The organism is Sphingomonas paeninsulae (genome assembly GCF_003660165.1).
GTDB lineage: Bacteria > Pseudomonadota > Alphaproteobacteria > Sphingomonadales > Sphingomonadaceae > Sphingomonas_O > Sphingomonas_O paeninsulae.
The window spans coordinates 1,968,244-2,024,512 of sequence record NZ_CP032829.1; the positions used below are offsets into that span (position 1 = coordinate 1,968,244).

At 59.2% G+C, this 56,269-nt stretch carries 56 protein-coding genes and 1 pseudogene (1 of these 57 cut by a window edge); 33 read left to right on the forward strand and 24 right to left on the reverse strand.

All coding sequences use genetic code 11. The annotated features are described in order from the left end of the window. The first annotated feature begins 677 nt into the window (after nt 1-677). Complete coding sequence (locus D3Y57_RS15070; protein WP_347400432.1) at nt 678-2,423, forward strand: N-acyl-D-amino-acid deacylase family protein; 1,746 nt, start codon at nt 678-680, stop codon at nt 2,421-2,423. A 78-nt stretch (nt 2,424-2,501) separates the two neighbouring features. On the opposite strand, the gene D3Y57_RS15075 is transcribed toward D3Y57_RS15070, so the two are convergent. Continuing rightward, nucleotides 2,502-3,044, reverse strand: a complete 543-nt coding sequence (locus D3Y57_RS15075; RefSeq protein ID WP_162987154.1) for a hypothetical protein — start codon at nt 3,042-3,044, stop codon at nt 2,502-2,504. Nucleotides 3,045-3,085: 41 nt separating this feature from the next. Continuing rightward, the gene (locus D3Y57_RS15080; RefSeq protein WP_121153893.1) at nt 3,086-4,708 is read right to left on the reverse strand and encodes a flavin-containing monooxygenase; all 1,623 of its coding nucleotides are present in this window, start codon (nt 4,706-4,708) and stop codon (nt 3,086-3,088) included. Nucleotides 4,709-4,921: 213 nt separating this feature from the next. Between D3Y57_RS15080 and D3Y57_RS15085 the strand changes: the two genes are divergently transcribed. The 7 genes from D3Y57_RS15085 to D3Y57_RS15115 all read left to right on the forward strand — a co-directional run bounded on the left by D3Y57_RS15085 (nt 4,922) and on the right by D3Y57_RS15115 (nt 13,152). Then, nucleotides 4,922-6,412: an aldehyde dehydrogenase gene (locus D3Y57_RS15085; RefSeq protein WP_239025875.1), complete on the forward strand. Its 1,491-nt coding sequence runs from the start codon at nt 4,922-4,924 to the stop codon at nt 6,410-6,412. A 106-nt stretch (nt 6,413-6,518) separates the two neighbouring features. After that, on the forward strand, nt 6,519-7,187 hold the full coding sequence (locus D3Y57_RS15090; RefSeq protein WP_162987155.1) for a TetR/AcrR family transcriptional regulator: 669 nt from the start codon (nt 6,519-6,521) through the stop codon (nt 7,185-7,187). Nucleotides 7,188-7,246: 59 nt separating this feature from the next. Next, nucleotides 7,247-8,899 carry a class I adenylate-forming enzyme family protein gene (locus D3Y57_RS15095; protein WP_121153897.1) on the forward strand — a complete coding sequence of 551 codons (1,653 nt, stop codon included), beginning with the start codon at nt 7,247-7,249 and terminating at the stop codon, nt 8,897-8,899. Beyond that, on the forward strand, nt 8,886-9,755 hold the full coding sequence (locus tag D3Y57_RS15100; RefSeq protein ID WP_239025876.1) for an amidohydrolase family protein: 870 nt from the start codon (nt 8,886-8,888) through the stop codon (nt 9,753-9,755). Before D3Y57_RS15095 ends, D3Y57_RS15100 begins: the two co-directional genes overlap by 14 nt. A gap of 11 nt (nt 9,756-9,766) precedes the next feature. After that, on the forward strand, nt 9,767-10,882 hold the full coding sequence (locus D3Y57_RS15105; RefSeq protein WP_239025877.1) for an aromatic ring-hydroxylating oxygenase subunit alpha: 1,116 nt from the start codon (nt 9,767-9,769) through the stop codon (nt 10,880-10,882). 19 nt (nt 10,883-10,901) lie between these two features. Further along, nucleotides 10,902-11,972 carry an acyl-CoA dehydrogenase family protein gene (locus D3Y57_RS15110; RefSeq protein WP_121153901.1) on the forward strand — a complete coding sequence of 357 codons (1,071 nt, stop codon included), beginning with the start codon at nt 10,902-10,904 and terminating at the stop codon, nt 11,970-11,972. 1 nt (nt 11,973) lies between these two features. Then, entirely contained in the window at nt 11,974-13,152 is a 1,179-nt protein-coding gene (locus D3Y57_RS15115; RefSeq protein ID WP_121153903.1) for an acyl-CoA dehydrogenase family protein, read from the forward strand. A 33-nt stretch (nt 13,153-13,185) separates the two neighbouring features. Here the strand turns inward: D3Y57_RS15115 and D3Y57_RS15120 are convergent, their stop codons facing one another. Both D3Y57_RS15120 and D3Y57_RS15125 read right to left on the reverse strand, forming a co-directional pair. After that, nucleotides 13,186-14,382, reverse strand: coding sequence for an acyl-CoA dehydrogenase family protein (locus tag D3Y57_RS15120; protein ID WP_121153905.1), 1,197 nt, complete (start codon nt 14,380-14,382; stop codon nt 13,186-13,188). A gap of 9 nt (nt 14,383-14,391) precedes the next feature. Further along, nucleotides 14,392-14,931, reverse strand: a complete 540-nt coding sequence (locus tag D3Y57_RS15125) for a nuclear transport factor 2 family protein (protein ID WP_121153907.1) — start codon at nt 14,929-14,931, stop codon at nt 14,392-14,394. 263 nt (nt 14,932-15,194) lie between these two features. Here D3Y57_RS15125 and D3Y57_RS15130 point away from each other — a divergent pair, with 263 nt between their 5' ends. Together D3Y57_RS15130 and D3Y57_RS15135 are read left to right on the forward strand one after the other, a co-directional pair. Then, on the forward strand, nt 15,195-16,361 hold the full coding sequence (locus D3Y57_RS15130) for an NADH:flavin oxidoreductase (RefSeq protein WP_121153909.1): 1,167 nt from the start codon (nt 15,195-15,197) through the stop codon (nt 16,359-16,361). 14 nt (nt 16,362-16,375) lie between these two features. Beyond that, nucleotides 16,376-17,128: an SDR family NAD(P)-dependent oxidoreductase gene (locus D3Y57_RS15135; RefSeq protein ID WP_121153911.1), complete on the forward strand. Its 753-nt coding sequence runs from the start codon at nt 16,376-16,378 to the stop codon at nt 17,126-17,128. On the opposite strand, the gene D3Y57_RS15140 is transcribed toward D3Y57_RS15135, so the two are convergent. Together D3Y57_RS15140 and D3Y57_RS15145 are read right to left on the reverse strand one after the other, a co-directional pair. Continuing rightward, nucleotides 17,125-17,688: an EthD domain-containing protein gene (locus tag D3Y57_RS15140; protein ID WP_239025878.1), complete on the reverse strand. Its 564-nt coding sequence runs from the start codon at nt 17,686-17,688 to the stop codon at nt 17,125-17,127. The two genes, D3Y57_RS15135 and D3Y57_RS15140, sit on opposite strands and share 4 nt — an antisense overlap. Continuing rightward, nucleotides 17,685-18,125, reverse strand: a complete 441-nt coding sequence (locus D3Y57_RS15145; protein ID WP_121156023.1) for a nuclear transport factor 2 family protein — start codon at nt 18,123-18,125, stop codon at nt 17,685-17,687. The genes D3Y57_RS15140 and D3Y57_RS15145 overlap by 4 nt, the downstream gene beginning before the upstream one ends. Before the next feature lie 127 nt (nt 18,126-18,252). Between D3Y57_RS15145 and D3Y57_RS15150 the strand changes: the two genes are divergently transcribed. From D3Y57_RS15150 to D3Y57_RS15175, 6 genes are all read left to right on the forward strand, one after another. Next, nucleotides 18,253-19,197, forward strand: coding sequence for a haloalkane dehalogenase (locus D3Y57_RS15150; protein WP_162987156.1), 945 nt, complete (start codon nt 18,253-18,255; stop codon nt 19,195-19,197). A gap of 9 nt (nt 19,198-19,206) precedes the next feature. Beyond that, a complete protein-coding gene (locus tag D3Y57_RS15155; protein WP_205590068.1) occupies nt 19,207-19,929 on the forward strand; it encodes an EthD domain-containing protein in 723 nt (240 codons plus the stop codon). 98 nt (nt 19,930-20,027) lie between these two features. Beyond that, complete coding sequence (locus D3Y57_RS15160; RefSeq protein ID WP_205590069.1) at nt 20,028-20,534, forward strand: SRPBCC domain-containing protein; 507 nt, start codon at nt 20,028-20,030, stop codon at nt 20,532-20,534. After that, the gene (locus D3Y57_RS15165; protein WP_121153917.1) at nt 20,531-21,010 is read left to right on the forward strand and encodes a nuclear transport factor 2 family protein; all 480 of its coding nucleotides are present in this window, start codon (nt 20,531-20,533) and stop codon (nt 21,008-21,010) included. Before D3Y57_RS15160 ends, D3Y57_RS15165 begins: the two co-directional genes overlap by 4 nt. Further along, nucleotides 21,007-21,546: a nuclear transport factor 2 family protein gene (locus tag D3Y57_RS15170; protein WP_121153919.1), complete on the forward strand. Its 540-nt coding sequence runs from the start codon at nt 21,007-21,009 to the stop codon at nt 21,544-21,546. The genes D3Y57_RS15165 and D3Y57_RS15170 overlap by 4 nt, the downstream gene beginning before the upstream one ends. Further along, nucleotides 21,543-21,899, forward strand: a complete 357-nt coding sequence (locus D3Y57_RS15175) for an EthD domain-containing protein (RefSeq protein ID WP_121153921.1) — start codon at nt 21,543-21,545, stop codon at nt 21,897-21,899. The genes D3Y57_RS15170 and D3Y57_RS15175 overlap by 4 nt, the downstream gene beginning before the upstream one ends. Before the next feature lie 3 nt (nt 21,900-21,902). On the opposite strand, the gene D3Y57_RS15180 is transcribed toward D3Y57_RS15175, so the two are convergent. The 5 genes from D3Y57_RS15180 to D3Y57_RS15200 form a co-directional block, all read right to left on the reverse strand. Then, nucleotides 21,903-22,373 carry an Lrp/AsnC family transcriptional regulator gene (locus D3Y57_RS15180; protein ID WP_121153923.1) on the reverse strand — a complete coding sequence of 157 codons (471 nt, stop codon included), beginning with the start codon at nt 22,371-22,373 and terminating at the stop codon, nt 21,903-21,905. Then, nucleotides 22,370-22,888 (reverse strand): Lrp/AsnC family transcriptional regulator, encoded by a 519-nt coding sequence (locus tag D3Y57_RS15185; protein WP_121153925.1) that lies wholly within the window; start codon nt 22,886-22,888, stop codon nt 22,370-22,372. Before D3Y57_RS15185 ends, D3Y57_RS15180 begins: the two co-directional genes overlap by 4 nt. Nucleotides 22,889-22,971: 83 nt before the next feature. Continuing rightward, on the reverse strand, nt 22,972-23,832 hold the full coding sequence (locus D3Y57_RS15190) for an SDR family NAD(P)-dependent oxidoreductase (RefSeq protein WP_121153927.1): 861 nt from the start codon (nt 23,830-23,832) through the stop codon (nt 22,972-22,974). Further along, on the reverse strand, nt 23,829-24,590 hold the full coding sequence (locus D3Y57_RS15195; RefSeq protein WP_121153929.1) for an SDR family oxidoreductase: 762 nt from the start codon (nt 24,588-24,590) through the stop codon (nt 23,829-23,831). The genes D3Y57_RS15190 and D3Y57_RS15195 overlap by 4 nt, the downstream gene beginning before the upstream one ends. A gap of 20 nt (nt 24,591-24,610) precedes the next feature. After that, on the reverse strand, nt 24,611-26,323 hold the full coding sequence (locus D3Y57_RS15200; protein ID WP_121153931.1) for an FAD-binding protein: 1,713 nt from the start codon (nt 26,321-26,323) through the stop codon (nt 24,611-24,613). Between the two features lie 318 nt (nt 26,324-26,641). Here D3Y57_RS15200 and D3Y57_RS15210 point away from each other — a divergent pair, with 318 nt between their 5' ends. Genes D3Y57_RS15210 through D3Y57_RS15235 form a run of 7 tightly spaced genes read left to right on the forward strand, consistent with a single transcriptional unit; the run spans nt 26,642 to nt 32,950 of the window. Beyond that, on the forward strand, nt 26,642-27,853 hold the full coding sequence (locus tag D3Y57_RS15210) for an acyl-CoA dehydrogenase family protein (protein WP_121156027.1): 1,212 nt from the start codon (nt 26,642-26,644) through the stop codon (nt 27,851-27,853). A 33-nt stretch (nt 27,854-27,886) separates the two neighbouring features. Continuing rightward, nucleotides 27,887-28,702, forward strand: coding sequence for an alpha/beta fold hydrolase (locus tag D3Y57_RS15215; RefSeq protein WP_121153935.1), 816 nt, complete (start codon nt 27,887-27,889; stop codon nt 28,700-28,702). After that, nucleotides 28,677-29,471, forward strand: coding sequence for a fumarylacetoacetate hydrolase family protein (locus D3Y57_RS15220; protein WP_277873314.1), 795 nt, complete (start codon nt 28,677-28,679; stop codon nt 29,469-29,471). Before D3Y57_RS15215 ends, D3Y57_RS15220 begins: the two co-directional genes overlap by 26 nt. 11 nt (nt 29,472-29,482) lie before the next feature. Further along, nucleotides 29,483-30,427, forward strand: a complete 945-nt coding sequence (locus D3Y57_RS15225; RefSeq protein WP_121156028.1) for an acetaldehyde dehydrogenase (acetylating) — start codon at nt 29,483-29,485, stop codon at nt 30,425-30,427. Beyond that, nucleotides 30,424-31,461, forward strand: a complete 1,038-nt coding sequence (gene dmpG, locus D3Y57_RS15230; protein WP_121153939.1) for a 4-hydroxy-2-oxovalerate aldolase — start codon at nt 30,424-30,426, stop codon at nt 31,459-31,461. The genes D3Y57_RS15225 and dmpG overlap by 4 nt, the downstream gene beginning before the upstream one ends. After that, nucleotides 31,458-32,072, forward strand: coding sequence for an FAD-dependent oxidoreductase (locus tag D3Y57_RS21190; RefSeq protein WP_277873315.1), 615 nt, complete (start codon nt 31,458-31,460; stop codon nt 32,070-32,072). The genes dmpG and D3Y57_RS21190 overlap by 4 nt, the downstream gene beginning before the upstream one ends. Further along, the gene (locus tag D3Y57_RS15235; RefSeq protein ID WP_277873358.1) at nt 32,006-32,950 is read left to right on the forward strand and encodes an FAD-binding protein; all 945 of its coding nucleotides are present in this window, start codon (nt 32,006-32,008) and stop codon (nt 32,948-32,950) included. Before D3Y57_RS21190 ends, D3Y57_RS15235 begins: the two co-directional genes overlap by 67 nt. A gap of 34 nt (nt 32,951-32,984) precedes the next feature. Here D3Y57_RS15235 and D3Y57_RS15240 read toward each other — a convergent pair whose 3' ends face one another. Beyond that, nucleotides 32,985-33,869 carry a VOC family protein gene (locus tag D3Y57_RS15240; protein WP_121153941.1) on the reverse strand — a complete coding sequence of 295 codons (885 nt, stop codon included), beginning with the start codon at nt 33,867-33,869 and terminating at the stop codon, nt 32,985-32,987. Nucleotides 33,870-34,022: 153 nt separating this feature from the next. On the opposite strand from D3Y57_RS15240, the gene D3Y57_RS15245 reads away from it, so the two are divergent. Then, a complete protein-coding gene (locus D3Y57_RS15245; protein ID WP_121153943.1) occupies nt 34,023-35,171 on the forward strand; it encodes an LLM class flavin-dependent oxidoreductase in 1,149 nt (382 codons plus the stop codon). Further along, nucleotides 35,168-35,941, forward strand: coding sequence for an SDR family NAD(P)-dependent oxidoreductase (locus tag D3Y57_RS15250; protein ID WP_121153945.1), 774 nt, complete (start codon nt 35,168-35,170; stop codon nt 35,939-35,941). Before D3Y57_RS15245 ends, D3Y57_RS15250 begins: the two co-directional genes overlap by 4 nt. A gap of 2 nt (nt 35,942-35,943) precedes the next feature. Here D3Y57_RS15250 and D3Y57_RS15255 read toward each other — a convergent pair whose 3' ends face one another. Next, complete coding sequence (locus tag D3Y57_RS15255) at nt 35,944-37,098, reverse strand: helix-turn-helix transcriptional regulator (RefSeq protein ID WP_121153947.1); 1,155 nt, start codon at nt 37,096-37,098, stop codon at nt 35,944-35,946. A 14-nt stretch (nt 37,099-37,112) separates the two neighbouring features. On the opposite strand from D3Y57_RS15255, the gene D3Y57_RS15260 reads away from it, so the two are divergent. Next, a complete protein-coding gene (locus D3Y57_RS15260) occupies nt 37,113-38,024 on the forward strand; it encodes an alpha/beta hydrolase (RefSeq protein ID WP_121153949.1) in 912 nt (303 codons plus the stop codon). A 6-nt stretch (nt 38,025-38,030) separates the two neighbouring features. Here the strand turns inward: D3Y57_RS15260 and D3Y57_RS15265 are convergent, their stop codons facing one another. Next, nucleotides 38,031-39,722 (reverse strand): FAD-dependent oxidoreductase, encoded by a 1,692-nt coding sequence (locus D3Y57_RS15265; RefSeq protein WP_239025879.1) that lies wholly within the window; start codon nt 39,720-39,722, stop codon nt 38,031-38,033. Between the two features lie 147 nt (nt 39,723-39,869). Next, nucleotides 39,870-40,862, reverse strand: a complete 993-nt coding sequence (locus tag D3Y57_RS15270) for a Dabb family protein (protein ID WP_239025880.1) — start codon at nt 40,860-40,862, stop codon at nt 39,870-39,872. Nucleotides 40,863-41,123: 261 nt separating this feature from the next. On the opposite strand from D3Y57_RS15270, the gene D3Y57_RS15280 reads away from it, so the two are divergent. The 6 genes from D3Y57_RS15280 to D3Y57_RS15305 all read left to right on the forward strand — a co-directional run bounded on the left by D3Y57_RS15280 (nt 41,124) and on the right by D3Y57_RS15305 (nt 47,753). After that, nucleotides 41,124-41,960: an SDR family NAD(P)-dependent oxidoreductase gene (locus D3Y57_RS15280; protein ID WP_121153955.1), complete on the forward strand. Its 837-nt coding sequence runs from the start codon at nt 41,124-41,126 to the stop codon at nt 41,958-41,960. Nucleotides 41,961-42,133: 173 nt separating this feature from the next. Next, nucleotides 42,134-42,883, forward strand: a complete 750-nt coding sequence (locus D3Y57_RS15285) for a Rossmann-fold NAD(P)-binding domain-containing protein (RefSeq protein WP_347400391.1) — start codon at nt 42,134-42,136, stop codon at nt 42,881-42,883. Nucleotides 42,884-42,891: 8 nt separating this feature from the next. Further along, the gene (locus D3Y57_RS15290) at nt 42,892-43,680 is read left to right on the forward strand and encodes an SDR family NAD(P)-dependent oxidoreductase (protein ID WP_239025881.1); all 789 of its coding nucleotides are present in this window, start codon (nt 42,892-42,894) and stop codon (nt 43,678-43,680) included. Beyond that, nucleotides 43,670-44,410, forward strand: coding sequence for a TetR/AcrR family transcriptional regulator (locus D3Y57_RS15295; protein ID WP_239025882.1), 741 nt, complete (start codon nt 43,670-43,672; stop codon nt 44,408-44,410). Before D3Y57_RS15290 ends, D3Y57_RS15295 begins: the two co-directional genes overlap by 11 nt. A gap of 48 nt (nt 44,411-44,458) precedes the next feature. Beyond that, on the forward strand, nt 44,459-45,688 hold the full coding sequence (locus D3Y57_RS15300) for a cytochrome P450 (protein ID WP_121153959.1): 1,230 nt from the start codon (nt 44,459-44,461) through the stop codon (nt 45,686-45,688). A gap of 316 nt (nt 45,689-46,004) precedes the next feature. Further along, complete coding sequence (locus tag D3Y57_RS15305; protein WP_121156032.1) at nt 46,005-47,753, forward strand: N-acyl-D-amino-acid deacylase family protein; 1,749 nt, start codon at nt 46,005-46,007, stop codon at nt 47,751-47,753. A gap of 147 nt (nt 47,754-47,900) precedes the next feature. On the opposite strand, the gene D3Y57_RS15310 is transcribed toward D3Y57_RS15305, so the two are convergent. Continuing rightward, a complete protein-coding gene (locus D3Y57_RS15310; protein WP_121153961.1) occupies nt 47,901-48,794 on the reverse strand; it encodes a hypothetical protein in 894 nt (297 codons plus the stop codon). Nucleotides 48,795-48,974: 180 nt separating this feature from the next. On the opposite strand from D3Y57_RS15310, the gene D3Y57_RS15315 reads away from it, so the two are divergent. Further along, complete coding sequence (locus tag D3Y57_RS15315) at nt 48,975-49,424, forward strand: nuclear transport factor 2 family protein (protein WP_121153963.1); 450 nt, start codon at nt 48,975-48,977, stop codon at nt 49,422-49,424. Here D3Y57_RS15315 and D3Y57_RS15320 read toward each other — a convergent pair. The 8 genes and pseudogenes from D3Y57_RS15320 to D3Y57_RS15350 form a co-directional block, all read right to left on the reverse strand. Continuing rightward, entirely contained in the window at nt 49,421-50,179 is a 759-nt protein-coding gene (locus D3Y57_RS15320) for an SDR family NAD(P)-dependent oxidoreductase (RefSeq protein ID WP_121153965.1), read from the reverse strand. The two genes, D3Y57_RS15315 and D3Y57_RS15320, sit on opposite strands and share 4 nt — an antisense overlap. After that, the gene (locus D3Y57_RS15325) at nt 50,176-51,090 is read right to left on the reverse strand and encodes an SDR family NAD(P)-dependent oxidoreductase (RefSeq protein WP_121153967.1); all 915 of its coding nucleotides are present in this window, start codon (nt 51,088-51,090) and stop codon (nt 50,176-50,178) included. The genes D3Y57_RS15320 and D3Y57_RS15325 overlap by 4 nt, the downstream gene beginning before the upstream one ends. After that, complete coding sequence (locus D3Y57_RS21420) at nt 51,087-51,866, reverse strand: TonB-dependent receptor domain-containing protein (RefSeq protein WP_347400392.1); 780 nt, start codon at nt 51,864-51,866, stop codon at nt 51,087-51,089. Before D3Y57_RS21420 ends, D3Y57_RS15325 begins: the two co-directional genes overlap by 4 nt. 32 nt (nt 51,867-51,898) lie before the next feature. Next, on the reverse strand, nt 51,899-53,503 hold the full coding sequence (locus tag D3Y57_RS15330) for a TonB-dependent receptor (protein ID WP_347400393.1): 1,605 nt from the start codon (nt 53,501-53,503) through the stop codon (nt 51,899-51,901). Nucleotides 53,504-53,900: 397 nt separating this feature from the next. Next, a complete protein-coding gene (locus tag D3Y57_RS15335) occupies nt 53,901-54,644 on the reverse strand; it encodes a helix-turn-helix domain-containing protein (protein WP_121156034.1) in 744 nt (247 codons plus the stop codon). Nucleotides 54,645-54,800: 156 nt separating this feature from the next. After that, nucleotides 54,801-55,594, reverse strand: a pseudogene (locus tag D3Y57_RS15340) (SDR family NAD(P)-dependent oxidoreductase). Next, complete coding sequence (locus tag D3Y57_RS15345) at nt 55,591-56,043, reverse strand: nuclear transport factor 2 family protein (protein ID WP_121153969.1); 453 nt, start codon at nt 56,041-56,043, stop codon at nt 55,591-55,593. Before D3Y57_RS15345 ends, D3Y57_RS15340 begins: the two are co-directional and overlap by 4 nt. After that, nucleotides 56,040-56,269, reverse strand: the 3' portion of a protein-coding gene (locus tag D3Y57_RS15350; RefSeq protein WP_121153971.1) for a sulfotransferase family protein. Its footprint extends 949 nt past the window's final position; only the last 230 of its 1,179 coding nucleotides appear in the window; its start codon lies off the right edge, out of view; it ends in the stop codon at nt 56,040-56,042. The genes D3Y57_RS15345 and D3Y57_RS15350 overlap by 4 nt, the downstream gene beginning before the upstream one ends.

Consider the following 56,269-nt stretch of genomic DNA (forward strand, 5'->3'; position numbering starts at 1 on the left):
AAAACTATGTGACCGCGCGCTGCCAGAACGACGGGTCAGTTTGTCCGTTAACGTACAGAAGTGGCGGACAATCAGGACTAGCATGATCGCGTGAGCGCATCCGCGTTTTGCGCCGACCCACCGGCAACACTGGTTGAGAAAGCTTTTTAGTGCCGCAGCCGCCGACCATCATTGCACGCGCTTTCGAACTGGCGCGTGGTGGCACTTGCCTGACTTCGACCGACATTCGCAGCGCGCTTGTTCGTGAGGGTTACGAACATGTCCATCAGCATCTGACGGCGCCAACGGTAGTAAAACAGCTTAAGAAATTGCTGAAGGAATCCGTAGGTCCGACGGTAGCGACTCCATAGAAAGCACGGCCGCTTTATTGGTTATCATTGGGGCGCACAGGTCGAGCCAGCGCGGAGTGAAAGATCGCACGGATCGTCTTTCACTCTAACATATCAAGGGCTTCTATTTGGCTCGGACGGCTGCATGTCGGAAGAAAACGACAAGAAAAATGATTAATCGCGTATCGAGTAGATTCATAACCTACGCATAGTGTGAATCCCGCTTGCGCGTATTTCGCATGTGGCGTAGCATGACGTTAGCGCAGGACGGTTCTCCGTAACATGTGCAGGGCCATTGTGCTGAGGGATTTCCGAATGGATTTCTTAGGGAGAGTCAAATTGTCTGACATGTTAATCTGTAACGGTACCGTCGTGGACGGAACCGGGGCAAAGGCCTTTCGTGCTGATGTTCGCGTAAAAAACGGGCGGATTGCCGAAGTAGGACAGGGTCTTCAGGCGCACAGCGGCGAAGAAACCTTCGACGCCGCAGGATGCTATGTAACACCGGGCTTCATCGAGGGTCATACCCATTACGACGCCACGATGTGGTGGCAGCCCGACCTCGATCCACTTCCCGGCTATGGTGCGACCACGATCATCGTCGGCAACTGCGGTTTCACCGCCGCGCCGCTTTCGAATGACAAGGAAGCGCAGCTCGAGATGGCCAAGATTTTCTCGTTTTTCGAGGATATCCCGCTTGAGCCGTTCCTGAAGCACGTACCCTGGGATTGGCGGACGTATTCGGAATATAAAGCTTCGGTAAAACGCAACATAAAGCTGCCTGCAAACATGGCCGGCTTTGTCGGACATATCGCGATCCGCATGGCGGTCATGGGGCTCGAAGCATGGAAGCGAGCGTCCACCAAGGACGAAATCGTCAAGATGGCGGCGTTCCTCGATGATGCGCTTTCGGCAGGCGCGCTGGGCCTTTCGACCAATCTTCTCGATCACGACGGGGAAAATCGTAAGATCCCGACGCTGGTTGCCGAAGACGAGGAGTTTGTCGCGCTGTTCGAAGTGCTGGAGCGTTATCCCAATACCAGTTTTCAGTGCATAATCGATGTCGCGCTCATGCGCGATACCGGCCCGGAACAGGCCGATCGCATGGCCGCACTGTTGAAGGGGCGCAAGATCCGCGTCCAGTTGACCGGCGGCATCCCGACCTCATCGTACCAGAACTATCAACTCCAGCCGATGCGCGACCGCGTGGACCAGATGCGTAAGGATGGGATCGATGTCTGGCCGGGCTATGGTCACACGCCGCTGACGGGCCAGCTCAGCCTCTACAAATCGCTGATCTTTGCTCAGTCCAACGATTACGTTTGGCATGAAGTCGTGCTTGCCGATGGTGAGGAAGCCAAGGCAAAAATCATGCGTGATCCCGAATGGCGAGCCCGTGCGCGCATCAGTTGGGATACCAAGACCTATCCGCAGTCGCCGATGAGCAATCCTCAACTGTTGCTGCTGACAGAGCTTGGTTCCGATAATGGCACTGGTCCGTTCGGTGTCACGTTGCTCGACTATGCGGCTGGGCTTGGGCTGCATCGTTCGGATGCGATGGCCGAATGGCTGCTCGCCAACGGCGTGCTGTCGACGGTGCGGATGGCACCGATGGACATGGATGACAGCGTTGTTGTCGAAATGGTGCGCGATCCAAAAACGGTCGGCAACATCACCGACGCGGGCGCGCATCTTCAGATGCTGTGTGGGGGTGGTGAGAACGTCGTTTATCTCACCAAGTTCGTGCGCGATCGAAAACTGATTACGCTCGAAGAGGCGATCCATACGATGACCGGCAAGCTCGCCGGCCATTTCCACCTCACCGAAATCGGTGAGATCAAGGTGGGCAAGCGCGCCGATATCGTCGTGTTCGACTTTGACGAAATCCAGCAGTTCGACATGGAAAAAGTGTACGACGTGACCGACGGCAAGGGCGGGATCACCTGGCGCTACACGCGCAAGGCGGCACCGATGAAGCTGACGATGGTCAACGGCGAGCCTACGTTCCGCGACGGAGCCTATACCGGCAGCAAGCCGGGCGACTTTCTGGAGCCAGCGCAAGCCGAAGCGCCAATCTCTATCGCTGCGGAATAACAGGTGTGACGGGCGGGCGCGTTTGCCCGTCCGTCATGCTTTCCTTTTGAAAGATGCCCGGTGCGCGATCTGCACCCGTTAACCGGCGGACGAGGCCGGAACCAAGCTCTTACGGCGTGCCATCATCCGCCCGATAAGGAGCATAAGACCGGCAAGCGCGCCGCCCAGAAGAGCAGATGCGGCTATCCCCGAAAAGTCGGCCTTTTCCTGGATTACGCCGATCGTTCCGACAGTCAGCAGCAGCATCATCGCGTTGTTCACCACGAGTGGCAGCCAGCCCATCACCAGCGCATATACGGCGAACGTGATCAGCAGGAGCGCGATGACCAAACCCGCGCTGCCCATCGCCAAAGGCAAAGCCCAAAGCAGATACGACAGCAGGACGCCGCCGAGTGCGCCGAAAAATGCTGCGGGAAACTCGGCTGGAGCGCTGCCTTTCAAGCCGCCCCAATAAAGCAGGAGCAGGAAACCGGCATAGGGCGATGCGATCTGCAAAAAGTAACTCAGCCCAAGGTATATTGCCACGCCGACGATTATCGCTGCCAAAATGAAGAGACCCTGCATGGGTGTTGGCACGGGTGCCGGACTTGGCGGGGCCATTGCTGTTGGGTCACGTGTCATATTATTTTCCCTCTCCGTTGCGATGTTTCCCGCATTCTTTGCTAGACCAGGGCTTCGACCGTTGCTCTGGTCAGGGCAAAGCCAGTGTAGCCATTTGCGGCGACCTCTTCGCAGGTTGTGACGTAGCCCGGATAATCGAGATACGGCATAAAGACGCGGGGTTTTCCGGGGATATTAGCGCCGAGATACCAGGAGTTGCCCGTTGCCAGGAGTGTTCCCGCCGCCACCGCATTTGCCTGCGCGACCCAATTATCCTGCGCGTCCTGCTGTACCTCGATTCTGTCGATGGCCTTGGCCCGCAGATAGCCGAGGCAGTCCGCGATCCAGTCGACCTGTTGCTCGATCGAATACACCATATTGGTGAGAACCGACGGGCTGCCCGGCCCGGAAATAATGAACAGATTGGGGAATCGGGCGATACCAAGGCCAAGGTAAGTGTGCGGCCCTTCCGCCCATGCTTCGCCAAGCGCCAGATTATCTCGTCCGCGAATATCTATGCGGAGCAGGGATCCGGTCATCGCGTCATAGCCCGTCGCCAAAACCAGCACGTCCAGCGGGTAATCCGCATCGCTTGTCCGGACACCGGTCGCGTGTACCGTAGTAAGGGGCGTAGCCTTCAGATCGACGAGGGTGACGTTCGGACGATTGAACGTCGCGTAATAATCGGTGTCGATGCACAGCCGCTTGGTTGCAAAGCGATGTTCGGGAACAAGCTTTCCCGCAGTGTGAGGGTCAGCAACGATTTCATGAATCTTGTCACGGAAAAACGACATCGCAATGTCGTTTGCGGCCAGATCATAGGAAAGGTCGTAGAACGCGCCCTGAAAGGATAATCCACCCCGTTCCCAGGCAGCATCGAACACCGCACGGTGCTCCGCCTTATCTACAGCAAGTGCGCTCTGTGTACCCGGCGTTGCCGCGATCGCGCCGAACTGTTTGCCACAATAATCGCGAAACGCCTTGTAATCGGTCTTGACCGACTGAGCCGCCACCGGATCGAGCGGACCGTTGTGCGCGGGGACGCAATAGGCGGCGGTACGCTGGAACACCGTGAGTTCCGCCGCCTGCCGCGCGAGTTGCGGGATGACCTGTACTCCCGAAGACCCGGTGCCGATCACGCCGACGCGTTTGCCCGCAATGTCGATGCCCTCCGCAGGCCAGTGTCCGGTATGCACCAGCGTCCCCGCGAAATCGTCAAGGCCCGCAATCTCGGGACGATTGGCAGAGGACAGGCACCCCGCCGCCGCGATCAGGAACCGCGCGGTCGTGTGGCGGCCATCGTCGGTTTCGATCGCCCAACTGGCAGTCTCTTCTTGATAACGCGCTGCGACGACGCGGGTCTGGAAACGAAAATGCGGGCGTAGATCGAAACGCGTCGCGACATGGTCGATGTAGCGGAGGATCTCCGGCTGGGCGGCATAACGCTCGGTCCAGTCCCATTCCTGCTGCAAATCCTCTGAAAAGCGGTAGGAATACTGCATACTCTCCACATCGCAGCGCGCACCCGGATAGCGATTCCAATACCATGTCCCGCCAACGTCGCCGCCGCTTTCGAACCCCTGGATCGTCATGCCGAGATTGTGGATACGGTGCGCCATCGCGAGCCCCGCAAAGCCCGCGCCGATAATCGCGACATCGCGATGCTCATGACTGTGCAGCGGCATCTCTATCCTCTCTCTGTCCGGGTGCTGGAAGTCTGATCGCTTCCGGTCGGCTGAACCTACGCATAGTATCAGCAAAATCTGTCAGCGCTGTATAAAAACGACCGATAATCTCCATGGATATGCGCATACGGTAAAATTCCCTCGCCAAACTTTCGCCGACGGCCTAGCAAATGATGAAAGTTTGGCACGACTCTCAGACCAAACCAGGAGAGAATGATGGCGACGGCACCTGACCTGATTACACTCGCGCACGCAGACCGGTTTTTTATCGGGGGCGATTGGGTTGAGGCATCGACAACTGCGCATTTCGATGTCGTCCGACCGGCAGACGAAACGGTCATCGCGCGGATCGCTGAAGCCGGAGAGGTTGATGCCGATCGCGCAGTCGCGGCGGCGCGAACTGCGTTCGATACTGGACCATGGCCCCGCATGTCGCCGCAGGAGCGTGCCGTCTATCTCCAGAAAATCGCGATCGGGCTTTCCGCGCGCAGCGAACAGCTTGCCCATATCTGGACGAACCAGATGGGGGTTCTTCACCGCATCGCACAGACCAGCGCGGCGGGGGCGAGCGGCTTCTTCCATTATTACGCATCGCTCGCCGACACATTCCCCTTTGTCGAACGCCATCAGCCAATCGACGGCATCGGCGTAGGGCTGCTCGCACGGGAGGCAGTCGGCGTCGTGCTCGCCATCGTTCCGTGGAACGCACCGTTGATGCTCGCCGCGCTAAAGGTTGCGCCAGCCCTGCTGGCAGGTTGCTCGGTCGTTCTAAAGGCTTCACCCGAAGCGCCGCTCGACGCTTATGTGCTGGCCGAAGTGGCACAGGAAGCAGGATTGCCCGCAGGCGTCCTCAACGTCGTGACTGCGGATCGTGCAGTCTCGGAACGGATGGTCCGCGACCCGCGCGTGGATAAGGTCAGCTTCACCGGGTCGAGCGCGGCGGGTCGGCGTATCGCATCGATTTGTGGCGAGCGGATCGCACGCTGTACGCTGGAACTCGGTGGCAAATCTGCGGCGATCGTACTGAACGATTACGACGCCCAGAAACTGGCCGAAACGCTGGCGCAATCGACCGCGATGATGTCGGGTCAGGTCTGGGCGGCGCTCACCCGGATCGTCGTGCCCCGCGCGCGCCATGCCGAAATCACCGAGGCTCTCGGGGCCGCTTTCGCTGCACTCAAAGTCGGCGATCCCTATGACGACGCCAGCCATTTGGGTCCGCTCGCGATGGGTCGCCAATATGACCGCGTGCGCGACTATGTTGCGCAGGGTCAGGCCGAGGGCGCAACGTTGGTGTGCGGTGGTTCGCGGCCCAAGGAATTCGATCGCGGTTTCTACATGGCGCCCACGGTGCTGGGAAATGTCCACAACGGCATGATCGTGGCGCGTGAGGAGATTTTCGGCCCGGTCGTGAGCGTAATCCCCGTCGCTGACGAGGCGGAGGCGATCGCGGTCGCCAATGACAGCGACTTCGGCCTGAACGGGGCCGTGTTCACCGATGACGTCGATCGCGCATATCGTGTCGCCCGCGCAATGCGGACGGGAACGGTCGGGCATAATGCTTTCCGTGCCGATTTCATGATCGGCTTTGGCGGGTTCAAACAATCCGGACTCGGTCGCGAAGGCGGGCGTGATGGCCTGCTGCCCTATCTGGAGTCCAAGACGATTCTGCTGGCGGGGGAGCCTGCGACGCTGGCGCTCTGAGATCACTGTCGGGTTTCGCCGCGTGCAAACTGCCGCGACCGCCATTGACGCGGCTCCCGCCAAAACGGTTTAAGGCGGGGGCCCAAGGCGGGCAGGGAGAATGGCGATGGCGGATCATAGCGCAGTAACAGAGGATGGCGGTTCGCGTCGCGCACGTAACAAGGCGCGAACGACGGGTGCCATTCTTGACGCTGCAAAACGCTGTATTGCGGAAGGGGGCGTTCAGGCCACGACCATGGACCAGATTGCAGCCGTTGCCGATGTTTCCCGCGCCACATTGTTCAACTATTTCGCCAGCAAGGCCGACATCATCGATGTTCTGGTCGCGGAAAATGAAGCCGGCTTCTACATTGCCATCGACGCCTGGCGAGGTGCCGGCGGCCTGACTGCGGGCGAACGCCTTCTCGGAATCTTTACGGCAACTGCGCATTACCTGCGGCGAGCCTCCCCGATCGAACGCGTGCTCGTTGGCGTGTCTTGGCTCAACTGGAACGAACTGACCGGCATCGCCCGGATCGAACGACTGATTCAGGCATTCGGCGGCCTGCTGGAAGACGGACGTCACCGGGGTGAAATCGCAGTTTTCGTGGATCTAAGAGCCGCCGCAGAGATCATCTGTAACACTTATATGGGCGTCATACATGCCTGGCGGATGGACCCGGATTATCCGGCTTCGATACGCCTCGATGCTGCTGCCCGTCTGTTGGCGACGATGATTATGCCAACAGCATCGCTGCCGGAAAAGCCACCCAAACCACCTCATCCAAATCTTTAGCAATAAAAGATTGGACTATAGTCTAAGTTTATAATAAAGTCTTTAACAAGGAGAGTCGAATGGCGGAATCCGATCAGGATGCAGTGGCTTTGTTGACTCGTGCGGGTGGCCCGTTCGAGCTTCTGGACGTCGCGGTCGGTGGGGTTCCCATGCGTGGTTTCCGTCGCGCCGAAGCCGGTCTGGCATCACTCTTTGCGAACCTTCAGCTTCACGCCGAAAAAACCTTTATAATCGAGGGCGATCGCAGCCTGACATACGCCGAGTTTTCGGCGGCGGCCGCTCGCCTTGCTGCCGACCTCTCCGGGCGGGGTGTCATACCCGGCGAACGGGTTGCACTGGCTATGCGGAATTGTGCCGAATGGATGGTTGGCTTCACTGCAATCGTCGCCTGCGGAGCGGTCCCTGCACTCGTCAACAGTCGTGGATCTGCGAAAGAAATGGCGGACGCGATCGATCTGGTCGGGGCGACTCTTGTTCTGGCAGACGATCGTCGCGCGGCGATGCTGGCTGATGCCGGTGTCCCCCTGCTGGTGCCTGTTCTCGATGTTTCCACGGGCGGCCCGGCCCTGCCAATGCCAACCTCACGACCGGACGATCCGGCGATGATCCTGTTCACATCGGGAACGACCGGCCGCGCAAAGGGTGCGACGCTGACGCATCGGGCGGCAATGACCGGACTGTTGTTGACGCAGATGGCGGGTGCCATGATCGGGATCAGGATGATGGGTGCGGCGGCATTGGCCGGGCCACGGCCTCAATCGGTCACGCTCCTCGCCTTTCCGCTGTTCCATGTCAGCGGCTGCCATTCGATATTTCTGGCTGGGATCGCCTCTGGCGGTCGGGTCGTGATCGCGCCGAAATGGGATGCGCAAACCATATTGCGCCTTATCGAACGTGAAGGGGTGACCAACTTTTCGGGTTCGCCAACGATGGTTTGGGACTTGATTCAATCTCGCGAGGCGGTGGGTGCAGACCTGTCGTCGCTGGTGTCTGTCTCGACCGGTGGACAGGCTCAGCCGGTCAACCTGCTCGATGCAGTCGTGTCGGCATTTCCGCGCGCCGTCGTCGGCACCGGTTTCGGCTCGACCGAAACTTCGGGCGCCATCGCAATGCATACCGGCGCCGATTATCTCAGCCACCCCAGGGCTGCGGGTCGGATACTGCCCCTCGCCGAAATCCGCATCCGCGATGCCGAAGGCGTTGAAGTGCCTGCGGGAACGGCGGGCGAGATCGTGGTGCGTGGGCCGATGGTCATGGCCGGTTACTGGAATGATGCTCAGGCCACCGAACACGCCTTGCGCGACGGGTGGTTCCACACCGGCGATGTCGGAATGCTGGATGTGAACGGCAACCTCACGATCCTCGATCGGATGACCGACATGGTTATATCCGGTGGCGAAAATATTTACTGCGCCGAGGTTGAGGCCGCCTTGCAACAGCATGACGGGATCATCGAAGCGGCGGCGTTCGGCGTTCCCGACGATCGGATGGGCGAACGTTTGGTCGCGGTGGTACGGCGATCGGACGGCGCGCCCTTTGATGAGCGCGAGTTGCGCTCGCACCTCGGCATCGGTCTGGCGGGCTATAAGCATCCGACCGAAATCCTTCTTTCTGAAGAAGCCCTGCCGCGCAACGCGGTCGGCAAAGTCGATAAACGAGCGCTTCGCGCGCGCCATGCACATGACAGGAGCACATCTTATGCGGCCACGTAATATTCCCGTGATCGATACGTTGCTTGGAATTCCGAGCGGCGAGGACCGGTCGGACTGGTTTGCCGCTTTCAAGCCATTGCTGATGGATGAGCAAAGCCTGTCGCAGTTCGCAATGCCCGCGCAATATATGTTCAAGGACATTCCGACCGGGGCAGGGGTCAGTGATTATGTCGCATGGACCGTGGCGGAAATGGACAAACACGGCATAGAGCGCGCGATGGTGGGCTATTATGAAGGGTCCGAAACCGCGATTGCGGCGCGTGACCGTTTCCCGGATCGGTTCATATTCGACATGCCAGCCGATCCCAATCGTGGAATGGAAACGATTCGTGCCATCCGGCGTGCCCATGCCGAATTCGGGATCAAGGCGGTCAGCGTTTTCCCTTGTGGATGTGTGCCGCAGGTGCCGATCAACGATAAGAAAATGTACCCGATTTATGCGACCTGCGTAGAACTCGACATCGCGGTTGCCATCAATGTCGGTGTGCCGGGGCCGCGCGTGCCGATGGCACCACAGCATTGCGAACTGGTTGACGAGGTTTGCTGGTTCTTCCCCGAGCTGCGCTTTGTCATGCGTCACGGTGCGGAGCCGTGGGAGGCGTTGGCGGTAAAGCTGATGCTCAAATATCCGAACCTCTATTATTCGACGAGTGCATTTTCGCCCAAGCATTATCCAAAGGCGATCATTGATTATGCGAACACCAGGGGCGCTGACAAAATCATTTATGCCGGATATTTTCCGATGGGTCTGAGCCTCGAACGGATATTCAGCGAACTCGACCAGGTGCCGTTCAAGGACGAGGTCTGGCCCAAATTCCTGCGCGAAAATGCGCGCCGTGCCTTTAAGATCGACTGAAAGGACTGACCGTGAGCGATATTGATTCCAAACTGGCGGCATCCACCGATGCGCGCACCGCGCCAGTCGCGGTGCAACAAGTATTGTCCCAGCTAAAAGGTGAAGAGCTGAAGACGTGGCGCGTGGCCGAAGTACGCAACCGCCCGAGCGCAGATGAACGCGGTATCGACCTGCCGTTCCCGCTGGGCTGGTTTGCAATTGGCTATGTTGACGAGCTTCCCGTCGGAGAAGCGCGTCCGATCCGATATTTCGGGCGCGAACTGGTCATGTGGCGTGGCGAGGACGGACAGGTGCGGGTGCTCGATGCTTATTGTCGCCATCTGGGTGCACATATGGGCCATGGCGGACGTGTCGTCGGAAATCTGATCGAATGTCCGTTTCATGCGTGGCGTTACGATGGTGAAGGCATCGTGCGGGAAATCCCCTACGCCCGCGCCATTCCGCCTCAGGTGAAACGTCCCTGCGCGCATCAATGGGTCGTGGAAGAAGCAAACGGTCTCATCTGGACATGGTATCACCCATTTGGCGAGAAGCCGCAGTGGGCGCTGGAGCATTACCCGGAAACCAGCAACCCTGAATGGACGCCATATCAGCGCTACGAATGGTTCGTTTATGCACCGCTTCAGTCGATGGCGGAAAACGGTGTGGATTCCGCGCATTTCCAGTTCGTGCACGGCACTGCCGGTTTCCCCGACGCAGAGATTTTTTGGGACGGTCATCGCCGCTCCGGCGTCGTAAGCGCAAAGATGGGAACGCCCACGGGGGAGGTCGATGGCCGGATTGTCAGTGGGCAAAACGGAGCGGGACAATCCTATACGCGCTTCGAGGGGATTTCGGAGACGCTGCTTGTCGCGGCGATCACGCCGATCGATCGCGACCGGGTCCATGCGCGCTTTGCCTTTACTCAGCCTCGCGCTGAGGCAGAGGGACCGGGGGCTGGCCTCGCCCGCGCCCTGATCCGTGATATCTGTAAACAGTTCGATCAGGACAAGGTGATCTGGGATCGTCAGGCCTATCTGGCAAAAGCGATCATCTGTGACGGCGACGGCCCGATTATTCGTTACCGCCGCTATTACGAACAATTCTACGCTGAGCGCGCACCGGTGCCCGCTGCAGCTCTCGCCTGATCCATAGCAAGGCCCCATCATGCAATTTGCGCTGACCGCAGAGCAACAACTCGTGTCCGAAAGCGCGCGTGCTCTTTTTACCGATCTGGCACCCACGCGGCGCACTACGATCGCATCGGCTGACGGGTTTGACCGTGGGCAGTGGACGACCGTGGCGGAAACGATGGGGTTCGGTGGGATCGCGACCGGGGAACGCTTTGGCGGGTCGGGGATGGGGTCGGTGGAACTGGCGCTCATCATGATAGAGATGGGCCGCACCCTGCATCCGTCGCCCTTCCTGTCCAGCGTGGGGACGGCCTTGCCGCTCATCAGCCTCACGGCGGACGAAACTCAGGCAGCACGGCTGATCCCCGCCATCGCGCGCGGAGAGGTTATCGCGGCGGCGTTGCTCGCTGACGACGTGACGATCGAGCCAGTCGCTGGTGGCTTCCGGTTGCGTGGCAGCGGTCTCGTGCCGTTCGGTCATGCAGCGGACTTGTTCGTCATCGCGGTCGATGGGCGTCTGGCAGTAATCAAATCCGACGCGGCTGGTGTTGAAACCACCCGCCACACGACAATGGATGAAACCCGCCCCCTCTCGACGCTTCGGCTGGACGTCGTCGTTCCGGAAACCGACGTGCTCGGCGGCGGGAACATCGAACGCGGGGTCGACCTTGCCCGCGTCGCACTCGCCGCCGAATGTGTCGGGGGTGCGGACGCCGTTCTCGACCTGACCGTGGATTATGCAAAACAGCGTATCCAGTTCGGCCGGCCGATCGGCAGCTTTCAGGCGATTAAACACCGCCTCGCCGATATGATGATCGCCGTCGAAGCAGCGCGCACCGCAGTCTATTACGCCGCCGCCGCCGCGGACGAGGGCGACCTCGCCTTTGCCGAAGCCGCCGCGATTGCTCACTCGACCGCGATCGAGGCGTTCACGATGTGCGCGGGCAACGCGATCCAGCTTCACGGTGGCATCGGCTTCACATGGGAGCATGACGCGCATCTGTTCTTCAAACGCGCACGCAGCGCGGCAACATTGCTCGGCACGTCCGCCCAGTCGCATGAGCGGCTGGCGCAGTTGATCGGCCTCGACACGGTGGAGAACTAAAATGCGGTTAGGTTTCACACCCGAGCAAGAAGCGTTCCGGCTGGAAGCAGCGGCATGGCTGTCCGCGCAACTCAATGGCCCGTTCAAGATGCTGCGGGATCTGCGCAGCCAGAGCGCCATGCCGGACGAGCGCCGCGCCTGGGAACGTGCGCTGTTCGATGCGGGCTGGAGTGTCATCGGCTGGCCCAAAGCACATGGCGGCCGGGGCGCTTCCCTTGCCGAACAGGTTATATTTGCAGAGGAATATGCGCGCGCCGGGGCACCGGGGCGGATGAGCCATATCGGCATCGAACTGGCCGGGCCGACGCTGATTCACTTTGGATCGCCCGAACAACAGGCCCGCTTCCTGCCCCCCATCTCACGCGGCGACGAATATTGGGCGCAGGGCTATTCGGAACCGGGCGCAGGTTCCGACCTCGGCAACGTGCGCACCCGCGCGCGGCTCGATGGCGACCAGTGGGTGATCGACGGACAAAAGATCTGGACCTCTCTGGCGCAATTCGCCGACTGGATCTTTGTCCTCGTCCGCACTGAAGAGGGCAGCCGCGGCACAAAGGGGCTGTCGTTCCTGCTCGTCCCAATCCGCCAGCCCGGCATCACCATCCGTCCGATCCGCCAGATGAACGGCCATGCCGAATTTAACGAAACCTTCTTCGACGGCGCACGCACCGATGCGGCCAATGTGGTCGGCGGCGTCGGCAATGGCTGGCAGGTCGCAATGGGGCTGCTCGCCTTCGAACGCGGCGTATCGACATTGGGCCAGCAGATGGGCTTTGTGGCGGAATTCGACCAGATCGTCGCGGCGGCAAAGGCCAACGGAGCCGCGCGCGATCCCCTGATCCGCCAGCGCCTTGCAAAGGCTTATGCCGGTCTGAAGATCATGCGCTACGCATCGCTGCGCACTCTTTCAGCCGACGAGGGACACAGCCTTTCCCGCGAAGCCTCTACCCATAAAATCTATTGGGCGACCTGGCATCGCGCGCTCGGCGAGCTGGCGATGGATGTACTGGGGCAGGGGGGTGAGATCGCAGATAGCACTGACTATGCCTTCCCGATGTTGCCCAATTTGTTCCTGTCGAGCCGCGCGGACACCATCTATGGCGGGACCAACCAGATTCAGCGCAACCTGATCGCCGAACGCGCGCTCGGCCTTCCCCGCGAACCACGCGGGGACCGCTAAACCCCCGCGAACCTTCGCGGGGGTCGCTAACAATCAGGTATAGCGCGCCAGTTCCAGCTTGCCGACCTGCGCGCGATGCACTTCGTCCGGGCCATCGGCAAAGCGCAGCTTGCGGGCATGGGCATAGGATTGCGCCAGCACGGTATCCTGGCTGATTCCAGCCGCGCCGTGCGCCTGTATCGCCCAGTCGATGACCTTGCACGCCATGTTCGGCGCGACCACCTTGATCATCGCAATCTCGGCCCGCGCGGCCTTGTTACCCACGGTATCCATCATGTGGGCGGCCTTCAGCGTCAGTAATCGCGCCTGATCGATCGCCATCCGCGCCTCTGCCACGCGTTCCAGTTGAACCCCCTGTTCGGCAAGCGGCTTCCCAAAGGCGACACGCTCCTTCAACCGGCGGCACCAAAGTTCCAGCGCCCGTTCCGCCAGCCCGACCAGACGCATACAATGATGGATGCGACCGGGACCAAGCCGGGCCTGTGCAATCTCGAACCCGCGTCCTTCACCCAGCAGGATATTCGCCGCAGGCACGCGGACGCCCTCGAACACGATCTCCATATGACCATGCGGTGCGTCGTCGTAATTGAATACGGTCAGCGGGCGCAGAACATTTATGCCCGGCGTATCGCGGGGAACGAGGATCATCGACTGCTGCTTATGACGGGGCGCGTCGGGGTCGGTCTTTCCCATCAGGATAAAGATCGCGCAGCGCGGATCGCCCGCCCCGGAAATCCACCATTTGCGCCCGTCGATGACATAATCGTCGCCGTCCCGCCGGATAGAACACGCGATGTTCGTCGCATCCGACGATGCCACCGCAGGCTCTGTCATTGCAAAGGCCGACCGTATCGTCCCGTCCAGTAACGGCAGCAACCAGCGTTCCTTTTGTGCATCGGTGCCGAAATGCGCGATCGTTTCGATATTGCCGGTGTCGGGCGCAGAGCAATTGAACGCCTGACTCGACCAGTGAACACGCCCCATCTCTTCACAAAGCGGTGCGTATTCGGCGTTCGATAAATTCTGGCCCTGCTCGCCCGAAAAAAACAGGTTCCACAACCCCGCCGCCTTCGCCCGATCGCTCAGTTCATCGAGTATCGGTGGGTGCGCCCAGCGTTCGGCCGCGACCTGATCGTGATAAAGCTGCTCGTTCGGATAAATATGCGCGGCCATAAAGCCACGCAGGTCGGACAGGAGTTTTGCGGCGCGGGGGCTGGGATCGGGGTGCATCGTTCTGGTTCAGGCCGCTTCGTTGAACCAGGTGATAAGATGGCTGATATCGCCTCTCTCATGCGCCTTGCGACCGACTTTGGCGAGGTGATGGACGGTGATATTCATGTCGTCCCGCAACGGCTGGACGACCTCGGTGATACGATCATATTCGGTATTGGCGATCTTCCACTTGCCATCGACGCGGCGGTATCGGTCGCGATAAATTGCGCTGCCGGTCGTGACGTCCTTGCGCTCCAGCGAAATGAAAACATCGTCCAGATACCAGATGCCCTCCGCCTCATCATCGCCGATCAGAGTGATGTCGGGCATATGTCCCTGATGGACCGCCACTGAATCGGCGTTAAAACTGTTCATCAGGAAATCGATCATTGCTTCGCGACCGGCAAGGCGGACGAGATAACCCCCGCCACGATATTCCACGGTCACGTCGTCGGTGAACAATGTGCTCAACAGGGCCTCATCGGCAGTATCGATGCCGCGATAATAACGATGCTTGACGGTGCGAATGTCCTCAAAGTCGGACAATTGCTGCAAGGTATAGGCCATGACTCTCTCCAAATGCGAATGCCGATCGATGTGGGCTTACGCAGATTGGTAGCAAGTAGAGGTCGATCAGGGAAGACGCGCTTTTATTTTGCCGATCTGGCGGCGATGTCGCGCGGATAACGGGGTCGGATGACACGGCTCGCTCGAAATTGCGGCTCGCAACAGAAATCATCCTTGTTCAGCGGTTGTAACTCTGCATACAGTGATGTTGGAACAAAAAAATAACGAACTGCGTAAAGCAGCGATGAGGATGGCTGCCCAACATGAACACTAACATCCCGGCTGAGTCGCGGACTCGCGATATTCTGTTCGCGCCGTTCGCCACGCGTTCGCTGACGCTGCCGAACCGCATCGTTATGTCCCCGATGGGGCGCTCTTATGCACCGAACGGACGGCCGCATGGCGATTATGCCAGCTATTTCAGCCGCCGGGTCAAAGGGGGCGTGGGGCTGGCAATCACTGGCGCTGCGGCTGTCGCGCACGATCTCGCCGATTATGACGGAACCGGCCCGCACTTCTTCGGCGATGATGCGCTGAACGGTTGGGTCGATGTGCTGACCGCCGTTCATGCTGCTGGCGGCAAACTGATGCCGCAACTGTGGCACACGGGCATGGAACGTCGCACGGCGCATTTCGGGCCAGAGCAACTTGGAGACGCGCGCGCGATAGGACCATCGGGGCTGTCGATCGAGGATCTGGATGCCGGTCGCGCACCGAGTGGCCGGGTCATGGACGCGGATGACATCGCTTCGGTCATTAACGCTTTTGCCACCGCCGCCCGATCGGCACAGGAACGCGGGTTTGACGGGGTAGAGGTTCATGCAGGGCACGGTTTCCTGCTCGATCAGTTTCTCTGGTCACGCACGAACCGCAGGCAGGATGGTTATGGCGGTTCGGCCGAGGGGCGGGCGCGTTTCCCGGCGGAGGTTGTGGCTGCCTGTCGGCGTGCTGTCGGCCCCGACTTCCCGATCCTTGTTCGCATGTCGCAGTTCAAGATCGGTGCCTATGAAGACGAAATCGCCGCCACACCCGATGAACTGGGCAGGCTGCTCGCGCCCATCGCCGATGCGGGAGCGGACATTCTCCATTGTTCGCAGCGGGAGGCATGGGCACCGGCATTTGCGGGCAGTCCGCTCAATCTTGCAGGATGGGCAAAGCGGCTGACCGGACTTCCGTCGATTGCGGTCGGTTCGATCGGGCTTGGCGGCCTGTTCACAGAAGAGGAGGCCGCGACACCGGGCGCAGGCTTGCCGCCGGTGTCGCTCGCCCGGCTGGACGATGTGTGCGCAATGATGGCTCGTGGTGAGTTCGATTTGCTCGCCATCGGTCGCTCGCTGCTGGCCGACGCGGATTGGCCGCGCAAAATCCGCGACGGACGGGATGCAGAATTGAACGCCATCGACCTGGTGGCACTGACAACGCTTAGCTGAGCAAGGAACGGGAAATGCAACGGTTCGATAATCGGGTGGTTTTGGTAACGGGCGCGGCTTCGGGCATCGGCCGTGCGACCGCGACACGCCTCACCTCTGAAGGAGCGTCTGTGTTGTGCGCAGATCGTAACATGGCGGGCGCGGAGGAAACTGCTGCCGGGTTGAAAGGCAAAGGTGCCGCGTGGCTGCTTGATGTCGCGGACCCGGCATCGTGCGAATCTGCGGTCGCGGAAACGCTGCGCCTCTATGGCCGGATCGATGCGCTCGCCAACATCGCCGGGATCGGCAGTTTCGGACACGTCGCGGAAATCGACGATGTGACCTGGCAGCGGGTGATTGGCGTCAACCTGACAGGCGTGTTCCAGATGATGCGCGCCAGCCTGCCGCATCTGATCGAAGGGCGCGGCAATATCGTCAATATTTCGAGCGCGGCCGGACTGATCGGTGTGCCTTACGGGGTCGCCTATTCCGCTTCCAAGAGCGGCGTGATCGGCCTTACGAAATCGATTGCCGTCGAATATGCGACGCGCGGCGTTCGCGTAAATGCGATCTGTCCCGGAGCGGTCAACACGCCGTTGATCGCGGGCGGGTTCGACGCAATCGAAAACCTGGAGGCGCATTTGTTCCAGCGGCTTACACCGCTGCTCGGCGCGATGGCTGAACCAGAGGACATCGCGGCGGCGGTTGCATTCCTCGCCTCCGACGATGCCCGTTTTGTCACGGGTGCCACCCTTGCCGTCGACGGGGGCAGACCGCGATCTGATTAGCCCTGCAAGGTGGCGGGGTCCGTTTCGGTCAGCGTCACCGACAGTGTCGGCCCTGCGCGCCAGCCGGGCGGCAGGGTCGGTGCGGTGTCGCCGATCCGCGCGATTGCCGCGAACGGCGACTTACGCTCATCGAGAGGGGACAGCAGGTCCAGGCCCGCACCCACCTTGCGACACGCTTCGATCAGCGCGTCGCTTTTCCCGCCATCGTCATGGATCATCAACAGCCGCGTGCCGGTGTCGTTATCGACCAGCACGGGATCGGCCCGAACGGCGATATTGGCGACCTGATCCAGAAACTTGCGCTCGTCCGCACGCATCGTCTCGCCGGTTTCGCCGGTCATCAGGGCGCCGATGGCTTCCAGCGAGCTTACCCAGAACTCCGACACGCAATCGAAGCCCGGCTCGATACCCTGATCGACAAGATGGTTGCGGCGATAACGTCGGAACGGGAACAGGGGCACCGCCAGCGGGGCGTGACGTTCTTCGTAATGCTGGCGAAAGTCTGCGCGGCTGATGTCTTTGCGACGCGGCATGAAATCGACGGTCTTCACCGTCGTCATGGCAACATCCCCTCTGGCGCGTTGAACGACCAGCATTTCTCCTCGCGGCGATGCGCGATTCGCCATCCTGCGTCGGTGCGGACCAGTTCGTCGCGATACCATAGGCCGATGAAGAACATCCGGTCCTCGCCTTCATGTTTCACCATCATCGGGTTGAACAGGATCGTGCGGGCCTTTGCGCTGTCGCCATCCAGATCGAGGCGGGTGGTTGCCGACATGTGCTGGTACACGCCGAAATTCGCCATTGCCCCGGCGAGGTAACGCTTCGTGTCCTGAAGCGAACCCTTCTCTCCACCCAGCTCGCTATAATCGATGATGGCGTCGGGGGTGAACACCTTGTCCAGCGCATCGTAATCCGCATCGTCGATTGCGTGCGCATAACGCGCGATAAGATCCTGAATCTCGATCCGATCGGACATTTCCTGCATCGAAAGCATCTTTTTCTCTCCTTTACAGCCATGTTTCCGGCCTTTGGACAGAATGCGTGAAGCGACACTGTCTTGCAACCATTCTAATTAAATGCGTAATGGTGACAGATCAAACGTCCGCAAGAAGAGGATGGTTATGTCACGAGCCGCCGTATTGCGCACCCCGGACGAACGGTTCACCAACCTGCCGGATTTCGCCTTCGAACCTCATTACCTGACGATAGAAGACCCCGTTCTAGGCCCATTGCGCCAGCACTGGATTACACTCGGCGACGACCGAAATGGCGTCGTCCTGATGCTCCACGGCGAACCGAGCTGGAGCTTTCTCTACCGCAAAATGCTCTCCCCGGTCGCCGCAGCAGGCTGGCGTTGCATCGCCCCCGACCACATCGGCTTCGGCAGATCGGACAAACCCACAGACCGGACCATCTTCACCGCAGACAGATTCGTCGGCTGGATGCGGCAGTTCGTTGAGCAACTGGATCTTCAACGGATCGTTCTTGTCTGCCAGGATTGGGGCGGCCCAATCGGCTTGCGACTGTTGGCAGAAATGCCCGATCGGTTCGCTGGGGTCTTTGCCACCAACACTTTATTGCCGACAGCAGAGCCTCCACCGCGGGGGGTAGCTGACTGGCCGGGACCGATCATAACGCCCTGGATCGAACTTTGCCGATCCAGCAATGACTTGCCAGTGAGCGAAATCATCGCGGCCACCTGCGTCGATCGACCTGCGCCGGATGTGCTGGCCGCCTATGACGCGCCCTTCCCGGACTTGTCTTACAAGGCGGCGGCATTGGCGATTACGACGTTGATTCCAGTAGATGCCGAAGCACCCGGCATAGCGGCCAACCGCGCAGCATGGGATATCCTCGAACGCTTCGAGCGCCCGTTCGCGACCGCGTTCAGTGATGCAGACCCTGCAACCGCGGCATGGGAAGAAGTGTTCCGGTCCCGCGTGCCGGGCGCCGCCAGAGCGCTCCACGTTCGGATCGGGCGCGCTGGTCATTTCGTGCAGGAGGAACAGGGCGCTGAGTTGGCGGCAGCGCTGGTCGCGTTCCTCGCGACGATCATACCCGAATAGGAGAGAAAAATGGAAAAGCTGATCTATGCGCTGTGGCGTGACCCCGCGGAATCACGCGATGCGTTCAACGCGCGCCTGCTGGGGCCAGTGGCGGACGCAATCCGTCCACATGTGCGGGCGCTGCGTGCCAATGTGCAGGATGAGACCGTTGTGGGCGGGACCAATCCGCGCTTCGTCGTGACGCAGCCACAGATGGAAGCCGTTGTCCAAATCTGGGTCGATACGGCATATCCTCCGGCGCGTGCGCCGATCGAGGCTGTGCTTGGCGGAGGCGCGCAGCGGCTCGAAGGCTGGCTCGTCTGCGAATCCGTTCCATTGCCCAATCGGAATCACCCGCCGCGACCGGGCGAGCCGACCGATGGTTTCTCACAAGTTGTCTTTTTCGAGCGCCCCGCCACTTTGGACGCTGAAACCTGGCGGCGAAACTGGCAGGACGAGCATACGACGGTCGCTACCGACACACAGAGCAATTTCGAATATACCCAGAACCTGGTTGTAAGGCCACTGACCGAAGGTGCCGCAAGTTATGCAGCGATCGTCGAAGAATGTTTCCCGTTTGCCGCGATGGCGGATCGATCGATCTATTATGACGCCGTTGGCGACCCTGCGAAGCTTGAGTCCAACTATGCCAGAATGATGCAGAGCTGTGCCCGATTCATGGGGCCAGCGGGGGCGACTGCATTCCGATGCGGCAATATGAGCTACTTTCCCTCACCTAACTATGATGCGTAGCAAATGTGCAAATATTCTACGCAAAATGTTGACCCATTCATCTATAACGGTCACTGTCACCTGAGAGTCGGCAGTAATAGTCGATAAGGAGGATTCCCATGGTTAATGATCCCGGCACGCCGCCGTCCTATGATCCCGCGATGACGGTCCGTTCGGAAACCGTCACGATCGAGGCACCTGCATCTATTGTGTGGGAAGTGCTGACCGATCTGCCGAATTACGGGACGTGGAACCCATTTTGCTTTGCTGCCGAATCCACACTCGAAATCGGTGCGCCGATGAACATGCAGCTCAACAATTACACGATGCCCGGTGCAACCTATCCGAATGTGGAATATGTTTGCGCCAAGGTGTCAGAGCGGCTGTTGTCCTGGGAATTGCCCCACACTGATGCGATGCCTTATCCGGCCCGGCGCGATCAAGTGATCGAAGCGCTTAGGTCCGATCGCTGCACCTATTATTCGACGGACGCCTTTTTCGGACCGAACGCCACGCATGTGATGTTTTTCTGCGGGGCGTGGGTGAAGCGTGCTTTCGACGATACTGCGCAAGGGCTGAAACGTCGCGCTGAGCAGATTTATAGTGAACGCAAGGCCGCCGTATGACGCTGCGCCTGGAAGATATCGAACATATAAAGCGTCTGAAATATAGCTATGCCCGTGCTCTGGACACCGGCGATATCGCGCGCGCCGGGGCCTGTTTCACCGAAGATGCCGAGATCGACTATCGCGGCGGCAGCTATCGCTTCACGTTAAAAGGTCGGGTTCCGATCGAGGAGGCATTACGCGTTGCCTTCCATCCGGGTCTCGTCGGATCGCACACGATGCACATGCCGATCATTGACGTTCACGATAACGATACGGCTGACGGACAATGGACGCTGATCGATTATGCGCTGAACCTGGCGGAAGACAATAAAGCCACCGTCGGTGCGGCGCACTATGTCGACCGCTATGTGAAACTCGACGGACGCTGGCTTATCGCGCGGACCGAATATGATCGTATCTACGAGCGGGTTTATCGAGAGACAGAGCCGGGTGTTACGGCCCATATGTTAGCAACCGTGCTGGCTGGTCGATGAGCGTCGATGCGGAAGCCCTGCAGGATTTGATCGACAAAGAAGCAATTCGGACGCTGATCTCTGCCTATTGTAACGCAGCCGACCGCCACGATCATGTAAAGATGCGCAGTCTTTACCATGAAGATGCGATCGACGATCACGGTGCAATGTCGAGCGGACCCGCGATGGATTTTATCGATCGGTTGCCAGAGATTCAGGCTTCGATGGAAATTCTTCATCATAATGTCACCACCATCAACATCGCCATCGACGGTGATTATGCCGAGGGTGAGGTTTACCTGTTGGCGCTTCATCGAGTGAAGGGTCCCGACGGACCATTCGATGTTCTGGTGGGTGGACGGTATTTCGATAAATACGAGCGGCGTGACGGGAAATGGAAATTCGCACACCGTGCCATCGTGGCCGACTGGGCGAACATTCATTCGCCCTCTATCGTTGATCTGAATCATCCGTTTCTGACTGGCGCGCACATCGGAAAACCGGGACTGGCTGACCCCTCCTACGATTTCTTCCGCTTGTTGGGACGCGGCGCGTGACCTGCAAATCGATTGCGCTGTTGCGGCGACGTACGGATCTTAGCCGCGAGGCGTTCATCACTTACTATGAAGAACGGCATGCGCCCCTGATCCGTTCGCTGTTACCGGGTATCGTCGACTATCGACGAAACTTCACAAACTTCGACGCCGCATACGTATCCGAAGGCGCGGCTCCATTCGACTTCGACGTGGTGACTGAACTCTGGTTCATGGACCGCGCCGCCTATGATGCGGCAATGGCGATCGCGACGCGCGCAGACATCGCCCAGCGTATTGCCGAGGATGAGGCAAATTTTCTCGATCGGACAGGGACGCGGATGTTTCTGGTCGACGAACGCGAAAGTCCGCGCTGAGCGTCAGTCCACCAGAACGCAGTAGCGGAAATCATGCTTGATGAAATTCTGGCCCAGGCTGTAGCGAACGCGGCGAACACCGGGGATTTTGTCGATCGTCTGGTGCAGAAATTCGGTCAGCTGACTGCCATTTTCCACAAGCGTCATCGCCAGAACGTCGGCACGACCGAGCATGGTCGAGACGAAGCCAATCTCGGGGAGAACGGCAAGCCGTTCGGCCAATTCCTGAATATGCCCCGCCGTATCCGCCTCGATCCAAAGATACGCGAGGATCGGATTACGTAGTCGGTTTGCGTTGGTGACTGCGGCGACGCGGATAACCTTGTTATCCAACAGCCGCTTCAGGCGCGATCGGATCGTACCTTCGGTTAGCCCGAACTCGCGTCCGATCTCTCGGTTACTGACGCGGGCGTCATGGCTGAGTCGATCAATGATCTTGCGGTCGAGCTCGTCGAGCGAAATGCGTGGCGTCATAGCGGAACCCATTCGGGATTATATTTAAGGATTTTCATCGACAGACCGGGAAACAGCCGCTCCACGCCTTCGACATGGGCGATTTCGTCGGTCAGCAACCGATCGAGCTCCTGTATGTCCCCGGCGACGACCTGAATCTCTAGATCGTACATACCGATGGTCACGTTGACGGTGATAACGTGGTCGAATTTGGCAAGGTCGGCCCCGACGTCGTTTGCCGAACGCCCTTTTACCTGAACGCCGACTGCCGCGATGGCATTGAAACCCATCGCGGACAGATCACGCATTGCGACGACACGGACCGCGTTGTTTGCTTCGAGTTTGCGAAGGCGGGTGCGGACGGTTGCTTCGTTGACTTCGATCATCCGGGCCAGATCGCGGTTTGCGATACGACCGGACTGGCGGAGCGCGGCGATGATCTTTTCATCCACCGGCTCCAACACCACTTGCGGTGGACTGTCGTGAACGGGCGAGGCCGGACGTTCCTTGCCCTTTCGAGTCGTCTTCGTCGCCATCTTCACTCCCAATATGTCAGATCGTGGCCAACCCTCTGCACTAACTCACGTAGTTTCGAAAGCCCCTGCTTCCGCAACCCAGTCTATCGAACGATAGCGGGGTGCGGAATGCGCGGTTCACCGAGCATCGCGCGGAACGATGGCGGGTGTTTTCCCTGATCGTCGATGCCATATTTTTCCCCAGCTTCTGCCCCGATGAGCGTCTGGCCGCTTAGTGCCATACGTGCCGGATCGGCATGAATCGCGGCGATAATGCTGCCGGTGAATTCCGGTGTTTCGGCATTTTCCATGATCACTTCATACTGGTCGGGGCGCTCTTCGATAGCCTTCGCCGTCCGTTCGGTTTTCAGCGGACCCATCCAGATCGAGACGGCGGCAACATCATGATCCTTGAGATCGACTCCCATGTCCGCAGCGAACTTATCGACCCCGGCTTTCTGCGCGCCATAGGCGGGGCCATGCATGTAGCAGGCGGAGCCGAAGGACGAGGTAAAGGCGATCAGGCCCCCGCCAGTGCGGATCATCAAAGGAGCGGCATGAAAGCTCGCGACATAGCCTGAACGCAAGCCGACATCGAGGATATCGACCAGCGCGAGCGGACGTTCCCAGAAGCCGCCGGGCTGTATCAGAGCATCGTCTATAACCGTTGCGTTGTTGACCAGAACGTCCAGTCGGCCCTCGTCGCGTTCAACCTGTGCGAAAAGCGCGGCGACCGCGGCGTCGTCGCGGTGGTCCACCGCAACGGCGATGCCGCGCCCGCCGGCCGCATCGATAGCCTGCGCGGTGGCACCGACGGTGCCGGGCAGGGGGGCACTGCCTTCAACGGTAGTGCGGCCTGTGACATAAACGGCGTAGCCCGCCGCGCCGAGCGCGCGCGCGATTCCGGCGCCCGCGCCACGGCTGGCACCGGTAACTACGGCGACTGGTCGATTGTCTTTCGTCATGCTGAATGCTCCTTTACGATATCAAGAAAGGGGGGGCGCTCACCGCCGCCATGCACTTCCAGCGCGGCGCCGGTGACATAGGATGCGGCGGGGGAAGCCAGAAAAAGAACAGCCTCCGCGATCTCATCGGCGCGACCAAGACGTTGTGCGCCGATGTTGCTGGCTATAGCCGCCTGGGTAGCGGCATTTCCATAGGTGGCTTCGGTTGCCTCTGTTTCGACATAGCCGACGATGATGGCGTTTACCCGGATAACCGGACCCCATTCGTGGGCAAGGCTGCGGCCTAGCGCAATCAGTCCAGCTTTCGCTGCGGCATAAGCGACCGTGCGCGGTGATGGCCGGATGGCGGACACGCTCGCAATATTGACGATCGCCCCGCCGTGCGCCTGCATATGGCGGTGAGCAGCCTGTGAGAGGTTGAGTGGGGCGAGTAGATTTAGCGCGATTACCCGTTCGGAAAAGCGAGGAGAAGCGGTAGCAGCGTCCGCCTCGGGTGAACCCCCGGCATTGTTCACAAGGATATCGAGGCGTCCGTGGCGTTCGGCGACATCATCGACCATCACTAGCACTGCTGCTGGATCACGTACGTCGCAGGGGACAAACTCCAGTCCATCCGGGAGATCGCTGGCGGTTCGGCCACATACGACGACGTGGGCACCGGCGGCGGCGAGACGGCGAGCAATTGCCAGGCCGATGCCGCGCGTTCCCCCGGTCACAATCGCGACTTTGCCGGTGATGTCGCGGAGGTCGGTTGTCATGGGTTGAGTTTCTCCAGCGGTCATTGGTTAGCACGAGCGGCGTGGCGTGCAGCACGCCTGCCAGAAAAGAAGCAATCGGCGAATGACAGGCCGCTGACATAGGTTTGCGAGGCGATGCCGACTGCGGTGCGCCCGGCCGCATACAGGGCGGGGATGGGCTTGCCTGCCGCATCCAAGACCAGACCGCTCTCCTCGTCCACTCGCAGACCGCCGAATGTTATTACAGGCAAGGGCAGAAACCGGCTCTCGATCGAAATATCCATCGCGTAAAAGGGTGACGTGGCGATGGGCTGTATATCGCTGCCTTCCTTGCCGAACGGATCGGGTGCCAAGCCAGCGGCGGCGCGGTTGTAATCGGCGACGGTGGCAGCGAGGCCTGCGGGGTCGATGCCAATTTTGGCGGCAAGCGCTTCCAACGTTTTTGCTTTGCGTGCGTTAAAGGCAAGGTTGAGCAATGTAACGTCGCGCTGGAAGGGAACCAGCTTCGGATCGCGGGCCTGCTTGAATGCCTGACGCCGCAGCGCCTTGTCATAGATAAGCCAGGCGATGCCGCCCTGATGATCGCCGATATGTTCGCCCAGCGTTGCGCCATAAACGGTCTCGTCCACGAACCGCTTCCCCGCACGGTTGATGACGATCGCGTCAGACCATGCCTTTGGCGGGTTGATGAACCGCCATGCGCTGATCTTGTCCATCAGCGCAGTCGAGCCACCTGCCGTCATACCCAGCACGATCCCCGCACCCTGATCGCCCAGCGTGCCATTCGGCATCCCTTTGGCATAGGTGGGTGCGTAGCGGGCGACCATTCGCGGGTTCATGATGAAGCCGCCGGCACTCAGCAGGACGCCCTCGCGAGCGCGGATCATGTGTGTGGTACGGCCACGCGCCTCGATGGCCATAGCCTTGCGCAAATAATAGCTGCCGATTCCGATCGTGAGCGATGCGAGAGGAATGCTCGGTGGCAGCGCCGCGAGGAAAGAATTGGCCCGCGCAATATAGCGCGCAAACCGTGCGGCATCGGTCGACCCTTCGGGAATGGATAGAATCTTGACCCCGATGACGCGGCCGGATTTATCCTGAACCAACTGCCGCGCTTCCGAAAAACGATGAAAGCGCAGCCCGAGCCGCAGCGCCGATGCGGTGAGCGGAGCAGTGATGAACTTGCCTAAGCCCCACGCCTTCTTGCCATCGCGCCCAAATGCACGGTGGCCGCGTGCTGCGGGCTTCGCCTGGGCTCGATAACGCGCCACCAGCGAATTGTCGGGATGATAGAGGAAGCGATCGAGCGGCGGATAGGACGATTTTTCCTTCCAGACATTGCCGGCAAGCTTGCCGCCGTGCGCAATAATCCAGTCGACCGTGGATACGCTCTCTGTGACGAAGCGGCGTAGCGTGGCGTCCGACACCACTTCGCCTGCCTCCATGCGGAGGTATTTGAGCATTTCTTCCGGATCGTCGTCTTCGCCTTCTGCTTGCTGAATGACCGTGCCGCCGCCCGCGTAGAATACGCCACCGTTGGCCGCAGTTGAGCCACCGCCTTCGTAGCGATCAACAGCGACGACGCTCAGGCCGCGTTCAAGACCTTCCAACGCAGCCGCAATTCCCGCGCCTCCCAAACCGACGATGACGAGATCGGCCGTTTCATCCCATATAATTTCATCGGGATTATCAAGCACCAAGGGGTCCTCGACCGAAAGACCTAGATCGGCCGCCAGAGAGCTTGTTCCAGTCATCAGAAGCGCACGGAAACCTGACCGAGCACCCCGGTCATTGCCGACGTTCGTTGCTGCGCGACTGCCAACCCGACCATTTCTGCCATCGCCACTCTAACGAATATCATGCGTTGTCCCAGATGCCCCATTATCCCACTTCCTAGTATTGCAGGTCTTTGCCTGCCTTCTCGCATCAACGTAGCACGGGTATTTAAGTCGCGCCAGATCGGCAATTCATTATCATAAAGCTGTAGCTTGACGATATGCGTAGTAAACATTATTGAAGTTCTACGAATAAGGCTGTTGCAGAAACGATATAAAATGGCGCAGGAGATTGGCATGGCCACGGCAGTGAAGGCGAAGACGCTCGAGATCGAATATCCGACTGCGGAGGTTCTGGTCGAGCGCGCCCGCGCCATGATTCCTGTCCTGAAATCTCGCGCGAAGCAGGCGATTGCGGATTGTAAGGTCCCGATCGAGTCGATCGCCGAAATGAAGGCGGCGGGTTTCTTTAAAATTCTCCAACCGCGTCGCTGGGGCGGTTATGAGATGAACCCCAACGTGTTTTTTGATGTGCTGAAGCTGATCGCCGAAGGCTGCATGTCTACGGGCTGGGTCTATGGTGTCGTCGGATGTCACCCTTACGAACTCGCTCTGTTCTCCGACAAAGCGCAGACCGAAGTTTGGGGAGACGATAATTCTGTGCTCGTGTCTTCTTCCTATCAGCCGGTCGGAAAAGTTGAGCATACCGAAGGTGGCTATTATCTGAGCGGTCGCTGGGGTTTCTCCAGTGGTTCGCAGCATTGCGACTGGGTGCTGCTGGGTGCGCTCATCCCCTCGGTCGAGCCCGGCGGCCCGCCCGATATGCGCACCTTCCTGGTGCCCCGCCGCGATTATGTCATCGATGAAACATGGGACACATTCGGTCTGCGCGGCACCGGCAGCCATGACATCGTGGTAGAGCGCGCGTTTGTACCTGATTACCGGACCCATCGTGCAGCGGATGGGTTTCTTTGCACAAATCCGGGGCAAAAAGAGAATGCAGGGCCGCTGTTTACGCTCCCCTGGGCGCAGATTTTCCTTCGTTCAGTTTCTACGGCCGCGATCGGCGGTCTCCATGCGGCGATCAACGGCGCGCTGGTAATCGCCAAGGATCGCGTGTCGACCAATACCGGCAAGGCATCGAAGGCAGATCCCGCGCTGATGGCCGCGATTGCGCGCGCCTATGCGCAGTGCGGCGAAATGGAAGCAACGCTGACGTCCAGTTTCAATGCGATGATGGCAAAGGCGGAGCGGGGTGAGCCGATCGAGATGTCGGAGCGCGCGCTGAACCGTTATCAGTCATCCGCAGTGGTGCGTCGTTGCGCCGAACTGGTGGACGACATGCTCCCCCTTTTGGGCGGCCGTGCGATTTATATGTCCAGTCCCGTTGTTCAGCCTTGGCTCGACATCAACGCTGCACGAGCGCACGTTGCTAATGATCCCAATAACATGGCTGCGGATCTTGTCGGTGGATTAATGGGAGAGCCGCCTGCATTCCTGTTTCTATAACAGCAGAGCGCGGGACGGTGAGGGAGAAGTCGAATGTTGAGTGAAATGCGCCGGACCACCTACAATGTTGAAGGCGGTTACGAGATAAGCATCGCCGAAATCGGTGCGGGGCCAACCATTGTGTTCCTTCATGGTAGCGGCCCCGGCGCATCGGGCGCATCCAATTTTCGACTGAATATCGATACGTTCGTAGCGGCGGGTTATCGCGTGCTTTTGCCGGACCTGATCGGTTACGGCGCGTCTTCAAAACCTTCCGGTATAGATTACACGCTACAGCTTTTTACCGACACGGTTTACGAAGCATTGACAGCGGCTAACGTCGAATCGGCCATACTGGTCGGCAATTCTCTGGGCGGCGGCGTTGCCATGCAGATGGCATTGGATCACCCGGGTTTCGTAACGCGACTGGTAATGATGGCACCGGGCTGCGTTGAGGAATTGCCGGTCTATTTTGCGATGCCAGGAATTGCCAAAATGATGGGCGATTTCACAAGTCCGGACTTTACAGAGGCGGACCAGCGGCGGCTTGTTTCCAATCTTGTTTACGATCCTTCCGTGATATCCGACGCGCTCGTTTCCGAGCGTTACGCTGTGGCGCGCACGCAATCGAAAGATGTGCTGGCGCGGATGAAGACGCCCAATCTCGCCCCGCGCCTTGGCGAACTGACGATGCCGATCCTCGGTTTCTGGGGGCTGCAGGATGACTTTTGCCCGGTGAGCGGTGCTCAGCGTTTTCTTGATGCGTGTCCTGATGCGCGGTTCATGACCTTTAACAAGGTAGGGCATTGGGTCCAGGTTGAGCGCGCTGCTGAGTTCAACCGGTATGCGATCGCTTTCCTTAATGGTTGATTGTGCGGGCTGGACCGAACGACTCTATAATGCGCTGCGGGCGGGGACGACCATCCCGCCGATCAGCGGACAGGATGGCAGACTGACCATCGACGATGCCTACGCGATTTCCCTCGGCGTGTTGGAGCGACGTACCGCCGATGGCGAGCGTGTTGTAGGCAAGAAGATCGGGGTCACCTCTAAGCCGGTGCAGGATATGCTCGGCGTTCATCAGCCCGATTTTGGTTTTCTGACCGATCGAATGTGGGTCGATGGCGATATCGACATCGATGCCCATGGACTGATCCAGCCGCGTGCGGAGGCAGAAATTGCGTTTATACTGAAATCCAGTTTGAATGGTCCGGGTGTAACAGACGCAGACGTACTTGCCGCAACTGAGAGCATTGCGCCCTGTTTCGAGATTGTCGACAGCCGGATCGAAGACTGGAAAATCGGCATTGTCGACACGGTTGCCGATAACGCGTCCTGTGGCGTGTTTGCGCTGGGCGCAGCGCGGGTCGATCCGCGTGGACTCGACCTGCCGGGGTTACATGTCAAGGTCACCAAGAATGGTGCGCCGTTGAGCGAAGGCTATGGGTCGGCAGTGCAGGGGTCGCCGCTGACCGCGGTCGCCTGGCTCGCTAATACGCTGGGCGCTTATGGTGTGACGCTTAATGCTGGCGACGTAATATTATCGGGCAGTCTGGTGCCACTGGAGCCAGCGCGCGCGGGTGATAAATTCGAAATGGAGCTCGTCGGGATCGGCGAATGCAGTATCCGGTTCATCTAGGGAGTAGAATGTTGGCCAAAGTTAAGGCGGCAATAATCGGATCGGGCAACATCGGAACCGACCTGATGATGAAGTTCCTGAAGGGTTCCCAGCATATGGAACTCGTCGCTGTTGTTGGAATCGACGCCAAATCGGAAGGGTTGGCGATGGCGCGCGAACGTGGCGTCGCGACGACCCACGACGGAATCGAAGGATTGCAGGCAATGGACTGCTATCCGGAAATTGGCATCGTGTTCGACGCGACGTCGGCTTACGCTCACAAGGCGCATGATGCGGTGCTTCGCGCGGACGGCAAGCAGGTGGTCGATCTGACCCCCGCGGCGATTGGCCCTTTCACTATCCCGCCGGTCAATATGCACGCGCATCTCGACCAGCCCAACGTCAATATGGTGACGTGTGGCGGACAGGCGACGATCCCGATGGTCGCTGCGGTCAGTCAGGTTGCGACGGTGCATTATGCCGAAATCGTTGCTTCGGTGTCGTCGCGATCTGCCGGTCCCGGCACGCGCGCGAATATAGACGAATTCACGCGGACTACAGCGCGCGCGATCGAAGAGGTTGGTGGTGCCGCCAGAGGAAAGGCGATCATCATCCTCAACCCCGCCGAGCCACCGATGATGATGCGCGATACGATCTTCACTCTGTCTGAGGGCGGTGACGAAGCAGCGATCCGCGCATCGGTGACGGCCATGGTTGCCAAGGTTCAGGCCTATGTGCCGGGCTATCGCCTGAAGCAGGAGGTTCAGTTCGAACGCTATGGCGACAATAACCGGCTGACGATTCCGGGCTATGGCGAGTTCACTGGCATCAAGACCTCGATCTTTCTCGAGGTCGAGGGCGCTGGCGATTATCTTCCCAGCTATTCCGGCAATCTCGACATCATGACCGCCGCCGCAAAAGCGACCGGTGAGTTGCTTGCGCAGAAAATTCTTGATCGAAAGGCTGTGGCGGCATGAGCTTCGACGTCAACACGCAGAAACTTTACATTCAGGACGTGACGCTGCGCGACGGTATGCACGCGATCCGTCACATGTACGGCATCGACCACGTGCGGAACATTGCTCAGGCGCTCGATCGGGCCGGAGTGGATGCTATTGAAGTCGCGCATGGCGATGGCCTGTCGGGTGCGAGCTTTAACTACGGATTTGGCGCGCATACCGATTGGGAATGGCTCGAGGCTGTGGCTGACGTGTTGGAGCACGCGATCCTGACCACGTTGATCCTGCCGGGACTCGGCACGGTCGAGGATCTTCGCCGCGCTTATGATATTGGCGTCCGATCGGTACGCGTCGCGACGCATTGCACAGAGGCGGATGTGTCGAAACAGCATATCGGTATCGCACGCGACCTCGGCATGGATGTCGGTGGTTTCCTGATGATGAGCCATATGATCGAGCCCGAAGCGCTCGCCCAGCAGGCCCTGTTGATGGAAAGTTATGGTGCCCATTGCGTGTATGTGACCGACAGTGGCGGTGCGCTGGACATGGACGGAGTTCGCGATCGCTTCCGCGCATATGATCGTGTGTTGAAGCCCGAAACGCAGCGCGGCATGCACGCGCATCATAACCTCTCCCTCGGCGTGGCGAACTCGATTGTGGCGGCACAAGAAGGTGCCGTTCGGATCGACGCGAGCTTGGCGGGCATGGGCGCTGGCGCGGGCAATGCGCCGCTAGAGGTGTTTGCGGCTGCTGCCGATCGGAAGGGCTGGAACCACGGTCTGAACGTAATGACGTTGATGGATGCAGCCGAAGATCTGGTTCGACCGCTTCAGGATCGACCGGTGCGTGTCGATCGCGAAACGCTCGCGCTCGGTTATGCCGGCGTTTATTCGAGCTTCCTGCGTCATGCGGAAAAGGCTGCCGCGGATCACGGTCTGGATACCCGCGCGATCCTCGTCGAACTGGGTCGCCGGCGCATGGTTGGTGGGCAGGAGGATATGATCATCGATGTCGCGCTCGACATGGTTAAGGCGCGTGAGGCGGCGGCGTGACTAACGCTTCGCTGCATCGCCCGATCGATGTCGCTGACGTTCCTGCGTGGGATATCGTGACCGATGTCGCGGTGGTTGGGTTCGGCGCATCGGGGGCCTGCGCGGCTCTCGAAGCGGCGCGAGCCGGTGCGCGCGTGACCCTGTTCGAGGCAGGATCAGGAAGCGGCGGAGCATCCGCGCTATCGGGTGGTGAAATCTACCTCGGTGGCGGGGGTGGTACCGATGTGCAGCGTGCTGCCGGTTTCGAAGACAGTACCGAAGCACTGGCCGCGTATCTGAAGATGGCGGGCGGCCCCGATGCCGATGCCGACAAATGCGATCAATATGCGGCTGGCAGTCTCGACCATTTTGCATGGTTGAAGGAGCAGGGTGTTCCCTACAAAGGCACATTCCTGCCGGGGAAAATCATTGAACCGGAAACCGACGACACCTTGATCTGGTCGGGTAGCGAAGAAGCATGGCCTTATTCCGAAAGTGCCAAGCCCGCACCGCGAGGCCATGTGATACAGCATATGGGCTGGGGCGGGGCCGCCAGCTTGTCGATATCCTCGAGACGCGGGTTCGCGATGCGGGCGTTGACGTGCGTACCGATGCCCGTGTGCTCGGATTGATCGCGCAGGGTGAGCGGATCGTTGGGCTTGTCGCAAAGATCGATGGGCAGGTTTTGCACGTCCATGCGTTGCGTGGGGTAATTATCTGCACAGGCGGGTTCTGCATGAATCAGGACATGCTGCGCCGCTACGCGCCCGGCACGCTGAAACTGTCCGATCCGATCGGTGAGAACGACAATGGATCGGGTATTCTGATGGGCATGGGGGCTGGCGGCGACGCGATCCACATGGACGAGTTCTTCACCACCTGCCCGTGGATCATGCCTGAAAGTCTGGTGAAGGGCATCTTTGTCAACAGCCGGGGTCAGCGCTTCATTAACGAAGATTGCTATCATGGGCGGGTCAGCCGGACGATGATCGACCAGCCGGGTGATCGCGTGTGGCTGCTGGTGGACAACGAAATCTTCGCTCGCCCGATAGATCTTGCTCGTATCGATATTGCTGCGGTCGGGGACAGTTGGGAAGAGGTAGAGCGCGAACTCGGACTGCCAGAAGAGAGCTTGTCGGCGACAGTGCGCGCGTTCAACCGCTATGCAGGCGAAGGTGTTGATCCGGTCTGTCACAAGGCACCAAAGTGGCTGAAGGTTCTCGATCAGCCTCCGTTCGCGGCTCTCGAGCTGAGTTTTCCGGGCAGCTATTTTTCGTTTTTCACGCTTGGGGGCCTGTCGACGCTGCCCGGTGGAGAAGTCCTTGATCGAGGCGGTAAGCCCGTGCCCGGCCTGTTTGCGGCTGGACGCGCTACGTCTGGCCTGCCGCGATCGGGGCACGGTTACAGTTCGGGCATGAGCCTGGCCGACTGTACTTTCTTTGGCCGAAAAGCGGGGATGTCCGCTGCGATGGCAAGTGCAGATGCCGAACAGCTAGAGCCTGTTTCCTGAAGTTGCCATTTGAAAACAGACGGTGCTCCCGCTCTTAGGCGGGCACCATCGTCGTTCGCATCAGTTCGATCCGGACGCCGTCTGGATCTGCGCCATGCTGAAGCTCTATTGTGGGCAGCGTCACATGGGCTTCCTCGACGAAATGGCCACCCCGTGCCGTGAGCGCTGCAATCGTCGCATCAGGATCATCATCCCAGAAGGCAAGGTGCGTTAGCCCTAGTTGATTAAGAGCGCGGCGTTGGCGTGAGCCAAACGAGGCAGGTTCAAACACTTTCAACAACTCGATCACATTGCCCTCTGCGTCGCGCATCATCTGAGCGCGCAGCTTGATACCGGGCACTTCGTTGACGGTCGCGAGCCACTCATAGCCTTGGTCGAGAACGTAATTTTCGACAGGCTCGAAGCCGAGAGCACTGTAATAAAACATCGCCTGATCGATGTCTTCGATGCAGATGCCACTATGCGAGAAGCGCGCTGGCACGCCTTCGCTATGCATCAATTCGATCCGCACACCATCGGGGTCGGTGCAATAGAGCATCGTCGTGCGTCCCTCCGCATAATGCGCGCGGGTATCCGCGTGGACTGCGCCACCCGCAGCCGCAATGCGAGCGGCTGCCTTGTCGATATCCTCTACATAGAATGACAGGTGGACCAAGCCGTATTGCAGGGTCGAACGGCGCGTGCGGTCGCCGAAACCGACAGGCTGGAGAAAGTGCAGCAATTCGATCATCGGACCGTCCGGGTGACGCAGCATCTTGCAGCGCACGCGCACATCGGAAAGCTGCATGGTGCGCGCCATTTCCGGGCCTTCGATTACGCCGTAATCCAGATGATCCCCGAAATCGAGCGCATCGCGGTAGAAGCGTTCGGATGCATCGAGATCACTTACGCAGATTCCACGATGGGACAGGCGCACCATTTTATTCTCCCTTATTGTGCGGTCGACGCCGCATCATCATCATGCAGCGTCGGGTTTGTTAGCGCATAGTCCAAACAGACGATGCAACCGGAAGAATACGGCCCTAGCCAAAAGTGGAAACTGCGATCCAACGCGGACCAAGGAGAGTAATCCATGAAATTCTCGATCATCTATGAAGCCCAGATGGCCGACCCATCGCCTGCCTCAGAGGTTGCGTGCTTCAACGAGATCGTTGACCAGGTGATTCTGGCCGAAGAAATGGGCTTCGACACTGTATGGGCGGTCGAACACACTGCGCTGACGCAATATGCGCACATGTCTGCCCCTGAAACTTTCCTGGCTTATATTGCCGGGCGTACCACGCGGATCGGCATTGGCCACGGTGTCGTTTGTTTGCCGCCAGCGATGAACCATCCCGTTAAGGTTGCCGAACGGATTGCCACACTGGATATTCTGTCGGGCGGACGGGTGCATTTCGGAATGGGCAAGGGCGGCACCCAGCAAGAGGCCGGTACGTTTGGCTATGACCTTTCGACACTACAACCGATGATTGATGAATCGATGTACCTGATCCCAAAGATCATGACGCAGGACGAGATCGAACACGACGGCGAATATATCAAGATTCCCCGTCGTCCGATCCACCCCAAGCCGCTGCAAAAGCCGCATCCGCCACTTTATTATGCATGCACGCGCGAAGCGACGCTCGAACTTGCGGGTCGGCGCGGGATTGGCGCTTTGGTGCTTGGTTTCTCTGGACCGGAAGAGATCGCGCGCAAGAACGAAGTCTATCGCGAGAACTTCCGCAATCGGAAGATCGAGGATCAGGTTGGCATCGTGCCGACAGAACATCTTGCCGCTTTCTGTGCAGCTTGCGTGTTGGACGACCGCGACGAAGCCCGTCGCATCGGCCTGCGTGGTCAGCGTTTCTTTGCAGAGGCTATTGCCCATTGGTATCAGGGTGGCCCGAAGCCAAGCACTGTCGATCTTTCGGCTGAGGAGCAGGAAGCTGCGCTGAATAAGGGCAAGGAAGCGATCGTTACCTATCTTTCGGAAGAAAAGATCACACTCGGTGACGAGCATACCAGCAACTACGCTGTGGCGCAGGATGCCTATGGGAATGCGGACGATTGCATCCGTTACGTGACGCGACTGCAAGAAGCCGGTGCTGACGAAGTGTTGTTCCTTCTTCAAATGGGGACCATTCCCCATTCGTCGATCATGGAAACCATCCGGAATATCGGCACAAAGGTTATTCCGCACTTTCGAAATCAGGTGCCTACGGCGCTTGCTGCCGAATGAGCGGGCAGGGGAGAGAGGGCGCAGTTGCCCTCGTCACGGGCGGCGGTTCGGGCATTGGTCGAGCCGCCAGCCAGCGGCTTGCCGCGGACGGTGCTGCGGTCGTCGTCGCGGACTTGAACGGCGACAGCGCCGCGCGGACAGTCGCCCTTATCGAAGCGGCTGGCGGGCGCGCGCTGGCGGTGGTGGCAAATATCGCGGCAGAGGCGGACAATATCCATATGTTCGATGAGGCGGAGCGTACTTTCGGTGGTGTCGATATGGCATTTTTGAACGCCGGGACGCTCCAGCCCTATATCCCGCTGAACGAGGTGAGTGTCGAACTGTTCGACCGGATCATCAGCGTGAACCTGCGCGGTACTTTCCTTGGCGTGCAACAGGCCCTTACGCGGTTACGGCCGGGCGGCGCGTGCGTGGTGACTGCATCTGCGGCTGGACTGATCGGCTTTGCAGAGGCCGCCGCCTACGCGACCTCCAAACACGGCCTGATCGGTCTGGTAAAATCATCTGCGGCTGCGTTCGCGGCACGTTCGTTGCGGATCAACGCGATCTGTCCCGGCATGGTGCTTACGCCAATGAACGGTCTGGAAGGCAGCGAGGCGATCGAGGATCCGGATAAACTCGATTATCCCGATTATCGCGGCGGTCTTTCCGCCCAGCAGGTTGCCGAAGTCGCGATCTTTTTGATGAGTCGACGTGCGGCCGGCTTGAATGGTCAGGCTCAACTCGTCGATGCGGCGCTGCTTTCATCCTTTCCACCGCTGGCGGGCTGATCTCAGTCCGCTGGCCTAGTCAGCCCCGGAAGGCTGTGATGGACGAGGTGAACCAACTGGGACTGGCGCTTCACCCCGGTTTTGTTGAAGATCGCGCGAAGGTGTGCGCGCACCGTATTGGGGGAAATGCCGTGGTGGGCGGCAACGTCGGCCAGGGACAGGCCGCTGGCAATATTGGCGGCAATGCCGGCTTCGCTTTGGGTAAGGCCGAGCAAATCCCTGAGTGCATCCGCCGAGATTCGGGGCGATCGCACCGGATCGTTCAGGAACAAAACCGTCGCGGGTCCGCCACCGGCCACGAGGTAGTCGGGTGCGTTGGCGCTCCCCGCGATCAGCAGCAGGTCGCCGTGGCCGGATGGCCGTGGAATGCGCAACGTCAGCAAGCCAGCATCGTCGGTGTGCAGGAGCCGCGCGTGCAATTGCCGGGCAAGCTCGTTGTCATCGATCCGGATCGTGGCATTACGCAGCGCAATTCCATCGCATTCAGCCAAAATCTCGGACGCGCGCGCGTTCAATCGGATGACCTTGCCCCGCCAGTCCAGAATCACCACGCCCACCGCCATCTGCGCGACTGCGCCCGCATAGATACCGCGCTCGGTTTCCCCGGTCGCAAGTCTATCGAACAGTTTGAGAGCGGTCCGCAGATGGGGCACGAGTTGCTCCAGACGCTGATAATCAGAAGGTTCGAATGGGGGCTGGTCTGCCGCACGCGTGAGCCGCAGGCGCAGTTCCAGACCGCCTGCCTCGCGGATATCGAGACCCAGCACTTCGTCGCTGCTCGTCTGCGACAGAAATTCGCGATAGGCGACGTTGCGGTCAAGAGCTGCGGCCGAAACGAATTCGCGGAAATGCGACACCTTTCCCTCGGGCAATCCGGTGAAAGGATCGTTCGCGAAAAGCCGCCGGGTGTAATCCAGGCCGATGCCGGGATCAGCACCCGGAGTCAGTATCATGCCGGGCTGATCGCCCGCTCGCGGCGTGAGGATAAGCGTAGCCCACGCTGCCGATGCAGCAGTCGCAAGGCGCTCAAGGAAAGCGGACCAGGGCGCATCGTCGAGAAGGCTCGCGAACAGCGCGACAACGACATCGTCCGCATCCGCATAATGAGCCGAACCGATCGCGGTGGCATCTACGGATTCTGATAAATGACCAATCACAGGGAGAGTATAGGATGATCGACCCGGTTTTGCAGCAGATGATCGCTGCGATGGCTGCCAGCGGATTTGCGCTGCCTGACCCGCTTGAGGCGACGGCCATGCGCGCTGTCATGGACAATCCATTCCCCGGCGCACCTATCCCCATCGCAGAGGTGCGGGATGTGGAAATTGCAGGGAGTGCTGGCCCGATCGCGGCGCGGCTCTACCATCCCGCCCCGGGTGAGGTGCGACCGGTAGCCATTTTGTTGCACGGTGGCGGATGGGTTCTCGGCACGCTGGAGACGCATGATGCACTTGCCCGTGTGCTGGTGCGCGATGGGGGGTGTGCAGTGCTGTCGCTCGACTATCGTTTGGCGCCCGAACACCCTTTCCCGGCTGCGATCGACGATGTACTGGCCGCCATCGGAGCGTTGCCGGCCTACGCGGAGCAATTTGGCATTCGTGCGGATCGCTATGCCGTGGTCGGTGACAGTGCCGGCGGAAATCTCGCTGCGGTGGCCGCGTTGTTGCTTGCCGGGAAGCCGAACGCGCCCTCTGGGCAAGTGTTGTTCTACCCCGTTGTGGATCGCGATTTCGAGAATGCTTCCTATCGTGCCAATCCCGAAGACAGTTTTCTGACAACCGGCATGATGCGGTTCTTCTGGGATCAGTATCTCGGCAAATCCCCGCTTGATCACCGTTCTGCTCCGTTGCGCGCAGCTTCGCTTGCGGGAGTGGCACCTGCAACCGTAATCTTGGCAGGGAACGACCCTCTTCATGATGAGGGTTTTGACTATGCCGTCGCGCTCCGAGCTGCCGGAGTGCCCACTGATCTGCACGACTTCTCCGGCGGTATCCACGGTTTCGCCAGCTTCTTCGGCGTTGCACCGATTTCGGATCAGGCGATTGCGATCGCGGTGGCGGCGCTCCGGCGATACCTGTCCTGAGATCACTCAGACAGGTTCGTTGATACGACAGGCGTCGGTGGCGGCAAGGAAACCGAACGTCATGGCTGGCCCAAGCGTCGCACCGGCACCGGGATAGGAATAACCCATGACGGAGGCGGCAAGGTTGCCAACCGCATAGAGACCCTGGATCGTGCCGCCATCCTCGCGCAACACACGCCCGCGTCCGTCGGTAACAAGGCCGCCATTCGTGCCGATATCGCCCAGATGAAGCGGGATCGCATAGAATGGTGCCTTTGCGACGGCACCGAGCGAGGGATTGGGGCTGACTCGTGGATCACCGTAGAGCCGGTCATAGGCACTGTCTCCGCGACCGAAATCTTCGTCCTTGCCCTTTGCGACCATTCCGTTGAAACGCGTGATCGTGGCTTCGAGGGTTACCGTATCCAGCCCGGTGCCCTTCGCCAGATCAGCAACGGTCGAGCCCTTCACCAGCACCTTTCGTACTGATGCAGGTAATAGCGCATCGGGAATGCCGGGGATGACCGGTCCTGCGGGATAGCTGTTGCGATAGCGAGAATCGAAGATCAGCCAGCTCGGATTGGTTTCAGCTCCGGGAGCGTGGGGCGCTTTCATCACCTCGCCGAAGCGATGGTAGGAGAGTGCCTCATTGGCGTAACGCTTGGCTGATTGATCGACAATCAGCGAGTAGGGGAGCGCGCGTTCCACAGTCGACAGACGAGCGCGATCTTCACCCGGAATGCGGAACATCGGTGCCCACCATGCCGAGTCCATGTTGCGTGTAGCAGCGCCCAGAGTCAGCGTTGCCAACAGAGCATCGCCACGATTGTTGACCTGCGATCCGCTGGCGACCGGATCGTGGGCGGCGGCCAGATGCTCTGCACGAAGCGCCGCGTTGCGTTCGAACCCACCGGCGGCAAGAATCACGCCCTTGCGTGCGCCGATCCGCAATTCGCGTCCTTCGTGTTGCACCACGGCACCTTCGACACGTCCGTCGGTTTCGATTAGCGAGACGAACGGGCTGTTCAGCCAAACCGGGGTACCCGTGCGGTCCACCGCGCTGCGCAGACGACCGAGCAGGGCAGTTCCCAGCGTTAGCCGCCGATCGCGCGGACTACGCAGTCGTTGTGGGAAGTCGAGCCAATATCCGGCAAGTGCTTTTCCGATCGTTTTCCACCAGCCCTTGGGACGGAACAGCGCAATGTGCGTTTCCGCAAGCACCCAGTTGATGCGACCCCACAGGCTCGCCGCCGGGGAGGCGCGCTGCATCGTATCGAAGGCCGCCTGATCCATCTTCCGCGCATCAAAGGCGGTCGGTATCAAGTGGGTGCGATATCCCTCCCGGCTTCCCGCCACTTCCGGATAGTAATCCGGATAGGGCAGCGCTGCATATTGGACGTCGGCTTCCTGTTCGACCCAAGCAAGCATCCGATGTGCGTTATCGACAAAGGCGTGAATCTGGTCGTCGGCGACGTTATCCGCAGTCAGCGCGCGGACATAGCGGAATGCCTCGCCCAGATCGTCGGGATGGCCCGCCTGTTCGGCAAGATGGCTGCCGGGAATCCAGATGCCTCCACCCGATGTCGCAGAGGTTCCGCCCCACATCGCGCCCTTTTCCACCACCAGTACATCGGCACCAGCACGGGCGGCCCGGAGTGCCGCGACGAGTGCTCCTGCTCCGGAACCGACCACCAGAACATCTACTTGCTTGTCGAACACAATGCCTCTCCCAATCTTCGCTCTTTTTCTAAATGCGAATTATATTGCCAGTCTAGCGACGCAAAGCGTCAGGGACTAGGGTGACAGTCCGGAAAATTGCGTGAAACTTCGGACGGCTTGCCGGAGCGATTTTCGGAATGCGGCATGTCAGCCATGAAGAACGTGCGTTTCGATCGCGCAAAACGTATGGACAAGCAGCGGATCGACAAGATGTTCAGGGTATTCGGGATCGAACCAGCGTTCCGCCCGCGCCCAGTGGGCCGGGTGGCGCATATACGCACCGTTCAGACCGTCGAGGTTGGAATATTCCTGTTCCCATACGTGGGTCCAGGGTCGCAGGCCATCGGCGTCCCGCGTCGTGGACAGTTGCCAGCGCCCGATGGTCCTGACGTACGCTGCCAGTGCCGCAGTATCCTCTGCGAAGGATTGCAGGCGTTCGGCGTCGGGGCGGACATTGGCGCAAAACAGCGCGATGCGGTAAAGGCCGGGCGCCTGGGTTCGCTCCCCGGACATGCCGCCTGCGAAGGTTGCGTGGTCGAGTTGTGTGACGATGGCTTTGTCCGCCAACAATGTTGCAGCAGGCTTCCAAGCGTCACTCGATAACGCTGCGTCGCACGCTGCTGCATCGGCAAAGGTCGCCCGCCAAATCGCATCGCCGCCATTATAAACATTTGGCAAGGTAGGAGCGAACATACTGCCAAGCAGGTTTGGCAAGCCAGCGGTCGCGGTTGCAATCACGTCCATCGCTTCGGCCCGCCGGGCAGGGGCGAATGTTGGAATGAACAGCGCGCTAAACATCGGCAAGGCTTTCCAGCACATTGGCGTTGGCAAGAGTGGATCGTCGTCGAGAGAGGATGAAGGCCGGTGCCTCAACCTCCCACCAATGCAGCACATCGCCATCGCCGCGCGCCATATGTTTGGCCCCCATGTCGCATCGACATTCGGCATTGCCCAGATGAGCAGAATCCGGTTTGGCGCGTCGTCGAGCCACATCGCGGGTTCTACCATGCGATGGGTTAGCGTCATCCCACGGGCGGTCGCGCCGGGTACATATTGCGTCATATAGGCGTCGAGAAACGCTTTCCCCTGTCCGGGGCGTGTGGTGATTTCGTCGATAACCCAGATCGAATCCGCGATCATGTGTCGTGCACCTTCCCCATTGAGTCGTCCTTCAGTGCTTCGTTTCGACTTAACTCTGTGGGCATTCTGCAGTCTTTTCCGATCAAACGCCACCAGGTATCATTCGCATCATTTTATGCTTTAATAAAACGCAAAAGCAAATTCTAACTATTGAGAAATGCGTATTTGCGTTAAACATGGCTTGAATGATCGCGACGTGCGTCTTAACCTCCAAAGCCTGAGACGCGCTTTCCAAAGTGTGCGGTACGAGGGAGTGGCAGGATGTTCGACTTTGCAGACAAGACGGTACTTGTTACCGGAGGCGGGGCGGGAATTGGCCGTGCAACGGTGGATGCGTTCGGTCGCGCCGGAGCTTCGGTCGTTGTGGTTGAGATTGATGCCGATAGGGCAGAGTCCACACGCGTGGCACTAAAGAGTGCGGGCGTAGAGTCGTTGATCGTGATCGGGGATGTCACGGATGCAGGCGTTGTCGCCGATCTGGCCGCACAGATCGAAGCGCGGTTTTCCGGGCTCGATATTCTCGTCAACAACGTCGGCGATTTTCTGATGCTGGCCAAGCCTTTTGAAACATTGAGCGACGATGAAATAGAGCGGCTCTACGCAACTAATCTTCGACAGGTCTTTTCGGTCACCAAGGCAATGATCCCGTTGTTGCGGCGTAACGGCGCAGGGAGCAGCATCGTCAGCGTTTCGTCGATTGAGGGATATCGCGGTATCCCTAATTGCGCGGTCTATGCGGCGTGCAAGGCGGCCCTGACCGGGTTTACCAAAAGCCTTGCGCTGGAACTAGGGCCGGTCGGTATTCGCATCAACCTGATCGCGCCGGAAACGACCGATACGCCGCAGGTGCCGGTTTCATTGATGATACCGCCTGAATATCGCGACAACGTCAAGCGGTGGACACCGCTCGGTCGGTTCGGGACAGGGGAGGACATGGCCGGTGGGATACTCTTCCTCGCTAGCCCTCATGCGGCCTGGGTTACTGGCACCACCCTCCATGTGGACGGCGGCGCGCTTGCTGCGGCTGGTTGGTATCGTGATGCGAACGACGTCTGGACAAATATGCCGGTTACGACCGGCAATGGTCTGAATCTTTAAAAGGAACCTGAAAGCATGAAGATTATCGTAGTCGGCGGAGCCGGCATGATCGGTGGCCGCGCAGCCCTCCATCTTAAAGCAAAAGGTCACGAGGTAACGATTGCCGGTCGGAACGCGCCTGCGGCTGGCACCCCCTCGGCGATCTGCCGTTCGAGCGGATCGATTATGTCGCAATGGATTTCGACCGTGCGACACTTGCTGGTTTCGATGCGCTCGTCTTTGCGGCGGGTAACGATGTTCGCCACCAGCCACAGGATGTCGGTGATGATTATTGGCATGAGGCCAATTCGATCGGGGTTCCGCGTTTCTTCGAAGCGGCAAAGGCCGCTGGCATAAAGCGTGCGGTGAACGTTGGCAGTTTCTATCCTCAGGCTGCGCCAAAGCTGGTCGCCAACAACGCCTATGTCCGTTCGCGCAAGGCTTCTGATGAGGGTGTTGCGGCGTTGGCTGGCGGCAATTTCGTGGCGATGAGCATCAATGCGCCGTTCGTCGTGGGCGCGGTGCCGGGCCTCGTCATCCCGATGTTCGCTGCTTACACTCAATATGCCGAGGGCAAGTTTGCGCCGATGCCGGAATTTGCGCCGCCGGGTGGGACCAATTTCATCTCGACTCAGTCGCTGGCAGAGGCGATCGAGGGTGGCCTTGAGCGTGGCGCTGCGGGCGCGTCCTATCTGGTCGGCGACCAGAACATGACGTTCCAGAACTATTTCGGCGCATTTTTCGAAGCGGTCGGTCGTAACAAGCCGCCGGTTTTGGATCAGGAGCATCCGATGCTGCCTGATTCAGCCATTTTCTTCGGGCGAGGCAACACGCTGTATTACGATGTCGATCCAGAGGTCGAAAAGTTACTCGCCTTCCGCCGGGATGATGTGGTGCCCGCGATCGAAGAAATCGTCGGTCAATATCGGAGCGCGTCATCATAGCGGGGCCATTGTCAGGGCGGGTTGCGGTCGTCACCGGCGGCGCTGACGGGATTGGCCGTGGCATTGTCCGTCGCCTGGCAGCTGATGGTGCAAGAGTATTGCTTGCCGATATCGATGCGGAGCGGGGTCGTGAAGCTGCTGCCGAAGCAGAGCGCGACGCGGACGTGGCCGTTGTATTTCACCAAGTCGATGTGACGGATCGTGCTGCTGTGGAGCGAATGATCGCGGTGGCGAACGAACGTTTCGGTGCGGTCGATATTCTGGTCAATAATGCATGGTCGGGCACGACCCTGAAACGCATCGAATATAAGACTGACGCGGAAATGCTTCACGGCATGACCATGGCAATGTCGGCAGCACTATGGGCCATGCAGGCGGCGTTTCCAGCAATGAAGGCGCGGGGATGGGGGCGAATCGTCAACATCGGTTCGCTGAACGGTGTTAACGCTCATATCGGATCGGCCGAATATAATGTCTGCAAGGAGGCACTTCGCGCGCTTAGCCGTACTGCTGCACGTGAGTGGGCAGGTCACGGGATAACCTGTAACATTGTTTGCCCAGCGTCGATCAGCGCTGCTTATCGACGGTTTCGAGATGCGAATCCGGAAACGGCAGCGATAATGGCAGCGCAGAACCCGATGGGACGCATGGGCGATCCCGATGCCGACATTGCGCCTGTCGTTGCCTTTCTGGCGAGCGAGGGCAGTCGCTACCTGACCGGCAACACATTGTTCGTCGACGGTGGCGCGCATATCAATGGCGTGGCCTGGGCACCAGAACTGCCTGATGGGCCGTGATCTTCGCTTGATTGCGACGGCGGCTTGGGGAACAGACGATGTCGTGACTATCATGCCCCCTCTCAATCCGGCGACAATCCCCTCTCGCGTTGTCGGCCGACCGCGACGACTGACCCTCGATGGTTTGCTGGATGCGGCGATCGAAGGTGGGCTGGCCGACCTTAATATGAAGGAGCTTGCCGGGCGTCTCGGCGTCGGCATCGCGACGCTGTATCGCTACGTCGAAAATCGCGACACGCTCGTTCGGCTGGCGACGGGCCGGCAGGCGGGACGACGGGCTCCGCCGGATGCAGGGCAGGACTGGGCGGATCTGGCGCGCGCCTTTGCCGATACGCTTTTCGCTTCGCTGGGCGGTAATGCGCAACTCGTAATCGGATTTATCGAGGCGCAATGGGGCATCGCGGTCGAAATGGAATTCGTCGACGCGTTTCTGGGTGCAATGACCGTGCGTGGATTCGATGATGAGGAGGCGATGTATCTCTATCGCCAAATTGGTCAGGTGTGCATCGGCGCGGCGGCTGTGAAAGGTCATTTCAGTGCGCTCGCCAGCCGTGATACCGATCAGGGGCAAGAACTCGACCGTGCGTTGCTCGCTTGGGAATCCGATGAATTGCCGAATCTTCGCGCCGCGGCGCAGGCCTATTCGGATCAGGTGGCACCCTGCGATATCGGTCCCGCTATCGACGCGATTCTGCGAGACACGGCGCGACGTCGTGGTGAAATTGGGTAGTTTCGCAATAGGTTTCGATATATACGTTCCGAAACTAAGGAGCGGAATATGGCTGAAGCCGATACCCTGCCGGAACGTGCTGATGGCCGATGCCCTGTAACCGGTGCCGATAATCGGCGGACGGCTCCTCCAGGTGGAGCGTTCAGTCCTGATGTCGAGCAGGATGGCGCTGGTGTCTGGCACGTCCGCAGTTTTGCCGCTGCACGGAAGTTGCTCCGCTCCGATGCCACGAGACAGGCTGGTTTCAAGGCCGAGCTTATCGAGAAACTGCCCCAACGCGGCAAGACGCCGATCTTGTTTTTGGAGGGCACGATCCACCATGAACAGCGACGCCTGACGGCACCATTCTTCACCCCAAAAACCGTGAGTGCGCGTTATCGCGAACTGATGGCGACGCTGGCCGACAGCATCATCGGGCGCTTCGTATCGGCTGGCCGGGCCGATCTTAGCGTCATCGGAATGGAAATGGCCGTCGGCATTGCAGCGGAGGTTGTCGGACTTACCGACAGCCTGACACCCGGCCTCGATCGGCGCATCAATGCATTCTTTGCGGGAGGACTTGGCGATGCGAGAACTCCCGCTGCGCGCTGGTGGCAAGCTTTTGTTGCCCAAGCACGGCTGCTGCGTTTCTATCTGCTGGACGTCAGGCCTAGCATCCGTGCACGTCGCCGCAATCCCCGCGAAGACGTCATCTCGCATCTGTTGAACCAGGGTTATCGCGATTCGGAGATACTGACCGAGTGTATCACTTACGCTGCGGCTGGCATGGTGACGACGCGCGAATTCATCACAGTGTGCGCCTGGCATATGCTCGATGATCCGGCGCTTGAGACACATTACCGCGCCGCCGACGAACCCGCCCGACATGCTCTACTGGAAGAGATACTGCGACTGGAGCCAGTGGTCGGCACGCTGTTCCGTCGCACAACCCAGTCGGTCACTATCGACGATGGCGTTCCAATTCCCAAGGGTGCACTTGTCGCGGTCGACCTTCGTGCGGTGAATGCGGATGCTTCGGTCGCTGGGGACGATCCGTTGACCGTTCGTGCTGACCGATGCCCCGCAGGGCGTGCAGGGGCGTCGGTAATGGGGTTCGGCGACGGGCATCATCGCTGCCCCGGATCGTTTCTTGCCATCCAGGAAACCGACATGTTCCTCATGCGGCTCCTTGCGGTACCCGGTCTGCGTCTCGAAAAGCCACCTACGGTAAGCTGGAACGATCTTGTTACCGGGTATGAATTGCGCACCTGTATTCTGGTGTGCGATCAATCGTCCTAAGAGGCTCTCGACCAACGCTCAGGTGCAGTCGTGGTGGACGGCTATCGAACCGCGTCCTAATCCGCAAAGCGGTGATATTTCAATAAGAAGACTTAGCTTGCGCGAGATATTTCGAATTCTACTGCGCAACGGCCAGATTCACCTTGCGCCGACAATTTCGGAACGATAGCATCAAAACAAGGTTCCGATGCTGAAAGGCGTGGCGGTACTGCGGCGACTGCCGATGGATAACCATAACGCACGGACGGCGTTTACGCCGGACACGATGCAGGCTTCGGCCAGAGGGATAATTACCTCAATTTTTGGAGAAGATGCTATGTCAGACATGCTCATTCGCGGCGGCACGGTGGTGGACGGAACGGGGGCCAAGCCTTTTGCCGCCGATGTCCGCATTGCTGGCGACACGATTGCCGAAATCGGCCGAAACCTCTCACCGCGTGCCGGTGAGGAAGTGATCGATGCAACCGGCTGCCACGTGACGCCGGGCTTTATCGAAAGCCATACTCACTATGATGCAACGATGTGGTGGCAGCCGGATCTTGACCCGCTGCCGGGCAATGGCGCTACCACTGTTATTCTGGGGAACTGTGGGTTCACCGCCGCGCCACTTTCGAAAGACAAGGCCGCGCAACTGGAGATGATCAAGATATTCTCGTTCTTCGAGGATATCCCATTGAAGCCGTTCCTGCAGCATGTGCCGTGGGACTGGGAAACATGGGCCGAATATAAGGAATCGATGGCAAAGAACGTCCATCTGCCGACCAACTATTCGGCATTCGTAGGCCATATCGCACTGCGGATGGCAGCGATGGGCCTTGAAGCATGGGATCGCGCGGCGACTCCCAAGGAAGTCGAACTTATGGCCGAAATGCTTGAGGGAGCGCTATCGGCGGGCGCGCTGGGCATGTCGGACAATCTTCACGATCACGACGGTGACAATCGCCCGATCCCGACATTGCTGGCGGATGACGCGGAATTCGAAGCACTGTTCGAAGTGATGCAGCGTCATCCGGGCACCACGTACCAGGTTATCGTCGATACGTTCATGCGGATGCGCGGGCCAGCCGACCTTGAACGGCTCGAACGGCTCACGAAGGGGCGGAACATCCGTATGCAGGTTGCTGGCGCGATACCGACGCTGGGTTTCCAGAAAGAGATGCTCGCTCAGATGAAGCCGCGGGTCGAGCGGATGCAGGCCGAGGGCGTCGATATCTGGCCGGGCTTTGCGCACGTCTCGCCAACGAGCACGCTCAGCTTGATCAAGTCGCTGATCTTTGCACAGTCCAATGATTATGTCTGGCATGAGGTTGTGCTGGCGGAAACGCACGAAGAGAAAGCGCAAATGCTTAGCGATGCCGACTGGCGAGCGCGGGCGCGAGAAAGCTGGGATACTCAGGCGTGGCCGCATTCCCCGATGAACAATCCTAAGGATTTGTTCCTGCGAGATTCCGAGAATGGGGCTGGTCCAGTCGGAATTACATTACACGAATTCGCAGAAAGCCGCGGACTGCATCGTTCCGACGCAATGGCGCAATGGATCGTGGAGAACGGTACGAAATCGACCGTTCACATGGCTCCTTTTCCCAAGGATGAGGAACTGACGATCCAGTTGATGAAGGACGAAAAATCGGTCGGCAATATTTCGGATGCCGGCGCGCATCTTCAGATGCTTTGTGGCGGCGGCGAGAATATCCTGCTCTTCACTAAATATGTGAAGGAGGGACTTTTGACCCTCGAGCAGGCAGTGCATGTCAAGACTGGCAAGCTCGCCAACTTTTTCGGCCTGCATGAAACCGGCGAACTGAAAGTTGGCAAGCGTGCCGACGTTGTGGTCTTCAACCTCGATGAAGTGAAATATCGCGACATGGAGAAGCGCTACGACGTTCCCGATGGCGAAGGCGGCACGACTTGGCGCTTCACTCGTCAGGCTGCTCCTATGCGGCGAACGATCGTCAATGGCGTGACGACATTTGACGGGACTGCGTACACGGGCGCGACCCCAGGTGAATATATGGCTCCCACTGCGAAAGCCGATGCGGAGCGAATCCTCGAAGCCGCTGAATAAGCGGAACTACAAAGGGAAGGGTCGGTCGAAAGACCGGCCCTTTTTTGTGTGCTTCGATCGGCTTTTGTGATCGCCAAGCGACCGGGCAAACAAGAAAGGCCGGAGGCGCTGAGCCCCGGCCTTTTTAAAGCCACTTAGACGTTGCTGCTATTCGGCAGCGGCAGCCATCGTGTTTTGGTCGTTGGCATGGCGTGGATCTTCGCTGACTGCGGTCGTCCATTTCCAATGCCCCGATACCGGTGCGCTGGTGATGCCGAACTTCTCGCGGATATCCGTAACCTGCCAATCGAGATAATCGCGATATGGGATCAGGAAAAGCGGATGCTTCCAAGCTCGACCCTGAACCGCACCAATGTCCTCGGCGTTGAGTTCTTCGGCAAAAGCTTCTGGATAGAACAGGCCACTTTTGAGCGTGGTCTTCGCCTTCAGATATGCGCTGACCCGATTGAAGAACGCTGCGAGTTCCGGCTTGAAATAGCCATAGAGTGCGCGGGCATTCGCCGCGAGCAGGGCAATCTCGCCACAGTGATCGGTTTCAAAGCCTGTGATCATGTGTTCGATGTCGTGAGTGTGCGTCCGCTCCTTCATGTAGAAGTCGAAGTCGCTCTTGATTTCCATCCCTTGATAGAAATGATCCATATTATAGCCGCTGTTAACGACGAAATCATAGATGACGGCGCGCAGCGTTCCGGGTTTTGCGTTCGAAAGTTCTTCCGACGAAAAGAGCGAAACCTTGCGGCCATCCAGCCATGCCTTGAATTCCGGCAGGCGCGCTTTTTCTTCCTCGAACAACTGGAAGATGCGCGGCCAGTCTTCCAGCTCCATCAGGATCTTGACGACGTTGGGGATATAGGCGGTGTTCGGTAAATCCGCGCCGTTACGCCGCAGCATTTCCTGAGCGATTAGCTCACGAAGCTCGGGATGGTTGAGATAGGGTGACGAGCTGATCAGCGTCGAACTCTCAGTCGTAAACTTGGGGCCAGAGCCGTTGTAATAGGCAAAGTCCGCTTCGCTTACGCGCGAAGAAATATCATCATTCATGGGTACTCTCCCGGGTTTCGACGTTCGGCCCGGTCGATTCGGTTTTCACCTTCGCCGCCAGTGCCTCGCCAGTTTCGGAAACTACATCCGAAATTCGGTTGGAGCAAGCATAATGCTAGTTCGTGATGGTTTGCGTATCGCGGATGCACTACTGATACGCAGAACATCTGGAGGACACTGATGCCCACACGGGAAGATGACAGGCTGGTAATCACCAATCAACTCGGTCGGTTTGCGCGAGTGCTCGATACGCGGGACTGGAGCGCGGTAACCGACGTCTTTGCCGACAATGTCGCGTTCAATTATGGTGACGGGCAAGAGCAGGCCGGGATAGAGGCGATGCGTGCGCAATTCAGTCGCTTCCTCGATGTGTGCGGACCGTCGCAGCACTTGATCGGTAGCATCATGATCGAGCTGGACGGAGATGGCGCGACCAGCCGATGCTATGTTCAGGCTCGGCATCAGGGTCGCGGAAACAAGGCCGACCGCTTTTTGGACACCAATGGCGAATATATCGATCGCTGGGCCCGCGAAGCACGCGGCTGGCGGATTGTTAGGCGCGATGCTCACTGGGCAATGCACATTGGCGATTATTCGGTCATTGTCGCGGAGCCGAACGCCATCGCTTAAGGCCGTATCGAAGCGCCACCGTCCACCGCGATCGTCTGTCCGGTGATCCATTCGCCGTCTGCGGAGAACAGCATCGCGACCATCGCTGCGATGTCCGCACTCTCGCCCAATCGCCAGCTTCGATGTGCGGCCAGCACGCGGTCGATAAAGTCGGGTGCCAGATTATCGCGGATTTGCGCTGTCAGCACCATGCCGGGCGCGATGGAATTGGCACGAACGCCCTCTTTGCCCCAGCGGCTGGCGACGTGGCGCATCAGTGCGTTCACCGCAGCTTTTGTCATTGCATAGGCGACGCGTTCGGGTTCGCCCATATGTGCTGCCGATGAGCTGGTATAGACGATGGCACCGCGGTTTTCGATCAGGTGCGGTAATGCGTGGCGTGTGCACGAAAGATAGCCCCGCATATTTACAGCGACAGTGCGATCGAACGTGTCCAGGGAAATCGTCAGGGCGTCACCATCATCGCGGATCGCGCCCATATCGGCAGCGTTGGCGTGCATGAAGTCGACGCGTCCAAAGCGCTCATGGGCCGCCTTTACCAGCGATGCTACGGAGTCATCGTTGGATTGGTCATAGCCCATGGCTGATGCCTGGCCGCCCTGTGCAATGACCTCGCTTACAACCTCTTCCGCTGGTGCGACCGATAGATCGCCCAGCATGACCGCGCAGCCTTCTGCCGCAAGGCGCATTGCAGTCTCGGCACCGATTCCGCCGCCGCCCGCGACAACCGCGACTTTTCCTGCGAGACGTCTCATTGAGTTACCGCCGTGTCGATCGCAGGATGCGACCAGGCCGGTGGTATTGCGGCAGGCATCGTCTCGCGGCCGTCCAGAGTCTTGACCGCCAATGCGTGCGTAGCGGGCCAGTGCATACTGTAAGCAATCTGACCGGTTCGCTCTGAAGCGGGCAGGTGGCACATCGCCAGAACCGTTTCCGCCAGATATGCGACATCCTCGGTCGGATAGTCCTCGGGGATCAGTGCCGATGCGCCGGGAGTGCGGATTGCCGTCGATGGCGCAACCACATTGACCGCTATGTTGGCGTCCAAAAGTTCTGCGGCGAGCCCTTGGGAAAAACGGTTCAGTGCAGCTTTGGTCGCGGCATAGACAGTGTCACCGCCGGCTCGCGCATAATCTGGATAGGGGCGAATCGGAGAAAGCGCGGTGACCGATCCGATGTTGACGATCCAGCCTGCGCCGGATGCGCGCATTGCCGGCACACTTGCCTGAGCCAGCGCGAATGGCACCTGTATGTAATGAAGAACTGTGCGACCGAACGTGTCGGCGGGCATATCCTCGACGCGCGCATAATCGGCGAACCCGGCGTTATTGACGAGGATATCGAGGCGACCGGCAATTTCGATTGCACGAGGCACGAGCATTGCGAGTGCGTTCGCATCCTCCAGATCAGCGGGAAGTGAAATTGCGGTGCCGCCGGCCTTGACGATCAGCGCGACCGTTTCATCCAGCGTGCCTGCGACATGTTCTGTTTTCCCAAAACGTTGTTGGGGAGCCGGGCTTCCTTGCGAGCGGGCTGTAACGACCACGGTAGCTCCGGCCGCCGCCAGCCGCTGGGCAATCGCCCGACCGATACCGCGACTGGCACCGGTGACGAGCGCGACCTTGCCGTCGAGGCGCGGCGACGGAGTCGCCGCGCCATCACTCAAAACACGATCCCGAGTTCGACACCGTAAGTGCGACCGCGTTCATATGTGCCGACCAACGACAGCACCGGAGCACCGAATGCGACATATTGCTTGTTCAGCAGGTTTTGTCCGAACGCAGAGAGCGATGCCTTTGCTCCGCCGACCATCATGTCGGCCAGGCCAAGGCGGCCATCGACTAGCCAATAACCGGGGCGATGGTTGTAATCCTCCAACACATTCTGGCCTGTCACGACGTTCTGGATCGGAGTCGATGTGAGATAATAGGCGCTGCGATAACGCCCCTCGATTCTTCCGAATACGTGGCTGCCATTGCTGAAATCGGGAGCATCATATTGTACGGACGCCCGGCCAGTCCATTTGGACGTGTACGGCGTACGCGCGATATCGGCGATGTCGATCCCATTCAATATAAAGCTCTTGTAACGTAAATCGGCATATCCAACGTTGCCGCTCAGTACCAAACCACGAACTGGCGTTACATCGGCTTCGACCTCAAATCCGCGAATGTCGGCTTTGCCCGCATTGTCGAAGAACTGACGACCGTTGATGAAGTTCTGGGTCTGCAGATCCTTGTAATCACTGTAGAAAGCAGCGGTATTCAGGCGAATGCGATTGTTGAGAAATTGCGCTTTGATGCCGACTTCGTAAGAAACCAGTGTTTCCGGTTTATAGGGAATTCCGCTCAGAATGCCGCCTGCGACATAACCACTGGCTATTTTGGCATAGCTCGTAATTTGCTGGGTTGGTCGATAGGTGACGATCCCGGTGTAGTTCAATTTCGAGAAACTGGCCTTGTAGTCGCCAATACCTAGCTGTCCGCCCTGTCCCCCGAGACGCTGTAAATTACGAGTTCGCGATCATCGATCGTGTAACGAAGGCCGCCGGTAATATCGAGCTTGTCAGTGACGTGGAGCGTTCCTTGCGCATAGCCTGCCATCGAGTTGTTAATCGAGAGCGTACGCGTAACCCCGCTTCCGAACACCGCGTCCAATGGGCTTGGCACGACCACGCCGCCGGGGACGGGCTCGAGGATGCCCAGGATGTCGGTAGCCGGTGAGTTCTCGTGGAAATAAAATGCACCGGCCGTCAGATCATATGCGTCTTCGCTAAGCTGGAACTGGACCTCCTGGCTGATCTGCCACTGGCGGGTCGATCGCGCCGTCAACAGCGAGAAGAAAGAATCGTTTGGCCCCGGTATGTTTGCCGGGCTGAAGAGCAATGCACCCTTTTGTGCGGCAGGAATTGTAGGATCAAGGAATGTGCCGAGTTGCCCGAAGGAAAACCGGAGTCCCCCCGTCGAGGCAAGATCATAGATATTCGGATCCTGCTTGAACTTGCGATAGGCGGTGATGCTCTTGACCGTAAATGCATCGGATGCATGCAGCGTCAATGACAGGCTGTGGCCCTGCGTAACGACATGCTCGACGCTCGTCGCATTCGCGACCGTTGTCAGCCTGTCGGACGAGAGATTGGTGGTCCCGCCGAGGAGCGGTTGCAGACTTACGATTGGTTGAAGGATCTGTCCCGATTGATCCGGTATGACGCCAAAGCTTTGCATCGCGCGGCCAACTGTTCGGGAGTCGGTGTAGTCGAAGCGATAATCCGCTACGAGATTGCCAAACTCGCCACGCACAGCCAGTTGGCCACCATCAATGTTACGACCTCCAAGCTTGTTCGCAAAGGTCTGCGTCCCGAATGAAGGGTCGCGAAGGCTGAGATTGATCGTCTGGCCCCCAATCGAATTATTATAATCGCCCGCGATCTGATCGTGGAGGTAGGAAACCTTGAACGAGAAAGGCCCCAACTGTGGCAGATCGATTGTTACCTTGCCGCGCAACGCCTTGGAATTGCCGTAGGATACGGTGCCGCGGACGCCGAATTCACCCGTTGGCGGTGCTGAAATCAGGCTGATCGCGCCGCTGGTGGCATTGCGACCGAACAATGTTCCTTGCGGCCCGCGCAGGACTTCGACCCGCTGGATGTCCGCAAGGTCGAAGATCGAGCCGGTGGTGCGGCCGATGTATACTCCGTCCAGATAAATGCCGACCTTTGGATCGACGGCGTTGTTCGAAACGCCCGACGCGATGCCGCGGATCGAGATAGAGGGGTTAGACTGAAGACCCTGGGTGGCGATTTGCAAACTCGGGGCAAGGCCTGCGAGATTCTTCACGTTGGTCACGCGAAGAAGGTCGATTTGTTCCGAACCGATCGCCGTTACCGCGACGGGGACTTTTTGCAGGCTTTCCTCACGCCGTTGTGCCGTAACCACGATTTCCGCGAGACTATCACTGCTCAATGCAGACTCTCGCGCAGCCGCTGGGGCTTGCGCCTGATCCGAGGTCGTAACCTGTGCGTGAGCTGCACTTGTCGCCAAAATCGATACGCCAGCCATTGCCAAAAATTTGAGTTGCATATTCACCCCTCCCGGTGGTTTTTGATAAAAATCCAAGCGATCGACGACATTTCGTCTAATTGAACGGATGCGGTTCTATGGGTGCTCAGGCACCGTAGAATTTACAGATAATGGTCATCGCCGAGGAGGCTTGACCGTGCGTTCTGCACGGAGCCGGGCACGTCGGCAGGCTGCTTTCATTGCAATCCCTCTCCCTGCGGGTTCTCCACTTGCGCGAAGTTCCTTGTTCGTTTCTACGCAAGTAGCGAAGAAATCTATGTGCAAACAGCTAAACCAAATTGAATAGCCGTCAAGTGCAAACGAATGCTGCTACAATTTCGTTTATTATCACCCGCCTAGGCTTGCCCATCATGGCGGAAAGCCGTCGCTTTTTAACGTGCTGCCCGACTGGGCGACTTCAGATCAAAGGTTTGAGCGATCGCGCGACCGCAAGGACGGCAAACCATTCGCCAGGCAACGCAGCATTGCGCTGGTCCTCGCGGGAAATGGCGCGCAACTCGCCCCGCAATTGTTCGATTCGATCGCGAATGCGTGCAATGCCGATGGGGGACAGTTTTACCATTTCCGATCCGAAAATCGTGTCGGGATCGCCGTAGTCGAGGGAGAAGAACAACTGCTTCAGGTTGCGTTCGAAATGTTGCCGCATGGGCGCACGCTGCCAACTGTAAGTAGGGTCCAGTCGTGCGCGGATCCGGCCGCCCGACAGGCGATCGATCAACGCCAGCCGTTCCAGTTTTATGATCGCATTCTCCACGACGTCGCTTGGTATGTGAAAAGCTTCGACTGCTTCGGAAGGGGGCCAGCCGTTGACGATCAGGATAAAAATTGTCGATAGCGACGCGTCCTGTGTTAGCGCTTCCTCCTGCGCGAGCGTCAGATGATTTCGGTCCCGCGCATTGCGCCGACCATCCTGCGCCAGTTCGGCGAGGCTTGTGCCGGCAAGCGCAGTAAGTCGCGCGAGGGTTGTGAAGCCAAGGCCCCGGCCATGCAGCCATCGTTTGATCGTAGCCGTTCCGACTCCGATTTCTTCTGCGAGATTCGCTTGCGTCCATCCCGCTCTCCGCAGTGCGCGGCGCAGTCCGTCCAGCAATGCGGCGCTCTCGTCGTCCAATGGATCATCTGATGGGGTAGTGGGGATCATCTGGCGATCCATCGGGCCAAACGCGATATGACCGCCATATCGATATGGCCTAGTTTCGATAGGTGATGTTCGTTGATCGAAAATCGAGCGGCGGCGTCTATCCCTCTACTGTACCGGCTGCCGTAACCCGGCAGCCGGATTCTTTCGGTTGGCCGGTCAGTGACCACCGTCGACACAGATATCGATCGCGTTGACGAAATTGGCTCGCGGATCGGCGAAGAAGGCTACGGCATGGGCGATGTCTGCGGGTGTACCGATGCGACCGACAAAGTTCGTTGTCAGTTCCTGTTCCGCTCGTGCCTTGATCGTGTCCCAGTCATCGCCCCAGTTCTGATCGCTGGCGATTCTTCGAATCCATGCGTCCGGACCGTTTGAAAATGTCAGGCCGGGACTGACGCTGTTGGCCGTGACCCCGTGTTCGCCAGCGCCAGTGCCAGCGAGCGGGTCAGCGAACGGATCGCCGTTTTGGACGCCTGATAATCGGGAATGACGGCTAGCGGCGTATCGACCGACACGCTCGACAGGTTGATGATCCGCCCCCATCCGGCTGCCTTCATATCCGGCACACACGACCGGATCAGACGGACCATCGATCCGACGTTAGAATTATAGGTCGCCATCCACTCATCCGGCGTCGCATCCAGCCATTCGGCCTGACCGTTGCCTGCCGACTCACCACCGGCATTGTTGACGAGAATATCGATGCCCCCCATCACCGCCTTGGCCTGAGCGATCACATCTGCGGCGCCATCATCGTCGGAGAGTGAGCCGACAGCAGCATGAGCGCGGCCCAGCTTCGCTACTGCTGCCTGGGCTGCCTCCAGCCGAACCCGGTCGCGTCCGTGCAGGCAAACCTCTGCACCGTCCGCAGCCAGTCTTTCGGCAATACCTTGCCCAAGGCCGGAACTCGATCCCGTGACGAGCGCGCGTTTGCCAGCGAGCGGCTTCATCCTTCAAATTCCAGCTTAACGCGCGTAAGGCGCGTAGCCGACATCAGCCAGCGGCCGCCCACGCGCTGGTAACGGTCATGATAATGACCCCAGCCGTGCATCCTGCCTGCTGGCATCACCGGGTTTCCAGCCGGCACCCAGAGCCAGTCCTCCATCGACCAGATGCCCACGGCCTCGTCCTCGTTCAGAACGTCGATCCGTGGCATATATCCAAAGTGCGCGGTCTTCACGCCAGCCAGCACATAGGCGTTGTTCTGGGCGAATTCCCTGGGATCGTTTGAGAGGAGGTCGGGGTTATGCGGCTCTACTGCATCGCGCATGTCGGTTTCTGCATCGGCGGTGAAAACCTTCACCAGCCCGTCCCAGTCCTGCTCGTCGATGCAGCGAAAATACTCCGCCTTCGTGCGCGCGATATCCTCGATCGCGGTCAACCGATCGATCGCGTTCATGCCGGCACCGGAGCATCGAGAAACGCTGCGCGATAATCGGCGAAATCACGTTCGACTTCTGGTTTTGTAAGGCCAAAATCCTCCAGCGCATATTTGTGCGGCGCCCGATCTTCGCGGCGATTGGCTTCGACCCAATCCTCCATCCCGGCAACGATTTCGGGCGTCAGCGCAATCCCCGCCTCCGCCAGCACGCGCTTGCCCTGTTCGATCGGGTGGGTCGTCAGGT

Excerpts from the sequence above, each read along its gene's own strand:
- D3Y57_RS15070 (WP_347400432.1), top strand. The coding sequence starts at position 678 with ATGTTAATCTGTAACGGTACCGTCGTGGACGGAACCGGGGCAAAGGCC.
- D3Y57_RS15075 (WP_162987154.1), bottom strand. The coding sequence starts at position 3,044 with ATGACACGTGACCCAACAGCAATGGCCCCGCCAAGTCCGGCACCCGTG.
- D3Y57_RS15080 (WP_121153893.1), bottom strand. The coding sequence starts at position 4,708 with ATGCCGCTGCACAGTCATGAGCATCGCGATGTCGCGATTATCGGCGCG.
- D3Y57_RS15085 (WP_239025875.1), top strand. The coding sequence starts at position 4,922 with ATGATGGCGACGGCACCTGACCTGATTACACTCGCGCACGCAGACCGG.
- D3Y57_RS15090 (WP_162987155.1), top strand. The coding sequence starts at position 6,519 with ATGGCGGATCATAGCGCAGTAACAGAGGATGGCGGTTCGCGTCGCGCA.
- D3Y57_RS15095 (WP_121153897.1), top strand. The coding sequence starts at position 7,247 with ATGGCGGAATCCGATCAGGATGCAGTGGCTTTGTTGACTCGTGCGGGT.
- D3Y57_RS15100 (WP_239025876.1), top strand. The coding sequence starts at position 8,886 with ATGCGGCCACGTAATATTCCCGTGATCGATACGTTGCTTGGAATTCCG.
- D3Y57_RS15110 (WP_121153901.1), top strand. The coding sequence starts at position 10,902 with ATGCAATTTGCGCTGACCGCAGAGCAACAACTCGTGTCCGAAAGCGCG.
- D3Y57_RS15115 (WP_121153903.1), top strand. The coding sequence starts at position 11,974 with ATGCGGTTAGGTTTCACACCCGAGCAAGAAGCGTTCCGGCTGGAAGCA.
- D3Y57_RS15120 (WP_121153905.1), bottom strand. The coding sequence starts at position 14,382 with ATGCACCCCGATCCCAGCCCCCGCGCCGCAAAACTCCTGTCCGACCTG.
- D3Y57_RS15125 (WP_121153907.1), bottom strand. The coding sequence starts at position 14,931 with ATGGCCTATACCTTGCAGCAATTGTCCGACTTTGAGGACATTCGCACC.
- D3Y57_RS15130 (WP_121153909.1), top strand. The coding sequence starts at position 15,195 with ATGAACACTAACATCCCGGCTGAGTCGCGGACTCGCGATATTCTGTTC.
- D3Y57_RS15135 (WP_121153911.1), top strand. The coding sequence starts at position 16,376 with ATGCAACGGTTCGATAATCGGGTGGTTTTGGTAACGGGCGCGGCTTCG.
- D3Y57_RS15140 (WP_239025878.1), bottom strand. The coding sequence starts at position 17,688 with ATGACGACGGTGAAGACCGTCGATTTCATGCCGCGTCGCAAAGACATC.
- D3Y57_RS15145 (WP_121156023.1), bottom strand. The coding sequence starts at position 18,125 with ATGCTTTCGATGCAGGAAATGTCCGATCGGATCGAGATTCAGGATCTT.
- D3Y57_RS15150 (WP_162987156.1), top strand. The coding sequence starts at position 18,253 with ATGTCACGAGCCGCCGTATTGCGCACCCCGGACGAACGGTTCACCAAC.
- D3Y57_RS15155 (WP_205590068.1), top strand. The coding sequence starts at position 19,207 with ATGGAAAAGCTGATCTATGCGCTGTGGCGTGACCCCGCGGAATCACGC.
- D3Y57_RS15160 (WP_205590069.1), top strand. The coding sequence starts at position 20,028 with ATGGTTAATGATCCCGGCACGCCGCCGTCCTATGATCCCGCGATGACG.
- D3Y57_RS15165 (WP_121153917.1), top strand. The coding sequence starts at position 20,531 with ATGACGCTGCGCCTGGAAGATATCGAACATATAAAGCGTCTGAAATAT.
- D3Y57_RS15170 (WP_121153919.1), top strand. The coding sequence starts at position 21,007 with ATGAGCGTCGATGCGGAAGCCCTGCAGGATTTGATCGACAAAGAAGCA.
- D3Y57_RS15180 (WP_121153923.1), bottom strand. The coding sequence starts at position 22,373 with ATGACGCCACGCATTTCGCTCGACGAGCTCGACCGCAAGATCATTGAT.
- D3Y57_RS15185 (WP_121153925.1), bottom strand. The coding sequence starts at position 22,888 with ATGGCGACGAAGACGACTCGAAAGGGCAAGGAACGTCCGGCCTCGCCC.
- D3Y57_RS15190 (WP_121153927.1), bottom strand. The coding sequence starts at position 23,832 with ATGACGAAAGACAATCGACCAGTCGCCGTAGTTACCGGTGCCAGCCGT.
- D3Y57_RS15195 (WP_121153929.1), bottom strand. The coding sequence starts at position 24,590 with ATGACAACCGACCTCCGCGACATCACCGGCAAAGTCGCGATTGTGACC.
- D3Y57_RS15200 (WP_121153931.1), bottom strand. The coding sequence starts at position 26,323 with ATGACTGGAACAAGCTCTCTGGCGGCCGATCTAGGTCTTTCGGTCGAG.
- D3Y57_RS15210 (WP_121156027.1), top strand. The coding sequence starts at position 26,642 with ATGGCCACGGCAGTGAAGGCGAAGACGCTCGAGATCGAATATCCGACT.
- D3Y57_RS15215 (WP_121153935.1), top strand. The coding sequence starts at position 27,887 with ATGTTGAGTGAAATGCGCCGGACCACCTACAATGTTGAAGGCGGTTAC.
- D3Y57_RS15220 (WP_277873314.1), top strand. The coding sequence starts at position 28,677 with ATGCGATCGCTTTCCTTAATGGTTGATTGTGCGGGCTGGACCGAACGA.
- dmpG (WP_121153939.1), top strand. The coding sequence starts at position 30,424 with ATGAGCTTCGACGTCAACACGCAGAAACTTTACATTCAGGACGTGACG.
- D3Y57_RS15240 (WP_121153941.1), bottom strand. The coding sequence starts at position 33,869 with ATGGTGCGCCTGTCCCATCGTGGAATCTGCGTAAGTGATCTCGATGCA.
- D3Y57_RS15245 (WP_121153943.1), top strand. The coding sequence starts at position 34,023 with ATGAAATTCTCGATCATCTATGAAGCCCAGATGGCCGACCCATCGCCT.
- D3Y57_RS15250 (WP_121153945.1), top strand. The coding sequence starts at position 35,168 with ATGAGCGGGCAGGGGAGAGAGGGCGCAGTTGCCCTCGTCACGGGCGGC.
- D3Y57_RS15260 (WP_121153949.1), top strand. The coding sequence starts at position 37,113 with ATGATCGACCCGGTTTTGCAGCAGATGATCGCTGCGATGGCTGCCAGC.
- D3Y57_RS15270 (WP_239025880.1), bottom strand. The coding sequence starts at position 40,862 with ATGATCGCGGATTCGATCTGGGTTATCGACGAAATCACCACACGCCCC.
- D3Y57_RS15280 (WP_121153955.1), top strand. The coding sequence starts at position 41,124 with ATGTTCGACTTTGCAGACAAGACGGTACTTGTTACCGGAGGCGGGGCG.
- D3Y57_RS15285 (WP_347400391.1), top strand. The coding sequence starts at position 42,134 with ATGGATTTCGACCGTGCGACACTTGCTGGTTTCGATGCGCTCGTCTTT.
- D3Y57_RS15295 (WP_239025882.1), top strand. The coding sequence starts at position 43,670 with ATGGGCCGTGATCTTCGCTTGATTGCGACGGCGGCTTGGGGAACAGAC.
- D3Y57_RS15300 (WP_121153959.1), top strand. The coding sequence starts at position 44,459 with ATGGCTGAAGCCGATACCCTGCCGGAACGTGCTGATGGCCGATGCCCT.
- D3Y57_RS15305 (WP_121156032.1), top strand. The coding sequence starts at position 46,005 with ATGTCAGACATGCTCATTCGCGGCGGCACGGTGGTGGACGGAACGGGG.
- D3Y57_RS15310 (WP_121153961.1), bottom strand. The coding sequence starts at position 48,794 with ATGAATGATGATATTTCTTCGCGCGTAAGCGAAGCGGACTTTGCCTAT.
- D3Y57_RS15315 (WP_121153963.1), top strand. The coding sequence starts at position 48,975 with ATGCCCACACGGGAAGATGACAGGCTGGTAATCACCAATCAACTCGGT.
- D3Y57_RS15320 (WP_121153965.1), bottom strand. The coding sequence starts at position 50,179 with ATGAGACGTCTCGCAGGAAAAGTCGCGGTTGTCGCGGGCGGCGGCGGA.
- D3Y57_RS15330 (WP_347400393.1), bottom strand. The coding sequence starts at position 53,503 with ATGCAACTCAAATTTTTGGCAATGGCTGGCGTATCGATTTTGGCGACA.
- D3Y57_RS15335 (WP_121156034.1), bottom strand. The coding sequence starts at position 54,644 with ATGATCCCCACTACCCCATCAGATGATCCATTGGACGACGAGAGCGCC.
- D3Y57_RS15345 (WP_121153969.1), bottom strand. The coding sequence starts at position 56,043 with ATGAACGCGATCGATCGGTTGACCGCGATCGAGGATATCGCGCGCACG.